The sequence below is a fragment of the Stenotrophomonas sp. 28608_Sma genome (assembly GCF_056486185.1).
The window spans coordinates 57,672-115,342 of sequence record NZ_CM151308.1 but is presented as its reverse complement, the minus strand read 5'-3'; the positions used below and the strand labels follow the sequence as shown (position 1 = coordinate 115,342).

At 67.7% G+C, this 57,671-nt stretch carries 48 protein-coding genes (2 of these 48 cut by a window edge); 23 read left to right on the top strand and 25 right to left on the bottom strand.

The genetic code is table 11. The features are described from left to right. A protein-coding gene (locus ACZLHH_RS00470) for a type II toxin-antitoxin system HipA family toxin (protein WP_180844552.1) crosses the window boundary here: on the top strand, positions 1–449 show its 3' end. The gene continues 874 nt to the left of window position 1, outside the view; 449 of the gene's 1,323 nt are visible here — the last part of the coding sequence; its start codon lies off the left edge, out of view; its stop codon occupies positions 447–449. Here the strand turns inward: ACZLHH_RS00470 and ACZLHH_RS00465 are convergent, their stop codons facing one another. Beyond that, on the bottom strand, positions 450–1,064 hold the full coding sequence (locus ACZLHH_RS00465; RefSeq protein WP_132808723.1) for a DUF938 domain-containing protein: 615 nt from the start codon (positions 1,062–1,064) through the stop codon (positions 450–452). 781 nt (positions 1,065–1,845) lie between these two features. Between ACZLHH_RS00465 and ACZLHH_RS00460 the strand changes: the two genes are divergently transcribed. The 9 genes from ACZLHH_RS00460 to ACZLHH_RS00420 are packed head-to-tail and all read left to right on the top strand — an operon-like array spanning position 1,846 to position 14,203. Then, positions 1,846–3,477: a TldD/PmbA family protein gene (locus ACZLHH_RS00460; protein ID WP_180844551.1), complete on the top strand. Its 1,632-nt coding sequence runs from the start codon at positions 1,846–1,848 to the stop codon at positions 3,475–3,477. A 30-nt stretch (positions 3,478–3,507) separates the two neighbouring features. Beyond that, entirely contained in the window at positions 3,508–5,142 is a 1,635-nt protein-coding gene (locus ACZLHH_RS00455; protein WP_180844550.1) for a TldD/PmbA family protein, read from the top strand. 21 nt (positions 5,143–5,163) lie between these two features. Next, on the top strand, positions 5,164–6,498 hold the full coding sequence (locus tag ACZLHH_RS00450; RefSeq protein WP_019336350.1) for a TldD/PmbA family protein: 1,335 nt from the start codon (positions 5,164–5,166) through the stop codon (positions 6,496–6,498). Continuing rightward, positions 6,498–7,205, top strand: a complete 708-nt coding sequence (locus tag ACZLHH_RS00445; protein WP_049422407.1) for a DUF4159 domain-containing protein — start codon at positions 6,498–6,500, stop codon at positions 7,203–7,205. The genes ACZLHH_RS00450 and ACZLHH_RS00445 overlap by 1 nt, the downstream gene beginning before the upstream one ends. 16 nt (positions 7,206–7,221) lie before the next feature. Then, positions 7,222–8,205, top strand: a complete 984-nt coding sequence (locus tag ACZLHH_RS00440; RefSeq protein ID WP_180844549.1) for an AAA family ATPase — start codon at positions 7,222–7,224, stop codon at positions 8,203–8,205. Positions 8,206–8,212: 7 nt separating this feature from the next. Beyond that, complete coding sequence (locus ACZLHH_RS00435; RefSeq protein ID WP_132808716.1) at positions 8,213–9,109, top strand: DUF58 domain-containing protein; 897 nt, start codon at positions 8,213–8,215, stop codon at positions 9,107–9,109. Next, positions 9,106–10,227: a BatA domain-containing protein gene (locus ACZLHH_RS00430; protein ID WP_180844548.1), complete on the top strand. Its 1,122-nt coding sequence runs from the start codon at positions 9,106–9,108 to the stop codon at positions 10,225–10,227. Before ACZLHH_RS00435 ends, ACZLHH_RS00430 begins: the two co-directional genes overlap by 4 nt. After that, positions 10,224–12,398: a hypothetical protein gene (locus ACZLHH_RS00425; protein WP_180844547.1), complete on the top strand. Its 2,175-nt coding sequence runs from the start codon at positions 10,224–10,226 to the stop codon at positions 12,396–12,398. Before ACZLHH_RS00430 ends, ACZLHH_RS00425 begins: the two co-directional genes overlap by 4 nt. Continuing rightward, the gene (locus ACZLHH_RS00420; protein ID WP_180844546.1) at positions 12,395–14,203 is read left to right on the top strand and encodes a hypothetical protein; all 1,809 of its coding nucleotides are present in this window, start codon (positions 12,395–12,397) and stop codon (positions 14,201–14,203) included. Before ACZLHH_RS00425 ends, ACZLHH_RS00420 begins: the two co-directional genes overlap by 4 nt. 99 nt (positions 14,204–14,302) lie before the next feature. On the opposite strand, the gene ACZLHH_RS00415 is transcribed toward ACZLHH_RS00420, so the two are convergent. Both ACZLHH_RS00415 and ACZLHH_RS00410 read right to left on the bottom strand, forming a co-directional pair. Next, positions 14,303–14,977, bottom strand: a complete 675-nt coding sequence (locus tag ACZLHH_RS00415; protein WP_180844545.1) for a hypothetical protein — start codon at positions 14,975–14,977, stop codon at positions 14,303–14,305. Between the two features lie 39 nt (positions 14,978–15,016). Continuing rightward, the gene (locus tag ACZLHH_RS00410; RefSeq protein ID WP_180844544.1) at positions 15,017–15,535 is read right to left on the bottom strand and encodes a hypothetical protein; all 519 of its coding nucleotides are present in this window, start codon (positions 15,533–15,535) and stop codon (positions 15,017–15,019) included. Between the two features lie 198 nt (positions 15,536–15,733). Here ACZLHH_RS00410 and ACZLHH_RS00405 point away from each other — a divergent pair, with 198 nt between their 5' ends. The 4 genes from ACZLHH_RS00405 to ACZLHH_RS00390 all read left to right on the top strand — a co-directional run bounded on the left by ACZLHH_RS00405 (position 15,734) and on the right by ACZLHH_RS00390 (position 20,886). Further along, positions 15,734–16,900 (top strand): hypothetical protein, encoded by a 1,167-nt coding sequence (locus ACZLHH_RS00405; protein WP_180844543.1) that lies wholly within the window; start codon positions 15,734–15,736, stop codon positions 16,898–16,900. 93 nt (positions 16,901–16,993) lie between these two features. Continuing rightward, a complete protein-coding gene (locus ACZLHH_RS00400; protein ID WP_180844542.1) occupies positions 16,994–19,483 on the top strand; it encodes a DEAD/DEAH box helicase in 2,490 nt (829 codons plus the stop codon). Continuing rightward, the gene (locus ACZLHH_RS00395) at positions 19,480–20,505 is read left to right on the top strand and encodes a ribonuclease H-like domain-containing protein (protein ID WP_180844541.1); all 1,026 of its coding nucleotides are present in this window, start codon (positions 19,480–19,482) and stop codon (positions 20,503–20,505) included. Before ACZLHH_RS00400 ends, ACZLHH_RS00395 begins: the two co-directional genes overlap by 4 nt. A 66-nt stretch (positions 20,506–20,571) precedes the next feature. Next, a complete protein-coding gene (locus tag ACZLHH_RS00390; RefSeq protein ID WP_049461562.1) occupies positions 20,572–20,886 on the top strand; it encodes an I78 family peptidase inhibitor in 315 nt (104 codons plus the stop codon). 67 nt (positions 20,887–20,953) lie between these two features. Here ACZLHH_RS00390 and ACZLHH_RS00385 read toward each other — a convergent pair whose 3' ends face one another. The 5 genes from ACZLHH_RS00385 to ACZLHH_RS00365 all read right to left on the bottom strand — a co-directional run bounded on the left by ACZLHH_RS00385 (position 20,954) and on the right by ACZLHH_RS00365 (position 27,318). Continuing rightward, complete coding sequence (locus ACZLHH_RS00385) at positions 20,954–22,948, bottom strand: M56 family metallopeptidase (RefSeq protein ID WP_180844764.1); 1,995 nt, start codon at positions 22,946–22,948, stop codon at positions 20,954–20,956. 3 nt (positions 22,949–22,951) lie between these two features. Then, complete coding sequence (locus ACZLHH_RS00380; protein WP_004133922.1) at positions 22,952–23,338, bottom strand: BlaI/MecI/CopY family transcriptional regulator; 387 nt, start codon at positions 23,336–23,338, stop codon at positions 22,952–22,954. A gap of 104 nt (positions 23,339–23,442) precedes the next feature. Next, complete coding sequence (locus ACZLHH_RS00375) at positions 23,443–25,698, bottom strand: TonB-dependent receptor (protein ID WP_180844763.1); 2,256 nt, start codon at positions 25,696–25,698, stop codon at positions 23,443–23,445. Between the two features lie 17 nt (positions 25,699–25,715). Then, the gene (locus tag ACZLHH_RS00370) at positions 25,716–26,936 is read right to left on the bottom strand and encodes an MFS transporter (protein WP_180844762.1); all 1,221 of its coding nucleotides are present in this window, start codon (positions 26,934–26,936) and stop codon (positions 25,716–25,718) included. Beyond that, the gene (locus tag ACZLHH_RS00365) at positions 26,926–27,318 is read right to left on the bottom strand and encodes a hypothetical protein (RefSeq protein WP_232528179.1); all 393 of its coding nucleotides are present in this window, start codon (positions 27,316–27,318) and stop codon (positions 26,926–26,928) included. The genes ACZLHH_RS00370 and ACZLHH_RS00365 overlap by 11 nt, the downstream gene beginning before the upstream one ends. 127 nt (positions 27,319–27,445) lie before the next feature. Between ACZLHH_RS00365 and ACZLHH_RS00360 the strand changes: the two genes are divergently transcribed. Both ACZLHH_RS00360 and ACZLHH_RS00355 read left to right on the top strand, forming a co-directional pair. Continuing rightward, positions 27,446–28,393: a helix-turn-helix transcriptional regulator gene (locus ACZLHH_RS00360; protein WP_180844761.1), complete on the top strand. Its 948-nt coding sequence runs from the start codon at positions 27,446–27,448 to the stop codon at positions 28,391–28,393. Between the two features lie 144 nt (positions 28,394–28,537). Beyond that, positions 28,538–29,659 carry a serine hydrolase domain-containing protein gene (locus ACZLHH_RS00355; protein ID WP_180844760.1) on the top strand — a complete coding sequence of 374 codons (1,122 nt, stop codon included), beginning with the start codon at positions 28,538–28,540 and terminating at the stop codon, positions 29,657–29,659. On the opposite strand, the gene ACZLHH_RS00350 is transcribed toward ACZLHH_RS00355, so the two are convergent. The 3 genes from ACZLHH_RS00350 to ACZLHH_RS00340 all read right to left on the bottom strand — a co-directional run bounded on the left by ACZLHH_RS00350 (position 29,594) and on the right by ACZLHH_RS00340 (position 33,051). Further along, positions 29,594–30,406 carry a hypothetical protein gene (locus tag ACZLHH_RS00350; RefSeq protein WP_180844759.1) on the bottom strand — a complete coding sequence of 271 codons (813 nt, stop codon included), beginning with the start codon at positions 30,404–30,406 and terminating at the stop codon, positions 29,594–29,596. The genes ACZLHH_RS00355 and ACZLHH_RS00350 overlap by 66 nt on opposite strands. A 3-nt stretch (positions 30,407–30,409) precedes the next feature. Beyond that, positions 30,410–31,825, bottom strand: coding sequence for an XVIPCD domain-containing protein (locus ACZLHH_RS00345; RefSeq protein ID WP_180844758.1), 1,416 nt, complete (start codon positions 31,823–31,825; stop codon positions 30,410–30,412). Between the two features lie 119 nt (positions 31,826–31,944). Then, entirely contained in the window at positions 31,945–33,051 is a 1,107-nt protein-coding gene (locus ACZLHH_RS00340) for an SDR family oxidoreductase (protein ID WP_180844757.1), read from the bottom strand. A 202-nt stretch (positions 33,052–33,253) separates the two neighbouring features. Here ACZLHH_RS00340 and ACZLHH_RS00335 point away from each other — a divergent pair, with 202 nt between their 5' ends. After that, complete coding sequence (locus ACZLHH_RS00335) at positions 33,254–33,562, top strand: hypothetical protein (protein ID WP_121504989.1); 309 nt, start codon at positions 33,254–33,256, stop codon at positions 33,560–33,562. Here the strand turns inward: ACZLHH_RS00335 and ACZLHH_RS00330 are convergent. Then, positions 33,550–34,608 (bottom strand): DNA topoisomerase IB, encoded by a 1,059-nt coding sequence (locus tag ACZLHH_RS00330; RefSeq protein WP_197573165.1) that lies wholly within the window; start codon positions 34,606–34,608, stop codon positions 33,550–33,552. The two genes, ACZLHH_RS00335 and ACZLHH_RS00330, sit on opposite strands and share 13 nt — an antisense overlap. Before the next feature lie 111 nt (positions 34,609–34,719). Here ACZLHH_RS00330 and ACZLHH_RS00325 point away from each other — a divergent pair, with 111 nt between their 5' ends. From ACZLHH_RS00325 to ACZLHH_RS00315, 3 genes are all read left to right on the top strand, one after another. After that, a complete protein-coding gene (locus ACZLHH_RS00325; RefSeq protein WP_004133799.1) occupies positions 34,720–35,109 on the top strand; it encodes an I78 family peptidase inhibitor in 390 nt (129 codons plus the stop codon). Between the two features lie 175 nt (positions 35,110–35,284). Continuing rightward, positions 35,285–39,739: a glutamate synthase large subunit gene (gene gltB, locus ACZLHH_RS00320; RefSeq protein ID WP_180844755.1), complete on the top strand. Its 4,455-nt coding sequence runs from the start codon at positions 35,285–35,287 to the stop codon at positions 39,737–39,739. A gap of 54 nt (positions 39,740–39,793) precedes the next feature. Then, the gene (locus ACZLHH_RS00315) at positions 39,794–41,239 is read left to right on the top strand and encodes an FAD-dependent oxidoreductase (RefSeq protein ID WP_014035469.1); all 1,446 of its coding nucleotides are present in this window, start codon (positions 39,794–39,796) and stop codon (positions 41,237–41,239) included. On the opposite strand, the gene ACZLHH_RS00310 is transcribed toward ACZLHH_RS00315, so the two are convergent. Beyond that, positions 41,225–43,633 carry an ATP-binding protein gene (locus ACZLHH_RS00310; protein WP_071228635.1) on the bottom strand — a complete coding sequence of 803 codons (2,409 nt, stop codon included), beginning with the start codon at positions 43,631–43,633 and terminating at the stop codon, positions 41,225–41,227. The two genes, ACZLHH_RS00315 and ACZLHH_RS00310, sit on opposite strands and share 15 nt — an antisense overlap. Positions 43,634–43,800: 167 nt before the next feature. On the opposite strand from ACZLHH_RS00310, the gene ACZLHH_RS00305 reads away from it, so the two are divergent. Further along, entirely contained in the window at positions 43,801–44,667 is an 867-nt protein-coding gene (locus tag ACZLHH_RS00305) for a methylglyoxal synthase (protein WP_180844754.1), read from the top strand. A 471-nt stretch (positions 44,668–45,138) separates the two neighbouring features. Here the strand turns inward: ACZLHH_RS00305 and ACZLHH_RS00300 are convergent, their stop codons facing one another. From ACZLHH_RS00300 to ttcA, 4 genes are all read right to left on the bottom strand, one after another. After that, the gene (locus tag ACZLHH_RS00300; protein ID WP_132808696.1) at positions 45,139–45,465 is read right to left on the bottom strand and encodes a hypothetical protein; all 327 of its coding nucleotides are present in this window, start codon (positions 45,463–45,465) and stop codon (positions 45,139–45,141) included. A 107-nt stretch (positions 45,466–45,572) separates the two neighbouring features. After that, a complete protein-coding gene (locus ACZLHH_RS00295) occupies positions 45,573–46,352 on the bottom strand; it encodes a M48 family metallopeptidase (protein ID WP_005407504.1) in 780 nt (259 codons plus the stop codon). A 59-nt stretch (positions 46,353–46,411) separates the two neighbouring features. Continuing rightward, complete coding sequence (locus ACZLHH_RS00290) at positions 46,412–47,317, bottom strand: recombination-associated protein RdgC (protein WP_005411825.1); 906 nt, start codon at positions 47,315–47,317, stop codon at positions 46,412–46,414. 36 nt (positions 47,318–47,353) lie between these two features. Further along, positions 47,354–48,274, bottom strand: coding sequence for a tRNA 2-thiocytidine(32) synthetase TtcA (ttcA, locus tag ACZLHH_RS00285; protein ID WP_180843176.1), 921 nt, complete (start codon positions 48,272–48,274; stop codon positions 47,354–47,356). A gap of 91 nt (positions 48,275–48,365) precedes the next feature. Between ttcA and ACZLHH_RS00280 the strand changes: the two genes are divergently transcribed. Beyond that, the gene (locus tag ACZLHH_RS00280; RefSeq protein ID WP_005421068.1) at positions 48,366–48,569 is read left to right on the top strand and encodes a YdcH family protein; all 204 of its coding nucleotides are present in this window, start codon (positions 48,366–48,368) and stop codon (positions 48,567–48,569) included. A gap of 100 nt (positions 48,570–48,669) precedes the next feature. On the opposite strand, the gene plsB is transcribed toward ACZLHH_RS00280, so the two are convergent. The 4 genes from plsB to ACZLHH_RS00260 all read right to left on the bottom strand — a co-directional run bounded on the left by plsB (position 48,670) and on the right by ACZLHH_RS00260 (position 54,332). Beyond that, complete coding sequence (gene plsB, locus ACZLHH_RS00275; RefSeq protein WP_107432561.1) at positions 48,670–51,306, bottom strand: glycerol-3-phosphate 1-O-acyltransferase PlsB; 2,637 nt, start codon at positions 51,304–51,306, stop codon at positions 48,670–48,672. Continuing rightward, complete coding sequence (locus ACZLHH_RS00270; protein ID WP_107432560.1) at positions 51,306–52,256, bottom strand: hypothetical protein; 951 nt, start codon at positions 52,254–52,256, stop codon at positions 51,306–51,308. Before ACZLHH_RS00270 ends, plsB begins: the two co-directional genes overlap by 1 nt. Before the next feature lie 424 nt (positions 52,257–52,680). Then, complete coding sequence (gene pyrF, locus ACZLHH_RS00265) at positions 52,681–53,412, bottom strand: orotidine-5'-phosphate decarboxylase (protein ID WP_180844753.1); 732 nt, start codon at positions 53,410–53,412, stop codon at positions 52,681–52,683. Further along, the gene (locus ACZLHH_RS00260; protein ID WP_049461551.1) at positions 53,409–54,332 is read right to left on the bottom strand and encodes a 5'-nucleotidase, lipoprotein e(P4) family; all 924 of its coding nucleotides are present in this window, start codon (positions 54,330–54,332) and stop codon (positions 53,409–53,411) included. The genes pyrF and ACZLHH_RS00260 overlap by 4 nt, the downstream gene beginning before the upstream one ends. Positions 54,333–54,433: 101 nt before the next feature. Between ACZLHH_RS00260 and ACZLHH_RS00255 the strand changes: the two genes are divergently transcribed. Continuing rightward, positions 54,434–55,084, top strand: coding sequence for a YceH family protein (locus ACZLHH_RS00255; RefSeq protein ID WP_180844752.1), 651 nt, complete (start codon positions 54,434–54,436; stop codon positions 55,082–55,084). 26 nt (positions 55,085–55,110) lie between these two features. Here the strand turns inward: ACZLHH_RS00255 and ACZLHH_RS00250 are convergent, their stop codons facing one another. The 4 genes from ACZLHH_RS00250 to ACZLHH_RS00235 all read right to left on the bottom strand — a co-directional run. Next, on the bottom strand, positions 55,111–55,638 hold the full coding sequence (locus ACZLHH_RS00250; RefSeq protein WP_180844751.1) for a GNAT family N-acetyltransferase: 528 nt from the start codon (positions 55,636–55,638) through the stop codon (positions 55,111–55,113). Positions 55,639–55,729: 91 nt separating this feature from the next. Then, positions 55,730–56,173, bottom strand: a complete 444-nt coding sequence (locus tag ACZLHH_RS00245; RefSeq protein WP_180844750.1) for a DUF3592 domain-containing protein — start codon at positions 56,171–56,173, stop codon at positions 55,730–55,732. Positions 56,174–56,234: 61 nt separating this feature from the next. Beyond that, the gene (locus ACZLHH_RS00240; RefSeq protein ID WP_177179515.1) at positions 56,235–56,975 is read right to left on the bottom strand and encodes a DUF3592 domain-containing protein; all 741 of its coding nucleotides are present in this window, start codon (positions 56,973–56,975) and stop codon (positions 56,235–56,237) included. A 107-nt stretch (positions 56,976–57,082) separates the two neighbouring features. Further along, positions 57,083–57,671: the end of a UvrD-helicase domain-containing protein gene (locus ACZLHH_RS00235; RefSeq protein ID WP_032128682.1), read on the bottom strand. Its footprint extends 1,388 nt past the window's final position; 589 of the gene's 1,977 nt are visible here — the last part of the coding sequence; its start codon lies beyond the right edge, outside the window; it ends in the stop codon at positions 57,083–57,085.

The following is a 57,671-nucleotide window of genomic DNA, read 5'->3' as shown; positions in this document are numbered from 1 at the left end:
GGGCGACCTTCTTCAAGACGCAGATTCTTTTCTGGATGTTGGCTGCAACCGATGGACATGCCAAGAACTTCAGTGTTTACCTCGAAGCCGGTGGACGCTTCCGCCTGACCCCCGTCTACGACGTATTGTCGGTGCATCCCAGCCTGGGTAGGGGGCCAAACCAGCTCGACCCGCGGAATGCACAGCTCGCCATGTCCGTCCAGGGCAGGAATAGCCACCGGAAGCTGCACCTTGTGCGACGACGCCATTGGAACGAAACCGCACGCGCCTGTGGTGTCGCTGATGGTGCGGAGCCGTGGATCGAAGCGCTGATCGCAGCCGTCGAACCCGCCATCGAGCAGGTCACGCGTCAGCTCCCAAGTGATTTCCCCGTAAACGTGTCCGAACCCATTTTCAACGGGCTGCGCGCTGCGGCGGCACGCCTTTCCAGCATGTCGCCGGACGCCTGATCACCCCAGCCGCCACAGCAGCAACCGGTTGTTGGCCGGCATCGCCACATCACCCAGGCGGGTGAAGCCGTTGTCCGCCGCCAGCGCCTGCACCGCTTCCACATCGCGGATGCCGCTGCGCGGGTCGCGCGTCTTCAGCCAGACATCGAACTGCGCATTGCTGTCGCTGGTGTAGCGACCGCCGTAGTTGAACGGGCCGTACACCGCCAGCAGCGCACCATGCCGCAGCACCGACGGCAGCGCCGCGAACAGCGCCTGCACATGCTCCCAGCCCATGATGTGCAACGTGTTGGCACTGAATGCGGCATCGAACGTGCTGCCCTCGGGCAACGACAGGCCCGGCGCCGGGGGTAGTTCCACCTGCAGTGCCACCGGCGGCAGCAGATTCAGCAACGCCGCCTCCGCGCGCCAGGCCTCGATGCCCGGCAGATGGTCCGGATGGTCGCTAGGCTGCCAGCGCAGCCACGGCCAGCGCTCGGCGAAGAACGCCGCGTGCTGGCCGGTGCCACTGCCGATCTCCAGCAGCCGATGGCGGTCGCCCATCCACGGGTCGAGTGCGGTGGCGATGGGTTCGCGGTTGCGCTCGCAGGCTTCTGAATACGGCTTGCTCGACATCAGGACGGTGTCCAGGCGGGGTCGTCCCCATTGTGCACGAGGGGGTGTTGCTCGGCAGGGCTTGCAGCCCTGCACCCGCAGGAGCCGGAGCAACAGCAACAGCCTAAGCAACTGCAACAGCGGGCTTCCTGGGGGATGGCGGGGTGGGTCCGGTTGCGGGGGACGCCGTGAATCCCCCTCCGGGGTCCGGCCCAGCCGCTGGCGGCTGTGCGTTCGGGCGCTTGCGAAGCGGTGCTTCGCAAGCAAAGCGCCCTCACCCATGGAGGCTCGGTCGCGCCATCCATGGCGCTCACGCCCCCGCAACCGGACCCACCCCGCCTTCGACAGTTTTCAGCGGTCTGTCGGAACGGCTCTTGGGGTCAGATCCGTTTTCCGCAGGAGAACGGCTCTGACCCCGGATACATTTCGATATCTGACAGACGTGTCGACCAAGGTCGACACCTACCAACAGCCGAGTGAACCTGTCGAAGGTGGGGCGGTGTCGGATTGCGGGGTGTCAGCCGCATGGATGCGGCTGCCAAGCCTACAGGGACGTACTTGCGGCGTCCCCGCAGTCCGACACCGCCCCACCAACCCACGGAATGCCGCTCTGGCTTTGGCCGTTGCCGTTGCCGTTGCCGTTGCCGTTGCATTGAGCAGGTGCAGGGCGCAGCCCTGCCGAAACCCACCCAACCATGACTGCAGTCACTTGCCCGGACGCGCCGCGCTGGCGAAAGTCGAGGAGTTGACGTGATCGGTCCGGCCCGTTGCCAACCGCACGCAAGCGAGAGAGAGAAACGCTGTGCAACGACGTGAGTTCCTGGCTTTTTCCGGTCTGGGCCTGGCGGGCCTGCTGCTGCCGCATTCCCGTGCCATCGCCGCCGAGCAGCTGCTCGCCCCGGTCGATACCGCCCAGCGCAGACGCCTGGCGGACGTTGCGCTCGCCGCCGCACGCACAGCCAAGGCCAGCTACTGCGACGTGCGCATCGGCCGCTATCTCAACCAGTCGGTCATCACCCGCGAGCACCAGGTCGGCAATGTGACCAACCGCGAATCGTCCGGTGTCGGCGTGCGGGTGATCGTCAACGGCGCCTGGGGCTTTGCTGCCACCCACCAGCAGACCGAGGCTGCCGTGCGCGCGGCGGTCGAGCAGGCCGCAGCGATCGCCCGCGCCAACGCCGGCATCCAGACCCGGCCGGTGCAGCTGGCACCGACGCCGTCGGTGGGCGAGGTGCACTGGCAGACCCCGGTGCGCAGGAACGCGATGGCGGTGCCGATCCAGGACAAGGTCGAGCTGCTGCTGGCGCTCAACGCCGCCGCGCTGAATGCGGGCGCCGACTACATCAATTCCACCCTGTTCCTGGTCAATGAACAGAAGTACTTCGCCTCCAGCGACGGCTCGTTCATCGACCAGGACATCCATCGCATCTGGCTGCCGTTCACTGCCACCGCCATCGACAAGGCCAGCGGCAGGTTCCGCACTCGTGCCGGCCTGTCCTCGCCGATGGGCATGGGCTACGAGTTCCTCGATGGCGATGCGCGCGGCAAGGTGCAGCTGCCCGGTGGCATCACCGCCTACCGCGATTCCTACGACCCGGTCGAGGACGCCATCGCCGCCGCCCGCCACGCGCGCGAGAAACTGAAGGCGCCGTCGGTGAAGCCGGGCAAGTACGACCTGGTGCTGGACCCGTCCAACCTGTTCCTGACCATCCACGAGAACGTTGGCCACCCGTTGGAGCTGGACCGCGTGCTCGGCTACGAAGCCAACTACGCCGGCACCAGCTTCGCCACGCTGGACAAGCGCGATGCCGGTTTCCGCTGGGGCAGCGACATCGTCACCTTCTTCGCCGACAAGACCCAACCGGGCAGCCTAGGTGCGGTCGGCTACGACGACGAAGGCGTCAAGACTCAGCGCTGGGATCTGGTGCGCGACGGCATCCTGGTCGATTACCAGGCCACCCGCGATGAGGCCCACATCCTCGGCCGCAACGCCTCGCACGGCTGCAGTTACGCCGATTCCTGGTCCAGCGTGCAGTTCCAGCGCATGGCCAATGTCTCGCTGGCACCTGGCAAAAAGCCACTCAGCGTCGAGGACATGATCAAGGACGTGGAGAACGGCATCTACATCCACGGCCGCGGGTCGTATTCGATCGACCAGCAGCGCTACAACGCGCAGTTCGGCGGCCAGTTGTACTACCAGATCAAGGACGGAAAGATCGCCGGCATGGTCGAGGATGCGGCCTACCAGATCCGTACGCCGGAATTCTGGAATGCCTGCACTGCGATCTGCGACGAGCGTGACTTCCGCCTGGGTGGTTCGTTCTTCGACGGCAAGGGCCAGCCCGGCCAGGTCTCGGCGGTCTCGCACGGTTCGTCCACCACCCGCTTCAACGGCATCAACATCATCAACACCGCGCGCAGTCTCGGCGCTTGAGCCACCCATCCTTCGACATGGAGAGCAGCCTTGCAAAGACGTGACTTCCTGGCCCTGACCGGGCTTACCGCGGGCGGGCTGATCGTGCCTTCCTTCTTCGGCAAGGCGATTGCCGCCGAACAACTGCAGAGCACGCTGGACCTGGGGCTGAAGAAGCGCCTGGCCGATGCGGCGCTGGCCGCTGCCCGCCAGGCTGGTGCCACCTACTGCGACGTGCGCATCGGCCGCTACCTGCGGCAGTTCGTGATCACCCGCGAGGACAAGGTGCAGAACGTGGTGAACACCGAGTCCACCGGCGTGGGCATCCGCGTGATCGTCAACGGTGCGTGGGGCTTCGCCGCCACCAATGCGCTGGGTACGGCCGATGTAGCCAAGGCCGCGCAGCAGGCCGCAGCAATCGCCAAGGCCAATGCCGGCGTGCAGACCGCACCGGTACAGCTGGCCAAGGCGCCGGGCGTGGGTGAGGTGAGCTGGCGCACGCCGATCCGCAAAAATGCGATGGAAGTGCCGATCAAGGACAAGGTCGGCCTGCTGCTGGACGTCAACGCTGCGGCGATGGGCGCCGGTGCCAGCTTCGTCAACTCGATGCTGTTCCTGGTGAACGAGCAGAAGTACTTCGCCTCCACCGATGGTTCCTATATCGACCAGGACGTGCACCGCATCTGGGCACCGATGACGATCACCGCCATCGACAAGTCCAGCGGCAAGTTCCGTACCCGCGAAGGCCTGTCCTCGCCGATGGGCCTGGGCTACGAGTATCTGGACGGCGCGGCTGCCGGCAAGGTGGTCAGCCCGAATGGCGTGGTCAACTACAGCTCTTCCTACAACATGAAGGAAGATGCCATCGCCGCCGCCAAGCAGGCGCAGGAAAAGCTGAAGGCCCCGTCGGTGAAGCCGGGCAAGTACGATCTGGTGCTCGACCCGTCGCACACCTGGCTGACCATCCATGAGTCGATCGGCCACCCGCTGGAGCTGGACCGCGTGCTCGGCTACGAAGCCAACTACGCCGGCACCAGCTTCGCCACCCTGGACAAGCGCGAACAGCATTTCCAGTACGGCAGCGAACTGGTCAACATCTTCGCCGACAAGACCCAGCCGGGCAGCCTCGGCGCGGTGGCATACGACGACGAAGGCGTGAAGTGCAAGCGCTGGGACCTGATCAGCAACGGCAAGCTGGTGGACTACCAGACCATCCGCGACCAGGCCCACATCCTCGGCAAGACCGAGTCCGACGGCTGCTGCTATGCAGATTCGTGGTCCAGCGTGCAGTTCCAGCGCATGGCCAACGTGTCGATGGCACCGGGCAAGAAGCCGCTGAGCGTGCCCGACCTGATCAAGGACGTGGAGAACGGCATCTACATCATCGGTGATGGTTCGTTCTCGATCGACCAGCAGCGCTACAACGCGCAGTTCGGCGGCCAGCTGTTCTACGAGATCAAGAACGGCCAGATCACCCGCATGCTGGAAGACGTGGCCTACCAGATCCGCACACCGGAGTTCTGGAACGCCTGCACCGCCGTCGCCGACGAGAGTGACTACCGCCTGGGCGGTTCGTTCTTCGACGGCAAGGGCCAGCCGGGCCAGGTCTCGGCGGTCTCGCACGGTTCGTCGACCGCGCGCTTCAACGGCATCAACGTCATCAACACCGCACGCAGCCTCGGCTGATCGGTCAGGAGCCCTTACACCATGAGTATCTTCACCGAAGCCCAGGCCAAGGCCATCCTCGACAAGGTCATCGCCCTGTCCAAGGCCGACGAATGCACCGCCGTGCTGGCCGGCGCGATCAGCGGCAACATCCGTTTCGCGCTGAACAATGTCTCCACCAGCGGCATCGTCGACAACACCGAACTGGCGGTCACCGTCGCCTTCGGCAAGCGCGTCGGCACGGCCTCGATCAATGAGTTCGACGATGCCGCGCTGGAACGCGTGGTACGCCGCGCCGAAGACCTGGCGCGCCTGGCGCCGGAGAACCCGGAGTTCATGCCGGCCATCGGCAAGCAGAGCTACCGCGCCAGCCCGACCTTCAGCGAATCCACTGCAGCGATCGATCCGGCCTTCCGCGCCAAGGTCGCCGCCGATTCGATCGCCCCGTGCCGTGGCCACGGCCTGATCGCCGCTGGCTTCCTCGAAGACGGTCAGGGCTTCCAGGCCACCGCCAACAGCAACGGCAACTTCGCCTACCAGCGCACCACCAACTTCGATTACACCTGCACCGTGCGTACCGAAGATGGCCGCGGTTCGGGCTGGGTCGGCCGCAACCTGAAGGATGCCGCCGACTTCAAGGCCGACCAGGACATCCGCATCGCCATGCGCAAGGCCACCGAGTCGGCCGAAGCCAAGGCGCTGGAGCCCGGCAAGTACACGGTGATCCTGGAACCGGCCGCGGCCGCAGGCCTGATCAGCTTCATGATGAACTTCTTCAGCGCACGCTCGGCCGATGAAGGCCGCAGCTTCCTGTCCAAGAAGGGCGGCGGCAACAAGCTGGGCGAGCAGGTCTACGACCCGCGCGTGACCATGATTGCCGATCCGTGGCATCCGGACGCACCGGTGCTGCCGTGGGACGGCGAAGGCATGCCACGCGAGCGCATGGCCATCATCGAGAACGGCAAGATCGCCAACCTGGACTACTCGCGCTTCTGGGCGCAGAAGCAGGGCAAGACCGCCAAGGCAACGCCGGGCAACCTGCTGATGAGTGGTGGCGACAAGAGCACCGCCGAGCTGGTGCGCGGCACCCAGAAGGGCATCCTGGTCACCCGTACCTGGTACATCCGCATGGTCGATCCGCAGACCGTGCTGCTGACCGGCCTCACCCGCGACGGCACCTTCTACATCGAGAACGGCCAGATCAAGCACCCGGTGAAGAACTTCCGCTTCAACGAATCGCCGGTGATCATGCTCAACAACATCGAAGAGCTGGGCAAGCCGGTGCGCGTAGCCGGTGATGAATCCAGCTACGTGATGATGATCCCGCCGATGAAGCTGCGCGATTTCACCTTCACCTCGCTGTCCGACGCGGTCTGATGGATCGCCGGGCCTGCCTGCGCTGGTTGGCCGCTGCCGCTTCGGCGGCGGCGCTGCCGGCCTTGGCGCAGTCAGGCCCGCGCAGTTCGCGCTACGACTTCTGGTTCACCCGCCTGCAGTACGACTCCGGCGACTGGGATGTGGACGCGCGCATGCCGTCCAACCTGATCACCTCGCTGATCGACTACACCTCGCTGCGCGTGGATCCGCAGGAGCACGTGGTGGCGCTGGCCGACCCACGCATGCTGGAAGCGCCGTTCTGCTACCTGGCCGGGCACACGCTGGTGGAGTTCAACGCCGCCGAGCGGCAGAACTTCGTGCGCTATGTGCGCAATGGCGGCTTCGTCTTCGTCGACGACTGCAACCACGATATCGACGGCCTGTTCGCCACCTCGTTCGAGTCGCAGATGGGTCGCCTGTTTGGTCCCAAGGCACTGCAGAAGCTGCCCAACAGCCACCCGCTGTACCGCAGCTTCTTCCGCTTCCCCGATGGCCCGCCCGCCACCAGCTTCGAACTCAACGGCTGGGGCGACGACCTGGTGCACGACTATCTGAAGGGCATCGAGGTCGATGGCCGCCTGGGCCTGCTCTACAGCAACAAGGACTACGGCTGCGAGTGGGACTACGACTGGCGCAACAAGCGCTTCCTGGCCGAAGACAACACCCGCTTCGGCGTCAACATCGTGATGTACGCGTTGAACAATTGATAGGACCTGCACGCCCATGACCTCCCCCGACCTCGATTCCCTGTTGCCGCGCCTGGATGCGCTGCGCGCCGCGCTTGCACGCGCAGTGGTGGGCCAGCACACCGTGGTCGAGCAGCTGCTGATCGGCCTGCTGGCCGGCGGCCACTGCCTGCTGGAAGGCGCGCCGGGGCTCGGCAAGACCCTGCTGGTGCGCTCGCTCGGACAGGCGCTGGAGCTGCAGTTCCGGCGCGTGCAGTTCACCCCGGACCTGATGCCCAGCGACATCCTCGGCACCGAGCTGCTGGAGGAAGACCACGGCACCGGCCATCGCCATTTCCGCTTCCAGCAGGGCCCGATCTTCACCCACCTGCTGCTCGCAGACGAACTCAACCGCACCCCGCCGAAGACCCAGGCCGCGCTGCTGGAAGCGATGCAGGAACGTACCGTCAGCTACGCAGGCACCACGTATCCACTGCCTGCACCGTTCTTCGTGCTGGCCACGCAGAACCCGATCGAGCAGGCCGGCACCTACCCGCTGCCGGAAGCACAGCTGGACCGCTTCCTCCTGCACGTGCTGGTGGATTACCCGAGCGAGGACGAAGAGCGGCAGATCCTGGAACAGACCACCGGCGGTGCCACCGACGCGGTACCGAAGGTGATGGATGCCGAAGCGGTGATCGCGCTGCAGGCCGCAGTACGCCAGGTGCATGTCAGCCCTGATGTGCTGACCTGGATCACCCGCCTGGTGCGCGCCAGCCGCCCAGGCGAAGGCGCACCCGCGGCGATCAACCAGTGGGTGAAGTGGGGTGCGGGCCCGCGCGCCGGGCAGTCGCTGGTGCTGGCGGCGAAGGCACGCGCACTGCTGCAGGGCCGCTTCGCCGCCACCCGCGAGGATGTGCAGGCACTGGCCGCACCGGTGATGCGCCATCGCCTGCTGCTGTCGTTCGCCGCCGAGGCCGAGCAGAAGCGTGCCGACGACGTGGTCGCCGCCCTGCTGCAGGCCGTGCCGTTCCCGGGTTGATCCACGCGTGAACGCTGGTACGTCGTTGACCCTGCCACCCGAACTGCGCGCGCGCCTGCGCCTGCTGCGGTTGCGGCCGCGCCTGGCCAGCGGTGCGAGCGGCATCGGCCAGCACGCCAGCCGCAGCCGCGGTGCCGGTCTCGAATTCGCCCAGTACCGGGCCTACGAGCCCGGGGACGAACTGCGTCAGATCGACTGGAAGCTGTACGCCCGCTCGGACCGCTTCTTCGTACGCGAATCCGAACGCGAAAGCCCGATCACGGTCTGGCTGCTGCTCGATGCCACCGCTTCGGCCGGTCAGGCCGACCGCGCGGCGCCGGAACGCACGCGCTTGGACCACATGCGCGGCGTTGCCGCCTGCCTGGTCGAACTGGCCCTTCAGCAGGGCGACCGTTTCGGCCTGCTGGCGATCAATGCCGATGGACTGCAGCTGGTGCCCGCAGCGAGCGGCGCACGCCAACGTGACCGCGTGCACCTTCAACTTCATGCGCTGCAGGCGCGCGGTGGCTGGCCTGCGGCCGATCGCCTGCGCCCGCTGTGGGAGCGCGTGCGTCCGGGCGACCTGCTGCTGGCAGTTGGCGACGGCTTCGACGAAGCCTGCATCGCGCTGCTGGAACAACTGGCCAGCGCGCGCCGCGAAGTGGCCCTGCTGCAGATCCTGACTGCCGACGAACGCGACTTCCCGTTCGACGCCGGCCACCGCTTCCGCGACCCGGAGACCGGCGAGGAACTGCTGGGCGATGGCGCGGCGATCCGCGCCGACTACCTGCAACGCTTCGCCGACGCACGCAGCGCATTGCAGTCGCGGCTGCAGGCCAGCGGGATTGCCAGCGCAGCCGGCTGGCTCGACCAACCGCTGGACCAGCCGCTGCAGGCGCTGTTCGGTCGCGGGAGCGACGCGTGAGCCTGCTGTTCCCACTGGGGCTGGCAGCGCTGGCCGCGTGGCTGCTGCCACTGCTGATCCACCTCGCCCGCCGCCATCCGTACACACCGCTGGATTTCGCCGCGCTGCGCTGGCTGCGCGCACAGATCCGGCCACGCCAGCGCATCCGCTTCGATGACTGGCCGTTGCTGCTGGTGCGCCTGCTGTTGCTGGCCGCGCTGGCCTTGTTGCTGGCACGGCCTGCGTTGACCGGGCCTGCACCAGCCCCCACTGCGTGGACGGTCGTTGCTCCAGGGCTGGACGCGACCGCTCTGCGCGGCACCGCCGAAGCGGGCAACTGGCACTGGCTGGCGCCCGGCTTCCCGGCCATTGATCAGGCGCCACCTGCAACCAGCGCATCCCTGCCCAGCCTGCTGCGCGAACTGGACGCGCAGCTGCCCGTTGGCACCGCATTGACCGTGCACGTTCCCGATCCCCTGCCCGGCCTGGACGGCGCACGCCTGCAGCTGTCGCGCGAGGTACAGTGGCGCCCGCAGCCGATGCCGGTCACTGCGCAACCGCGTGCCGCAACGTCGCCGCGCCTTCGCGTGCACAGCGATGCTTCGGCCGCTGCCCAGCACTGGTTGAATGCACTGCAGCGCGCGTGGGGCGTGCAGGCGCCGCTCGCTCCTCTGGTGGCGGATGCCCTGCCCGAACGCGGCGAGATCGGCGTATGGAGCCGCAACGACGCACTGCCGGCGAACTGGCAGGCGTGGCTGCAAAATGGCGGACATGTAGTGACTGCCGGCAAGCCTGCCGCCGAGGCCAGCATCCTGCTGCGCAGCACCGAGGGCACCCCGCTGCTGTGGCAGCAACGCATCGGCCACGGTGTCCTGCTGTCTCTGCCCGGTGACTGGGACGCCTCAGGCAACGCTGCGCTGCGCGATCCGCAGTTGCCGCGTGCCCTGCTGCTGGCCCTGCAACCGCCTCCGCTGCCACGCCTCGGCGATGCCCAGGATCAGGCACCTCACCATGCAGCACTGCCTGCGGCAACGCCGCCACTGCGCGAGCTCACACCATGGTTGCTGCTGGCAATCGTGCTGCTGTTCGCACTGGAACGCTGGATGGCCAGCAGCGCGCGGCGCAGGGCGATCGCATGAAGACGCTGCAGCATGCCTGGCAACGTGCGCGTCGTCGCCGCGCCGCCATCACCCTGCTGCTGGGCCTGCCGTGGGCGCTGGCTGCGACGGCGCTCGCACTGCGGCTGTCCGGTTTCGATATCGCCTGCGTGGTCGCCACGGTCAGCCTGCTCGCCTGCGCGGCCTTCGCCACTGCACGTGCCCGCCAGCTGGACCGCCAGTGGCTGCAGCGCCAACTCGATGGCAGCGGTACGAGCGAAGACAGCGCCGATCTGCTGTTCGCCGACGCCACCACGCTCAATCCGCTGCAGCAGCGCCAGCGTGTGCATGTGCTGGCCACGCTTGAACGCGCGATGCCGGAGCTGCGTCCGCGCTGGCCGCACCTGGCGGTGATGCTGTGCTGGATCGGTGGCTTGGCCGTTGCCCTGCTCGCGTTCGGCTGGCCGCGTTCGAACCCAGACCCGGCAGCCGTTCATTCCGCCACGACCGGCAGCACGGCGTCCGCAGGCCCGCTGCAACTGCAGTCCAGTCGCCTGCGCATCGACGCACCGGCTTATACCGGCCAGTCCACGCTCACCCAGAACGCACTGGATGCCAAGGTCGCCGCCGACAGCCGGCTGTCGTGGTCCCTGCGCTTCGACCGCGCACCGGACAAGGCATGGCTGCAGTTCCACGATGGTCGCCGGTTGCCACTGAGCGAGCACGATGGACAGTGGCAGGCGCAGGATGTGGCACGCACGCCGGTGCTGTACCGCGTGGTGAGCGAACCGGCACTGGCAGAGACCCGCCTGTATCGGCTGGATGTAGTGGCCGACCGCGCGCCCAGCGTGCGCGTGCTGGAGCCCGCCGCCAGCCTGGTGCTGGGCACGCCCGGGCAACGGCAATGGGCGCTGCGCTTCGAGGCCAGCGACGATTACGGTGTCGCGGCGCAGGCAACACTGTCGATCACCATTACCCAGGGCAGCGGCGAGAACATCACCTTCGTGAAGCGCAGCGTCACGCTTGCCGGCAGCGGCGAAGCCACCGCGCGGCGTTTCGCCCACACCCTTGATCTGGCTGCGCTGGGCGCACAACCGGGCAACGATGTCATCGCCCAGCTGGAGGTGCGCGACAACCATGCGCCCACGCCGCAGACCGGACGCAGCAGCAGCGTGATCCTGCGCCTGCCCAGCGCCGAAGTCGCACTCGGTGCAGAGCTCGAGGGCCGCATCAAGAAAACCCTGCCGGCCTACTTCCGCAGCCAGCGGCAGATCATCATCGATGCCGAAGCGTTGATCCGGCAACGACGCAGCCTGGCCGCCGAGGATTTCGTGAAGCGCAGCGATGCGATCGGTGTCGACCAGCGCATCCTGCGCCTGCGCTACGGCCAGTTCCTGGGTGAGGAAAGCGAAGGTGCGCCGAAGCCACCGCCGACCAGCGACCTGCCCACCAGCGATGCACCGACTGCAGACAGCCACGATCACGACGACGATCACGATCACGACCATGGCGCCGAGGCCGGAGCGCACGATGAGCATGGCCACGATCACGGCGGCAAGGCGTCCAATGCCGATACGCCACCGGTGTTCGGCAGCGCCACCGACGTGCTCTCCGAGTACGGCCACACCCATGACCATGCCGAGGCGGCCACTCTGCTCGATCCGCAGACCCGTGCCACGCTGAAGGCGGCGCTTGACCAGATGTGGTCGGCCGAAGGCGAGCTGCGCCAGGGCCGTCCGGAGCAGGCATTGCCCTTCGCCTACAAGGCATTGGGCTTCATCAAGCAGGTGCAGCAGGCCGAACGCATCTATCTGGCCCGGGTCGGGCCGGAGCTGCCACCGATCGATGAAGGCCGCCGCCTCGGCGGTGACCGTGCCGGGCTGGCCAGTCGTGAACTGCCGCTGGCCGCCCGCACCCCGCCCGATCCGGCCATCGTCGAAGCCTGGCAGCGTCTCGGCGACGACACCGGCGCGCCGGATCTGGATGCGCTCGCGACCTGGCAGCAGCGCAACGCGGCCTACCTGCCCGATGCACTCGATCTGGCTGCGGCCATCGAGCAGCTGCGCATCGAGCCCGGTTGCCAAGACTGTCGTCAGCGCCTGCGTGCACAGTTGTGGCGGGCGCTGCAGCGTCCGCTGCCGCAGGCGATGCGGCGCAGTGCCGCCGATGCGATGGGCCAGCGGTACCTTGATGCGCTGGAGGCGCAGCCATGAACGCCTCCGCTGTGAACCTGTGGATTGCACTGGCACTCGCCCTGATCGTGGTCATCGCCAGCGTGCGCCAGCTGCGTGGAGACACCGCGCACCCTGGCCGCCGGTGGATCGTGATCGCACTGCAGATCATCGTCGCCGCGCTGCTGTATTTCTGCCTGGTACCGCCCACCCGCCAGCAACCCGCAGGCGGGCTGGTCGTGCTCGGAACCGATGCCGGCAAGGCCGGCGCGCTCCCGGCCAGCGAAGGCCCGCTGTTGCTTTTGCCCGAAGCTGCCGATGTTCCCGGCGCACAGCGCGTTCCCGACCTGGCCACCGCGCTGCGCCAGCATCCGGCGTCCACACTGACACTGGTCGGTGCGGGCCTCGCCGCACGCGATCGCGACGCGGTATTGCCGCCGGATGTACGTTGGCAGGCCGCACCGGAGCCGCGCGGCTGGATCGCGCTGCAACCACCGGCCGATGTCGCTCCCGGTGCTCGTTTCGACGTCCAGGCACAGGCGCGTGGCGCGGCCAAAGCGAAAGCAGAGCTGCTCGACCCCGCCGACAGCGTGGTTGATCGCACGGACGTTGCCGAGGACGGGCGCGTGAAGCTCAGCGGCATCGCCCGCGCCGAAGGCCGCAGCGTGTTCCAGCTGCGCCTGCTCGATGCCGACGGCCATGTGGTGGACAGCGTACCGGTACCGCAGCAGACCCTGCCGGCCGCACCGCTGCGCCTGCTGGTGCGCGCCAGTGCGCCGGGTCCAGAGCTGAAGTACCTGCGGCGTTGGGCGGCCGATGCCGGCATCCGCGTGCAGGTGCAGGCCGATACCGGGGCGGGTGTCAGCGTGGGAGATGGCGCGGTCGCGCTGGATGCGGCGTCACTCGCGCGCAGCGATCTGCTGTTGCTGGACGAGCGCAGCCTGGCCGCATTGAGTGCCGGCCAGCTGGCTGCCGTGCGGCAGGCGTTGCGCGAGGGACTGGGCGTGCTGGTACGCAGTGCGGGCGCACCTTCGGCCAGCGCGCGCCAGCGCCTCCGCGATCTGGGCCTGCCGGTGCAGGGCGATGGAAGCAGCCGCACCCTCGAACTTCCCGGCGACGGCGACAGCGCGGTCCTCGCCGCACGGCGTGGCCCGCTCGCCGCGGGTACGCTGCCGACCGGCTACGGCGAAGAGGCTGACCGCAGCTCGCACAATGCTCCCCTGCCTGCGCTGGAAGCACTCGCGCTGCAGGCACCGGGCAGCACCGCCCTGCTGCAGGATGGCACGGGCAAGGCTGTCGGTGGCTGGCGCGCTGCCGGCAAGGGCCGCATCGGCCTGCTGCCGCTGACCGACAGCTGGCGCTGGGTACTGGCCGGGCGCGACGACCGCCACGGCGAACTGTGGAGCGGCGTGGTGGCCACGCTGGCACGTGCACAGGGCAGCGCTGATGCGCTGTGGTCACCGCAACCGATCGGTTGGGCAGGCGAACGACAGGCGCTGTGCGGTGTGCAGGCGCCGCTGCAGGTCTTCAACAGGCGTGGCGACGATGTACCCCTGATCGTCGATGGCGCGACGTCGGCGCTGCGCTGCGTCGGCTGGTGGCCCCATGAGGCAGGCTGGCAGCGCCTGCAGCATGGCGGCAGCGTTGTCTGGCGCTATGTGTTCGATCCGAACGATGCGCCGACGCTGCATCGGCAGGCGATGATCGATGCGACCACGCGTGCACTGGCTGCCAGCACGCCGGCAGACGCGTCAGTGATGCAATCCGTGGCAGGCCCACGCTGGCCGTGGTGGCTGGCGTTCGTGTTGTGCGCATCGCTGCTGTGGTGGCTGGAACGGCGACGCTGAGCCCATCGATTGGATCACGGACAGCATCCACGCATGGCGTGGATCTACTGGCCGGTTGCCCTGGTAGATGCCAACCTTGGTTGGCGCCTTTCCGCGGGGTCAACGCGAACCGGCGCGCCGGTACACGCCGTTGAAGCGCACGTTCATGCCACCGCATTCGCTGTTGTCGGCCACGATCAGCACCTCCCCCAGCGAATGCACGCGCACCTTGCAGGTGTCCTCTACAAACTCGACATCGGCACCATGCGGCGCCGCGCGCGCTTCCACCTGGCCCATGTTCGGCCCGTAAGGGCGCTGCTCCGGCGTGGGGTTGGCGGAGGGCCAGTAGGCATCACCCTCCACATGCAGCTGCCCACCCTGCACGGTGATGCGCAGGCCGTTGTCGCCGTCCTTCCAGTGGCCCGCCCAATCCCGTAGCGACGGCATGACCACCGGCAACGCCTGCAGCTTGCTGCGGTCCACCCAGCCAGCACTGCCACCCACCTTGTTCGGGAAGAACGCGCAGCGGTAGCGGCCAAGATCACGCCCGGTCACCACGGTATCGCCATTGACCACATAGCTGCGCTGTCGGCAGGCCGGTTCGCCCTTCGCCGGGCAGCCGTCCATGTCGCCAAGCAGGTACAGACGGGGCGCATCGACCACCCGCGCCAGGGCGAACCGGCTCTGTTCAGAGGGAAACGCGCCATTGCGGCAGGCGCCATCATCGGCGATGCCATCGGCGAAGGCGGACGCCGGCAGCAATGCGGCCAGCAGGCAGATCGAACGCAGGAACATGGCAGCACTAGCGGTGGGGAGCCGGCAGGATATACCGGCCTACTTCACCGGCGGTGCATCGCCGGCATCCTGCTCCTGGGAGAACCGCAGCGCACGCTGCTGCTGTTCGGCACTGAGCTCCGGCGGTGGCCGCGCCACGGCGGCCTGGATCTGCGCCGGTCCGCCGGTGAGTTTGTTGATCCCCTTGGCCGCCGCCATCACACCCTTGACCACGCCCATCATGATGTAGCCACCGCCCATGCTGACCTGCTCCGGCGACGGCGGCTCGCTCCAGTCGCGACTGAAGCGGTTGTCACCGAACTTCACCGGGTTCTTGAAACGGTACAGATCCAGCGGCTCGTCTTCGGGCTTGAGCGCACGCACTTCGCCAAGGGTGGTGACGTTGTCCTGCGGCAAGGTGGTGGAGATCGGCGCGGTGGTTGCCGCCGGCGCATCTGCAGGAGGTTCGGGCGCTGGGTCGGGCACCGCTACCGGCGTGGCGTGCTGCGCCTGCGCGATACCGGCCAGCAGCATGCTGGCCAGGACGGCTCCCTGCGTTCCACGTCGTGCCACAGCCATCCACCCTGTTGGTTGCGTCCAGCACCCAAGGATACGGATGCCGGCTTCAGATTTCGTTGGAAGTGCGGACAGGCGTTCAGCCGGCGATAGCGAAATCTGCAACTCGTTGCATTGGCTTCCCCCGTCGGACGGTTGACCCTGACAGGTTCATTCCAGATCGGATAAAGAACGCCAATGCCACCCACTGCACTTCTTCTGATGATCATCGTGCCGTTGATGCTGGTAGCGGCTGGCTTCGAATGGTCATCCCGGATGCGTGATGCGCTGGTGGCGCTTCGCCGACGCACACCGCTGCGCACGCTCAGCGCCGATGAACACACTGCCCTTGGTCCGGTCCGCGCCACGACGGGTCAGATGCACGACAACCAGGTCAGGCACCTTTCCGGCGCCGTCGATGGCGATCAGTATGCGTGGGGAGACCGTGTAACGAATCGCGCGCGCATCGCGGGTGTGCAGGTCCTGCTGCCGTTCGATGCTTGGCGCCATCTGGCCGAGGACAATGATGCCGAAGTGGTGCTGATCGGCGACATGGCCGTGGCCGTGCGCTTGAATCGCTTCCACATAGTGGGTGCCCAGCGGCGAGCGCGGCGGAATGCGGCGCTGGACGATGCGGGCTTCGACGTGCCCGACCTGCGGCCTCGACGCCAGCGGATTGAGGACTGCGCACCGAGCCAGCTGCGTGGCGAGCGACTGGAATCCCCGGAAGAGGTTGCGCTGCGACGCGCCACGGGCTCGCGCGCAGGCGGCTGGGGTGCGGCCGTGCTCGCTTTGGGGGCAGTGACCTTCACTGTCAATGATGCTTTGCAGTGGGAGCAGTGGCTGTTGTCGAGCCCCCTGCTTGCCATTGCCGGGCTGGCCATCTGGCTGGCCATGCGCGGGCGTCAAGGACCGGCAACGGCAACACGGGTGCTGCAGGTGTCCGGCAGGCTCTGCATGCTACGGCTGCATCCGGCCCATGTATGTGTCTGGTTGATCGGCAATGACCGTCGTATCGAGTTTCCCTTTGAGTGGATGGAAGGCCCGCATTTCCAGGAGGGGCGCCGTGTCCTGCTGGATATCCGCGAGTCGGATGGGCAGGTACTGGCGGCCGGCCCGGGCTGGTCGCTCGCGGACGATCGCCGCAGCTTTCCGCCACGCGGGGCCTGGTGGCATATGGCCTGGCTGGGAATGATGCCACTCGTTCTGATGTTTGCAGGATTGCCTCCCCTGAGCGAGGAGAGCCCAACGTGGGTTCTGTGGTGGCCGTCTGCGGCAGTCTTCGCACTGTGGCAGGCCGGGCAACTGCTGCGCAAAGCCTGGAAATGGCATCGTTGCAGCAGCAGGTTGCAGGCCGAGTTGAGCAGCCGCCGTGCGCCCGCGCTCTGAACGGTTCACTGCATCCCACGCCGGTGTCTCACATCCTGAGACGTGAATGTGATGCCATGTGACCCCTCGCAATCCGTCCCGGCTCCACTTTCCATGGCTTACGAACTCGCCAAGCGCACCGCCGATGCCGAGCAGAAGCTCGCCACCCGCGATGGCCTGCCCGCCCGCGACGGCGCACTGCTCAGCGCGCGCCTGCAGCGCCGCTACCAGGACCGCATCACCGGCAGCTTTGCCATTCCCGGCCGCGAAGGCCGCTATGCGCCCATTCCCGATTCGGTTCCGCCGGCCCTGGCTGCCGCCCTGAAGGCGCGTGGCATCGAACAGCTCTACAGCCACCAGGCCGAGGCCTGGAACGCCAGCCAGCGCGGCGAGCACGTGGCCATCGTCACCCCCACCGCCAGCGGCAAGTCGCTGTGCTACACCCTGCCGGTGGTCAGCGCGGCGATGCAGGACAAGGCCAAGGCGCTGTACCTGTTCCCGACCAAGGCACTGGCCCAGGACCAGGTGGCCGAGCTGCTGGAACTCAACCGCGCCGGCGATCTGGGCGTAAAGGCCTTCACCTTCGATGGCGACACTCCCGGCGATGCGCGCCAGGCGATCCGTCTGCACGGCGACATCGTGGTGTCCAACCCGGACATGCTGCACCAGGCCATCCTGCCGCATCACACCAAGTGGGCGCAGTTCTTCGAGAACCTGCGCTACATCGTCATCGACGAGGTGCATACCTACCGCGGCGTGTTCGGCAGCCACGTCACCAACGTGCTGCGCCGGCTCAAGCGCATCTGCGCGTTCTACGGCGTGCAACCGCAGTTCATCCTGTGCTCGGCCACCATCGGCAACCCGCAGGCCCATGCCGAGGCGCTGATCGAGGCACCGGTCACCGCCATCACCGAATCCGGCGCGCCCAGCGGGCCCAAGCAGGTGCTGCTGTGGAACCCGCCGGTGATCAATCCGGACCTGGGCCTGCGCGCCTCGGCACGCTCGCAGAGCAACCGCATCGCACGCATTGCGATCAAATCCGGGCTGAAGACCCTGGTGTTCGCGCAGACCCGCTTGATGGTCGAGGTGCTGACCAAGTACCTGAAGGACATCTTCGACCACGACCCGCGCAAGCCGCCGCGCATCCGCGCCTACCGTGGCGGCTACCTGCCCACCGAGCGCCGCGAGACCGAGCGTGCGATGCGTGCCGGCAACATCGACGGCATCGTCAGCACCTCGGCACTGGAGCTGGGCGTGGATATCGGCAGCCTGGACGTGGTCATCCTCAACGGCTACCCCGGCAGCGTGGCCGCCACCTGGCAGCGCTTCGGCCGTGCCGGCCGCCGTCAGCAGCCGGCGCTTGGGGTGATGGTGGCCAGTTCGCAGCCGCTGGACCAGTACGTGGTGCGGCATCCGGACTTCTTCGCCGAGGCCTCGCCCGAACACGCGCGCATTGCGCCGGACCAGCCGTTGATCCTGTTCGACCACATCCGCTGCGCGGCGTTCGAGCTGCCGTTCCGGGTCGGCGATGGCTTCGGCCCGATCGACCCGGAAGTGTTCCTGGAAGCGCTGGCAGAGACAGAAGTGATCCACCGCGAGGGCGAACGCTGGGAATGGATCGCCGACAGCTATCCGGCGAACGCAGTCAGCCTGCGCGCTGTGGCCGATGGCAACTTCGTGGTGGTCGATCGCAGCGATGGCCGCCAGCAGATCATCGCCGAAGTGGATTACTCCGCCGCCGCGCTCACCCTGTACGAGGGCGCGATCCACATGGTGCAGTCCACGCCCTACCAGGTGGTGACGCTCGACTGGGACGGCCGCAAGGCCTATGTCACCCGCACGCATGTGGATTACTACACCGACAGCATCGACTTCACCAAGCTCAAGGTGCTGGACCGCTTCGACGGCGGCGTGGCCGGGCGTGGCGATTCGCACCATGGCGAGGTGCACGTGGTGCGCCGCGTGGCCGGCTACAAGAAGATCCGCTACTACACCCACGAGAACATCGGCTACGGCCCGGTGAACCTGCCCGACCAGGAACTGCACACCACTGCGGTGTGGTGGCAGCTACCGCAGGCACTGCTGCTGCGCGCCTTCGCCAGCAAGCAGGATGCGCTGGATGGCTTCCTCGGCGCCGCGTATGCGCTGCACATCGTCGCCACCGTAGCGGTGATGGCCGATGCGCGTGACCTGCAGAAGTCGGTGGGCAACGGCGATGGTTCCTGGTTCGCGATTGCCGACCAGAGCGGCCGCGGCCAGCTGCGCGGCAGCGAGGGCGATCCCGGTGTGGTGGAGCTGCTGCAGGAGTTCGTGCCCACCGTGTATCTGTACGACAACTTCCCCGGCGGCGTCGGCCTCAGCGAACCGCTGTGGCAGCGCCAGGCCGAGCTGGTGCAGCGCGCGCGCGAACTGGTGCAGCGCTGCGACTGCAAGGCCGGCTGCCCGGCCTGCGTGGGCCCGGTACTGGCCGCGCAGGAAGAGGATGACACCTCGCCGCGCGCGCTGGCGCTGCGTGTGCTGGACCTGTTCGATGCCGAGGCCTGCCAGCACGTGCCCGACGTGGTGGTGACCACCCGCGACCCGATGGAGCTGCTGGCCCCGTGAGCCTGAGCCTGGACAAGCTGCGCCTGCTGCGGAAGCAGGCCGGTGACCCGAAGGCAGTCACGCCGGCTGCGCCCGAGCCGCCGCCCGCAGCACCTGCGGCACCGGTTGCCGCCAACGATGCGCGGCAACCACCGGCCGAGCGTTCGGTGTTCGCCTGGGTCGAGCAGGAGATCCGCCACAAGCCGACCGGCGCTGCCGCGCCCGTGACGGCACCCGCACCGCTGCGTCGGCCGGAAGTGGGCAGCCTGCATCGCCTGCTCGGCCTGCGTTCGCGGGGTGGAGCCGCGCCGGCACGCGCCAGCGCGCAGGATCGCCAGCTGCCCGGCGAGGAAATCGCACCGGGCCTGTTCCTGATCGAGTCGCTGCAGCCACAGCCGATTCCGTCGCAGCCGCTGTCGCTGGATTTCGCCCGCCGCGAAGGCGAACACGTATCCCCGCTCGACCTGCTGTTCTTCGATACCGAAACCACCGGCCTGGCCGGCGGCACCGGCACCCGCGCCTTCATGATCGGGGCCGCCGACTGGCATGTGTGCCCGCAACGCGGCGAAGGCCTGCGCATCCGCCAGCTGCTGATGGCGACGATGGCCGCCGAGGACGCGATGCTGGCCACCTTCGCCCGCTGGCTGCAGCCGTCCACCGTGTTCTGCAGCTACAACGGTCGCAGCTACGATGCGCCGCTGCTGAAGGCGCGCTACCGGCTGGCCCGCCAGCGCTGCCCGATCAGCGCGTTGGATCACGTCGACCTGCTCTATCCGACCCGCCGCCGCTATCGCGGCACCTGGGAGAACTGCAAGCTGTCCACCATCGAACGCCAGCTGCTGCGCGTGGTGCGCAAGGACGACCTGCCCGGTTCTGAAGCGCCGGGCGCATGGCTGCGCTTCCTGCGCGGCGGCGACGCGGTGAACCTGCGCCGGGTGGCCGACCACAACCACCAGGACGTGGTGACCCTGGCCCTGCTGCTGCAGCGGCTGGTACGGGAAGAACAACGTGAGCGCGAAACCCTGGCGCTGGTCGGGCAGTAGGCGTTGACGCAGCCTGACGGTGGCAGCGGTGACACTGCCGCCACCATCCACGCCTGGAGCCCGACGATGCGCCTCAACCCTCTGGTCCTGCTCGCCATCCTGCCCTTGGCCGCCTGCAGTCACGCCGGCAGCAGCACCACCCACGATCCCGCGCCGGCACCCGTGGCCGATGCTGCGCACGAATGCAGGCCGGAGGCGCTGGAGGCCTTCACCGGCAAGACCGCCGACGAAGCCACGATCAAGAAACTGGTGGCTGACAGCGGCGCGCGCGGTGCACGGGTAGTCAAACCCGGCATGGCGGTGACCATGGACTTCCGCCAGGACCGCGTGACCGTGCAGGTGGATGCGCAGAACCGCATCGAGCGCGCCAGCTGCGGTTGATCGCCTCAGGGTAGTGCCGGCCGCTGGCCGGCACCCCACATTGCCGGCCAGCGGCCGGCACTACCGCTCAGAGGCGCTCGGCCTTGCCGCTGGCCAGTGCGCGCGCGATCACCTGCTGTGCCTGCTGCGATGCCTGCGCATGCACGCGTGCCTGACGCTCGCCCAACGCAGCCTGTTGGCTGCCCAGTGCCGCCTGTCGGCTGGCCAGTTCAGACTGCTGGCTGGCCAGGCGCTGCATGTCACGGGTGCGGCCGGATTGCGCGGCCTCGCTGCGGGCTTCCTGCATTGCACGACGTGCCTCAGCGGCGGCCTCGCGTGCAGCCTCACGTGCAACGGCCATATCGCTGGTCGCACCACGCGCCGCCTTCGCTGCTTCTGCGGCGGCCTCACGGTTGATGTCGTGGGCGGCCATCGCGCTGCGCGCTACCTCAGCGGCGGCCAGCGCAAGACGGCGTGACTCCTCGCCCTGCAGGCGGCCCATCTCACCCATCTGCCTGCCGAGTTCGCCCTGCTCGCGACCCAGCGCACTCTGCTGGCGGCCCAGTTCGCTCTGCTGGCGACCGAGGTCTGCGGCGCCGCTGTAGGCGCGCTGCAGGGTCTGGATCAGCATCGGGTCGCGCACCACATAGCGCTTGTCGCCCTGGCGGAACCACAGCGCCGGCCCCTTGCCGAGCTGCCTGCGGGCCACCGTTACATCGTCGATGCCGCCATTGGCGAAGGTCGAATCACCATCGACCAGCACGTAGGCCTGCAACGGCGACTTGCCGAGATCCAGGCGCCCGTAGGTGGTGATGGAGGTGGTGTGGGAAGTCGAATGCTCACTGTGCATGTCGGTATCCACATCGACATCCACGTCGACCGCCACATCGGCATCGTCCGGGCCTGACAGCGCCTCGACATCGGCCGGCTCGGCAGGCGGCGCGGGCGCCACCGGCACGGCCGGAACGCGCGCGGCCGAAGGCGCTGCGGGCGGCGCGTTCGGAGCCTTCGGCGGCGGCGGCACCACGGCCTTCGGTGCGGCCGGCGGCGCGGGCGGTGCCGGTGGCACTGGCGCAGCGACCAGCCGCATCGGTGCCACGCCCACCAGCACCACGACGGCGGTCAGTGCCATCGCCAGAATGCGCGGGCAGGCCCGGCGCGGCTGCAGCGAGAGCAGGCGACGCTTGAGGCTGGTGGTGTTCGGCGCGGCGCTGGCCACGCCCAGGTGTGGCTGCGGTGCCACGCCCAGCTGCAACAGCAGGCGGCCATAGGCCTGACGGCTCGCGCCATGCTGGCCAACCACGGCCGCATCCACCGCTTCTTCGCGGGCCTGTGCGTATTCGCGCACCGACAGGCGCAGCAGCGGGTGGAAGAAGAACAGGTGCTGGGCCAGTGCGGGCAGCAGGCCCCACTGCAGGTCACGCCGCTGCAGGTGTTGCAGTTCGTGAGTCAGTGCCAGGTCCAGCGCATCACCCTGCAGGGCGTTGTCGCCGGCCGGCAGCAGCAGCACCGGGCGGAACGGCCCGACCAGCTGCGGTGCGTCCACCTGCGTGCTCATCCACAACCGCGGCGCAGGACGCACGCCGTGCGCATCGGAGGCCAGCTGCAGGGCCTGCACCAGCGCTTCGTCCTCGCAGGGATAGGCGGCGGCCAGCAGCGCGCGGCAGCGGCGCCATTCACCAAAGGTGCGCAGGGCCATCAGCAGCACACCGGATGCCCACAGCGCAGCCAGTGCAACGGCCCACCACGCAACTGCCGGCACGTCCGCTGCAGGCACCGGCATCGCCGCCAGCAGCTGCGCCGAGGCTTCCGGCGCCAGCGGGTAGACCAGATCTGCGGCAACGTCAGTGGCGGTCATCGCCACCGCCTGCGGTGCCGGCAGCCAGGCCAGCTGCAACGGCTGGCTCCAGAACAGGCCGAGCACGGCCTGCAGCGACACCAGCCACCACAGGCGGCAGCGGGTGGCCGCCGACAGCGACGGCAGTGCGCGGCACACGCCGTACACCAGGGCCACCAGCAGCACGGTCTGCAGGCTGGTCCAGCCCAGCCGTTCCAACAACGGGATCAGCATCGTGGTGTCCATGGCTCAGCCCTCGTGGCGGCGCGATTGGAGTTCGGCGACCAGCGCTTCCAGCTCGGCCAGCTCGTTGTCGCTGACCTGCTGGCGCTGCGACAGGTAGGCCACGAACGGCGACACCGAGCCCTGCAGGGTGTTGTCGACGAACTGGGCCACTGCACCCTGCAGCACACTTTCCGGGCCACGCGTGGCCTGGTAGCGGTAGACGCCGTCCTGCTGCTGGCGACGAAGATACCCCTTCGCCCGCAGCCGCTCCATCATCGTCAGCACGGTGGACCGGGCCAGGCCACGGGCCTCGCCGTAGCCACTGGCGACCTCGCCGACGCTGGCCGGCGCATGTTCATCGATGTACTGCAGCAGGGCCAGTTCCTGGTCCCCGATCGTCTTGCCACGCATGACACCACTCCCTTGACTACACGTGTCGCCACTTTCAGTGTGACGACAACTGTAGTCAACCCCCCGGAAGTCATGGGCCGACGAACGGTAGGGGGGCGTGCCCCTCAGTACTCCACCCGATACCCGATCGAGAAGGTCCGCCCTGCCGCCGGCAGACTGGACATCTTCCCGTAGGTCGCCTCGGCCTGCTGGCCATAGACCGTGCGGTAGTCACGATCAGCCAGGTTGTAGATGCCGACACTGAAGCGGCCGCCTGCCAGCGGCAGCTCGCCGATCAGGTCGAACACCGCATAGCCGTGGATCTTCGCCGCCGGGGTAGCGCGGATGCTGGGACTGATCGCTGCGAGTGGTGCATCGCGCCAGGCACGATCGGTCCCGCCCACCACTTGTCCCTGCAAGCGCAGCAGGCTGTCATTGGCGAAGCGCCACTGCCCATGCACACCCGCCTTCAAGGGTGAAACGCGGAACGCATTGAGCTCACGCCAACGTCCGGCAGCATCGCGGTACTGGCCCCGGGTGCTGGCAAGGCTTGCGCCCAGCTCCAGCTGCGCCGTCGGTGTGTAGCGCAGGTTGGCCTCCACGCCCCACACGCGCTCATCGGTGTCGGCCACCGACACGCTGTAGTCGCGGTTGAACTGCACGGTCTTGTCCGAGCGGTTGTAGAACGCGGTCACCGCGCTCTGCAGCGATGCATCGCTGCGGCGCCAGCCCAGCTCATAGCTGTCGACCTTGATCGGGCCGACGTTGCGGCTGTCGATGACGAAGCTTGCCGGTACATCGCGCAGCATGCGCTGGGTGTCGGGCAGGCTGAAGCCCTGCGAGACGTTGGCGAACAGCTGTTGCGATGCATCCATCCGGTACACCACGCCGGCATTGAACAGGGTCTGCGAGTGGCGCACGCGGCCGCCCCGCAGCAGGTGCGGCTGATACCCGGCAACGGCATCGGCCGTGATCGCTTCGGTGTAGGGAAGCGAGTCTTCTACGCGGTTGCGCAGGATCTGGTGGCGCACGCCGGCCTGCACGCTGAAGCGCTCACTCAGCGAATGGTCGGCCTGCAGGAACAGGCCGGTGGTATCCACGCGCACGTCCGGCCCCATCGCGTACTGCGCGGTGGGCTGGTAATCGAGACCGTTGCTGGCGATGAAGCGGTTGATGTCATACATCTGCCCCCGCTGGCTGTCCTGCTCGCGCTCGTGGTCCACGCCGTACGACAGCTGCAGGCTGCGGCCCGCCACGTCGAAACCCTTGTGCAGCGCTGTGCGCAGGCCCCACACATCGATATCGGTATTGGACTGCATCGCCACATAGGCGAAGCCACCGCGCAGTGCCGGGTGCACCAGCGTCGACACCGACGGGAACCAGCGCCCCTGCTCGTTGCGGTAATAGGCTTCCACGCTCAGTTCCTGCCCGCCCAGTACATCGCGGTTGCGGTACTGCGCATTCACTCCCTGGTGCCGGGTACGTGGCTGCGCCTCCAGCTGCAGGCCGGGCAGCGCCTGGTGGCTGGGCGTGAATGCTGGGTTGAACAGCGCAGCCAGGCGCGGGCCATAGTCGGGGCCATGATCACTGTCCTGCTGATCGTCGAACCAGCGCACGCCCACGCTCAACTGCTGGCTGTCCGTCGGGGTCCAGTCGAAGCGCGCATTGAGTTCGCGGGTCTCGGTGTCCTGCCGATCGGTCTGCGCGATCTCCGGACCGATACGGCGGCCATGCGCATCCAGCGATGCGCCCTGCCGGCCATAGGCGAAGCCGAACGCCCCACTGAACTGATCGCCGCGCACGGTCATGGTCTGCGCGGCGTTCCAGGCCAGCGTGTCACTGGACAGATGCGAGGGACTGCGCAGGCCGAACTGGCTTGCCAGCTGGACCGGCTGATCGCCAGGCTGCAGGGTGATGATGTTGATGATGCCGCCACTGGCACCGGCGCCATACAGCGCGGTGGCGCCGGAGATCACCTCGATGCGCTCGATCATGGTCGGCGAGATGCTGTTGAGCTGGCGCGACCCATCGCGTGCGCCGGTCAACGGCACGCCATCGATCATCACCTGCACGCTGCGGCCACGCATGGTCATGCCGTAGTTGCTGGTGGTCCCGCTGGCCGGCGCCAGCGACGGCACCAGCTGGCCGAGGATGTCGGCGGTGCTGCGCCCGGCGGTGATCTGCTGGGCAATCTGCTCGCGCTCGATGGCATACACGGTGCCGGCGATCTCGGCCACGCTGCGTGCGCCTCGCACGGCGGTGACACTCACCGCATCCAGTTGCCGGGTGCCAGCCGTAGCGGACGTATTCTGCGCCGCCAGCTGGCCACTGATGGCCAACGCCAGCATCGCCAGCGGAAAGGTTGCTGCGGTATGCCGCATGGTGTCCTCGTTGCGTATCAGGGGGAGTTCGTGGGTGCTGCGAAGCGGCGCATCAGCGGCCGGCACAGCAGCAACCCGAGCGCCGAAACTGCCGCCAGCGCGATGTAGTAGATGGGGTAGCCCAGGCCCTTGGCGAGGAAGCCAGACAACGCGCCGCCGATGAAATTGACCAGCAGTTCGAAGCACACGAGCAGGGTGAAATCAGTGCCGGCCTGGGCACGCGAACTGACCCGCATGAACAGGGCATACAGGCTGGTCATCGCCACATAGCGCAGCGCCAGCAGCGTGATCACCAGCGCGCCCAGGCCCCACCGTGACGTCGCCATCGCACCGCTGTAAAGCATCAACGCCAGCAGTACATACAACACGGTGCGCCACCAGCCAGCGTGCATCAGCAACTGCTCGGCCCGGCGCTGCTTGAGCAGCCAGGCGGCGGCCACCGCAGCCAGCATGCCGGTACCGGCACCACCCACCGAGATCAGCAGCCCGATCTCGGTCAGGCTGAACTGCTGGTCGACCAGCAGCGGATTGATCATCGCCATGGCCGGCGCTTCCACCAGCCGGTACAGCACGATCAGCAGCAGCGCCCAGCGCAGTTCGGGGCGACGCAGCGCACGCAGGATGCTCGGCCGCGGCGCGTCGGGCCTGGCAGGCGTTTCATTGATCTGCTGAACTGCCAGCAGGGTCAGTGCGCTCATTGCCGCCAGGCTCAGCAGGGCCACGCTCCAGCCGCGGGTTTCATACAGCCACAGCACACCGGCGCCACCAATCATGCTGCCCAGGGCGACACCCACGCTCTGCGCCATGCTACCCAGCCGGTGCTCGGCCGGCGCCAGCGCCTCCACGGTGTAGCCGTCGATGGCGATATCCTGGGTGGCAGCAATGCTTGAGATCCACATGCCGACCAGCACGAACACGACCAGGCCATGATCCAGGCCGGTGAACGCCAGCACCAGGATGCCGGCCAGCAGCAACAGTTGCGTCAGCCACAGCCAGCTGCGGCGGCGGCCGAGGGCGGGCAGGTGCCAGCGGTCCACCAGCGGTGCCCACAGGAACTTCAGCGCCCACGGCAGGTACAGCAGCGACAGCATGCCGATCCAGCGCAGGTCCACGCCCTGGCTGCGCAGGATGGCCGGCACCGCCACGTTGTAGAAATACAGGGGCAAGGCATGTGCCATGTACAGCGCGACGATCACACCCAGGCCAAAGGGCGACGCGGCAGAACGATCAGTGCGCATCGGCCTGCTCCAGCCGTTCGCCGATCCAGCGCATTCCGGCGCCGGCATCGGTAGTGACGAAGTACGGCACGGCCCAGGCCGCGTGCAGCGCCGGGGTGTCCAGCCGTTGCTGCTCGGCGGCATCGCTGGCGATGCGCACCAGGCCCCGGCAGTACTGCCGGAAGGCGGCCTTGTACTGCTTGTACCAGACCGCCTGCAGGGCACGGTAATCGTCGCAGAAGGTGGCACCGGGCGCGGTGCTGGCAACGAAGTAGAAGGGGCGGTGGGCATCGATCAGCGCCTGCACGCGGTCCAGCCAGTACCGGATCTGGTGCGCATCCACCGCGCCATGGAAGACGGCACGCAGCACCACCGCCTCGTTGATCACCAGACCCATCGCCATCGACCTTCTTGCTGAACAGGGGAAAGGGGCAGCGAGCCCCCGCAAATGAGAATAATTTGCAATACCATTGAAAGTTTAGGCGCGACGAAAGAAAATTTAGGCACGACAGCATTCGCGGGTGCCTTGCATGCAGGTCTATTCCTGCGCCGAACTGATGAGCGCCGCCCACGCGCTGGGTGGCCGGGTCGACTTTGAATCGGGCCTTCCCGATGCGCTGCCGGTGCTGGCCGGCTGGCAGCAGGTGCAGTCGATGGACAGCGGCCTGGTGCTCTACCTCAGCCGTAGCCAGGACATGGTCGGCGGCCGCAGCCAGAACTGCCTGCCTGCGGGTCTCACCGCCAGCTTCCTGCTGCAGGGGCAGGCCGAAGTGGTCATCGCCAACCAGCGCCTGCAGATGGACAGCCGCCGGACCGGGAGCCCGGCGATGCTGGTCCACCTTCGTGAGGAGGAAGCGTTCCAGCGCCATTGGCAGGCGGGTCGCGAGGAAACCAAGGTCAGCCTGCACCTCGGCCAGGACTGGTTGTCGCGCCAGCTCGATGGCATTGCATCGGCCGGACTCACCCGCCTGCGACTGAGCCACGCACGCAACCAGGCGTGGCAACCACCTGCGCCACTGCTGCGGCGGGCCGCAGCGTTGTTCGGGGCGGAAACGGTGGAGCCGCCTCTGCTGGCCAGCCTGCAACGCGAGAGCTTTGCTCTGGAAGTCGCGGCCAGCGTGGTTCGATCCGTGATCGCCGAACGCGAGGCGCCTGCCCCCAGCGCACATCTGCGGCGTTGCGTGGACCAGTTGCAACAGTGGCTGCAGAGCGGCGAGGCCGATGGCCTGACCATCAACCAGATGGCGCGCAGGCTGGGGACCAACGCCGTCGACCTGCAAAGCACCTTCCAGCAGCTGCACGGCAGCAGCATCGCCGCCTGGCTGCGTGCACTGCGCCTGCAACGGGCACACGACGCCCTGCTACAACGACGGGTGTCAGTGGACGTGGCGGCCAGCGTGGCCGGGTACGCCCATACCAGCAGCTTCAGTGCCGCGTTCAAGCGGCAGTTCGGAAGGTCTCCTTCCCGGATCCGCTAGCCGCAGCAGGCACGTCCCGCGCACACAACCAGTACCTGCCTCGCAGCGCAGGTACTGCTTAAACCTTTTGCGCACCCGCTGCATCCGATCCTCGACGCCCCGCCGGAATCCCGCATGTTCCGCCCAACGCTTCGAGTCGTGCTCATGCTCATCACTGCCCTGCCCTTCGCCGCCATCTCCGCCAGCCAGGACCAGGCCAACGACCAGACCCGCCGCCTGATCCGCCAGATCATGCTGGAGCAGCGCATTCCCGGGCTGCAGGTCGCGGTGGTCAAGGACGGGCAGATCGTGTTGTCCGAGGCCTACGGCCTGGCCAATGTCGAGAACGGTGTGCTTGCCTCGCGCGACACCCGCTTTCCGCTCAATTCGGCCACCAAGGCGTTCACCGGCGTGGCCATCGCGCAGTTGGCACAGCAGGGGCGATTGGATCTGGATGCCCCAGCATCGCGCTATCTGGATGATCTTCCGGCCACCTGGCAGGACGTGCGTGTGCGCCAGCTGCTGGCACATACCTCGGGACTGCCCGACATCCTCGATGCGAGCGGGCTGCTGGGTGGTGGTACCGAAGCCCAAGCGTGGGCGGCGGTCACCGCGCTGCCGATGGAGGCGGCCTCCGGCCAGCGCTTCGCATACAACCAGACCAACTACGTGCTGCTGGCGCGGATCATCGCGCAGCAATCGGGCATGTCCTATGAACGATTCCTCGCCACCGGCCAGTTCAGCAGCGCGCGCATGGCGCGCACCACCTTTGGCGACAGCTACGATCTGATTCCGCAGATGGCAACGATGTACAGCCTGGCCCCGCGTGCAACCGACGCAGCCGATGCACCGCCGCGCCTGTCGCATTGGTTCTACGACATTCCGCCTTCACTGTGGGCCGGTGGTGGCATCCTCACCACCGCCGATGACACCGCACGCTGGCTGGTCGCGCTGACCGACGGGCGCCTGCTTCAGGATGCACCTCGGAAGAGGATGTGGACCGCAGAGCGCCTCACCGATGGCCGTGCCGGCCCATGGGCGGGCGGCTGGCCGGTGCTGCGTGCATCGCCCGACCTTCAGGTGGCCGGTATCGGCGGTGCGCGCTCGGCCTTCGTGGTCTATCCCGACCGCGACGTCGCGGTGGTGGTGCTGACCAATCTGGTCGGCGCCAATCCACAGCAGTTCATTCCGCGCATTGCCGATTTCTATGCGCGCGCGGCCTCAACGCCCGCTCACGAACGGGTCGCCCTTGCACGGCAGCAACGGGCTGTCATCGCAGGGCCATAGCGCGGCGGGTACGGTCCTGGCCACTTCGAAGTGATCCTGGTTCCAGCGCAGGAAACCGCCGTGGATGGCATTGCCATGGTCGAAGCTGCGCGCATCGGCGGCCAGTGGCTGTTCGGGGTCTGCTTCGGCCACCCAGCGCAGCACCGGCACCTTGTCCAGCGCCCCGATGAAGGCGAACAGATCACCCGCGCCCTTGTCCTGGTAAGCCGTCATGGTCGCCGCGTCGGGCAGCTCGGCCTGCGCCAGCAACAACGCGGTGACATCCTGCAGCGGTGCGGCTCCCTGTGCGATGTAGGCGCGCATGCCCGTGGTGGTTGCCGGGCAGTCCTGCAGCTGCACCAGATACCCGGTGGTACCGCCACGGCCGGAGAACGACCGCATCCAGTAGCGGAAGCGCGGCCCGCTGCGATCGGTGACCATGAAATCCTGCTGGCCATCCTGCGCGGGAGTGGAAAGCACCTGCACCTTGCTGGCGCCCTCCACGTTGCACTTCAACTGCGCCAGCACCTGCCTGGCAGGTTCGGGTAGCGCAGCGTAGCGACCGCCGGGATGGGCGCTGCCGGAGGCATCTGGCAGTGCGGGCAATCCTCGATCAGTGGGCAGGGTCTGCGCAGGCAAGGTCTCCGGTTTCGCCGACGAGCTGGCGGTGGGTGCTACCGGCGCGACGCGCTCTCCAGCGGGCGCGCAGGCGCTGCAGGCCAGCAACAGCATCAACGAAACGCTCGGCATCAGGTGTGATCGGATCATCGCTCAACGCCCTCCCATCGCCGGCGCTTCCTGCAGGTGTGCAGGCGCGGGTGTGGGTGCCGCCTGTTCGCGCGATTGCTGCTGCAGCTGGCGCAGGCTGGATTCCACCGAAGTTTCGCGCACCTCGGCTGCATTGACCCCTGCGCGCAGCGCCGCAGGATCGCCCGGACTGCCCTGCACAAGGAACAGCGTCTCACCGGCTGCACGACCCGCGCTGGGGTTGCTGGCCACGATCTGGTCGACATGGGTGATGCCTGCGGCCTTCGCTTCGCGCAGCATCACCAAGCTGTAGGCATCGGCATGCTCGGCGTAGCGTCCGCCCAACGCCTGCAGGCGCGTACTGATCTGCTGCTGCAGGGCATGGTCGCGATGCTGGGGCTGGCGGGGGTCGTCATTGGCAGCAAGCGGGGCGTCCTGCCCCAGCTCACGCGCCTGCCCCGGTGCGACCGAGGTCAGCACGTACTGCCAGCGGTTCTGCCCGGGCGTGCCGCGCACCGTCGCCACGAAGTCGTCGTACTCGCCGCCACCGATGGTCTGGCAACCTGCCGAATCGGTGTTTGCCCGGCTGCCGCGGTGGATCTTGAAGGTGTCGTTGAGGTCCTGCACGCCCTGGGTATCGCGCGCGTCGAACCAGCCATCGCCATTGCTGTCCCGCTCCACCCGGCCGGCACCGGCGGTTACCGCGTCCTGCGAGGGACGCAGCGCGAACTCATCGGCGTGGCCGTGGCGCGGGTGGGTGGTCGCGCGCATTTCGGTGGTGCCTTCGCCCAGTCGCCCCAGATCCTTGACCCGGTCGCCATTGACGTCCTCGCCCTCGGTCTTGGTACGCGGTGCCACGTTGCCGAAGCCCGGGCTGCGCGGCGTGGTCTTGGCATGGCCGTCGTACTGCGCGGTCGGCTCGGTCGTGGCCTGGTTGAACTCGCGCACATGGCCTTGGCCCTGCGCATCCTTCCACAGCACCACGATGCGGTCGTCGTAGACACCACGCCCGCGCGCCTCCGTGGTGCGGTTCTCGTCGCGCAGCCCCAGCACCACGCGGTCCTGCGTCGCCATTGCTTCGTTCGCTGCCGTGTTGCCGCGCTGGGCCACGATGCTGCCGTAGACGTCGTACTGCTGGGCCTGGCTCAAGCCCGCGGTCTCTGCCGCCTCGGGCATCCGCGGTGGGCGCGTCGCCTCACCCAGGCGATCCAGCATCGGGTTCACTGTGGCCGCATCTGCTGCGGCAACACCACCATTCCGGCGCAACGCCTCAAGCTCGGTGGCGGCACGCGCCGAGATGTAGCGATCCAGCGATTCCTGCACCACAACACTCTGGCCGTCGTGCAGGGCCTCCAGGCGGGCGGCGGCACCGCGCACGTCGTTCTGCCGCAACAGGGCGACGACTTCGTTGGCCGCCGCATTGATATCCATCTCGGGCATGGTCGGTCCTTGAACGTGATCGGTTGGGAGTCAGCCTACCCCAGCTGCCCGACGGAGCTTTTGACACAGCGCACACCCCAGCACCTGCCCCATTCAGGCGGCACATGCCGCGCCCGGCCTCACCCCCGCGGCCCGCCCATCACCGGCAGGATCACCCCGCTGATGTAGCTGGCACAGACCGGCGAGGCCAGGAATACATAGGCCGGCGACAGTTCTTCAGGCTGTGCGGGCCGCCCCATGTCGCTGTCCTTGCCGAACTCCGCCACGTCCTCCGCCGGCTTGTCGGCCGGGTTCAGCGGCGTCCACACCGGTCCCGGCGCCACGCAGTTGACCCGGATGCCACGTGGTAGCAATTGGCTCGCCAGCGATTTGGTGAACGCATGGATCGCGCCCTTGGTGGCCGAGTAATCGATCAGCGCCTTGCTGCCGAAGATTCCCGTTTCCGATCCTGTATTGATGATGCTGGCACCCTCGCCCAGATGCTGCAGTACCGCGCGCGCCATCTGTATGTAACCGCCGATGTTGGTCTGCAGGGTTTCCTGCAGATGCGCGTCTTCCAGGTCTTCCAGCCGCTCGCAATGCAGCTGGAACGCGGCATTGTTGACCAGGATGTCGATGCCGCCGAACGCCTTGGCCACCTGCTTGACCGCCTTGTTGCAGAAGCGCGGATCGCGCACGTCGCCGGCGATCACCACGCAGCGGCCGCCTTCGCGCTCCACGTGCTGGCGGGTGATGTCCGCGTCCTCGGCCTCGTCCAGGTGCAGTACCGCCACATCGGCGCCTTCGCGTGCGAACAGCACCGCCACTGCACGGCCAATGCCGGAATCGCCACCGGTGACGATCGCACGCATCCCCTGCAGCTTGCCGCTGCCGGTGTAGTCCGGTGCAAGGAAACGCGGCGCCAGCTCCAGTTCGTGTTCGTGCCCGGGCTTGGCCAGCTGCTGCGCCGGCATCGCCTCCGGCTGACGGCGTGCACCTGCCTGGGTCGCGGTCTTCTTTGTTGCCTTCTTTGCCGCGCGCACATCCTTGGCCTTTTCCTGGTCCTGCAAGCGCCGCTGCCGGGCCGCGACGCGCGCTGCCCGCGGATCGCTGGCAGCCGCCTTGCGGGTTGCGGTCTTCACCACGCGCGGGCGATCGGGGGCGGCGACAGTCTTGGTTGCGGTGCTGCCTTTGCGCACCTTGGGCGAGGCTTTGCGGCGGACGGGGGCTTTCTTGGTGGTGGCCATGCAGGTCTCCTCGGGAGGGAAAGGGGCTGCCGGCCAGCGGCCGGCACTACCGGGGGCGGCCCTTGCCGCTTCTGCAGTGTCTCCACCCACGCTGTTGGCGGCGGTGAGCGCGCCGTGTCCACGATGTGCACGGTATTCATTCCGCCACCACGTGCGACGTCGCACGCTGCACGCTGCACGCAACCACACAAGGAACGCCACCATGAAACATGCCATCGCCACCACCGCCGTCTGCTTCGCCCTCGCCGCCTGCAGCAGCACGCCGATGGCCCAGGTGCAGCCGATCGACGGCGTGATTTCCGGGCAGTGCCACAGCGACATGGTGCGCGGCGCACTGGGCTTGGCCGCTTCGGATGCCACCGTGGACCGCGCACGCGTGGACAGCGACAGCCTGCATGTGCGGGTGCTGCGCCATGACGGTCCGCGGGTACCGCCGGCCAGCGAGGGCGGCGATCGCCTGACCATCGAGAAGGGCCGCACCAACAACATCACCGCGATCTACTGCGGCTGACGACTGCGGTTGAGCCGGCGCGCCCTGCGCAGCACGCGCAGGGTGGCCTGTTCCCACTGGCGCGGCCCACGCAGGCCGGCCAGCTTGGCCAGTTCGCCGCGCTCCCAGCCGGCGAACACGCACGGGTCGATGTAGGCCTTGCGGCACACCGCCGGGGTATTGCCCAGCAGCGATGCCACTTCGCACACCACCGCGCGCTGCGCCTGCGCCAGCGCGCGCTGACTGGCCGGTTCCGGCAGTTCGGTGGCGGCAAACGCCTGCACCGCCGCCACCGTGCCACCCCAGGTGCGGAAATCCTTGGCAGTGAAGTCCTCGCCCATCACCTCGCGCAGGTAGTCGTTCACCGCGCCGGAATCCACCGGCTGCAGCGCACCGTCGTCATCGCGGTACTGGAACAGCGCCTGCCCCGGCAGCTGCTGCAGGCGCCGCACCAGCAGTCCCAGCTTGCGGTCGCCCACGGTCACCTCCTGCAGCTGCCCGGACTTGCCGCGGAAGCGCATGCGCACCCGGCCGCCGCGCAGCAGCTCCAGATGGCGGTTGCGCAGCGTGGTCAGTCCGAACGAACGGTTCTGTTGTGCATAGGTTTCATTGCCGACCCGCACCAGGGTGTCCGCCAACAGCGCCACCACCATGGCCAGCACCTTTTCCTGCGGAAACCCAGGTCGCTTGAGATCCCGCGACAACCGCCGCCGCAGCGTGGGCAAGGCCTCGCCAAAGGCGATGATGCGGTCGAACTTGCCGGCGTCGCGCTCCTTGGCCCAGTCGGCGTGGTAGCGGTACTGCTTGCGTCCGCGTGCATCGCGGCCGGTGGCCTGCAGGTGGCCGTTGGCGTGGGCGCAGATCCATACGGCGGTATACGCCGGCGGAATCGCCAGCGCACGGATGCGTTGCAGGGTGGTGGCGTCGCGTATCGCGTGACCATCGGCATCGCGGTAGCTGAAACCCTTGCCGGCGCGGCGCCGGCTGATGCCCGGCTGGGTGTCATCGACATAGCGCAGGCCGGCCGCGCGCGCGGCCTGTCGTTCGGGGGTGGAGGGGGTTGGCATGTCGGTAGTGTCGCCGTCGCCATGCCGCGATCCTGTCGATAACACAAGACAAACACGTGAGGGCCGGTTCGCCGCTATGCTCGGGTCTTCACAACCCCTTCCGGAGTCATGATGTCGTTCCCGATTCGCGCCCGTTCACTCTCCGCCCTGTTGCTGCCGGCCGTGCTGGCGCTGACCGCCTGCCAGGCACCGGCGCTGGATGAACAGGATTCGGCCACGGCCCACGCCCAGCAGGCCGCCGAAGCCGCCAAGGCGCCGGCCGACGAAGCCGGCAAGGCCACCGAGGCTCCGCCGGTCGGCACCTGCGATGCCAGCCAGGTGCAGAGCCTGGTCGGCCAGACCTACACCGACGCGCTGGGCAAGCAGGCGCAGGAAGATGCCGGCGCCAACCAGGTGCGCGTGCTCAAGCCCAACGACGTGGCCACGATGGAGTTCCTCGGCGACCGCCTGAACATCGAAGTGGACGCCAAGGGCGCCGTCAGCGGCGCGCGCTGCGGCTGAGTCCGGCCCCGCGCCGGCACTGGGTTGCCGGCGCGTTCTGTTGCACCTGCAACCGTGTATTGCGGCGTTGCAGCAACCTGTGATCTAGTCGAGGCATCCGGTGGCCTCACGATGCGCTCCAGGGATTGAGCGGGCTTGAGTGTCCCCGTTCAATTCATTCCGCATCGAGGTAGAGATGGCCCCCCGCAACCGCCAAGGGCTTTACGACCCGCGCTCCGAGCGCGATGCCTGTGGATTTGGCATGGTCGCCCAGCTCGACGATCAACCATCGCGCCTGTTGGTTGATACCGCCATCGCCGCGCTTTCGCGCATGACCCACCGTGGCGGTGTCGCCGCCGATGGCCTGACCGGCGATGGCTGCGGCCTGCTGCTGCGCCGCCCCGATGCGTTCCTGAAACTGCTGGCCAGCGAAGCCGGCATCGCGGTCTCCGCACGCTTCGCCGCCGGCCTGGTGTTCCTGCCGCACGACGCCGACGCGGCGCAGGCCTGCCGCGCGCAGCTGCAGGCGCAGGTGGAAGCGGTGGGCTGCAAGGTCGCCGGCTGGCGCGAGGTGCCCACCGATGACAGCGTCTGCGGCCAGCTGGCGCGCGACACGTTGCCGCGCATCGAGCAGGTGTTCGTCGACGCCGGCATCGGCCAGGACGATGCCGGCTTCGCGCTGGCGCTGTTCCTGGCCCGTCGCCGCAGCGAACAGCAGCTGCGCGGACACGCCGACTTCTACGTCACCACCCTCACCCCGGATGCGATCAGCTACAAGGGCATGGTGCTGCCGGACAAGCTCAGCCGTTTCTTCCCGGACCTGCAGCGCCGCGAGCTGGCCTCCAGCGCGATCGTGTTCCACCAGCGCTTCTCCACCAACACGCTACCGCGCTGGCCGCTGGCGCACCCGTTCCGCATGCTCGCCCACAACGGCGAGATCAACACCATCGAAGGCAACCGGCGTTGGGCGCAGGCGCGCAGCAAGGTGTGGAAGACGCCGCGCTTCGATATCGGTGAATTCGACCCCGTCATCTCCATGCACGGCTCTGACTCGCAGAGCCTGGACAACATGCTGGAGCTGATGGTGGCCGGTGGCATGGAGCTGATCCAGGCGCTGCGCATCCTGGTGCCGCCGGCCACCCAGTCGCTGGAATTCAAGGATCCGGACCTGGCCGCCTTCTACGAGTTCCATGGGCTCAACAGCGAGCCGTGGGATGGCCCGGCCGGCATCGTCGCCTGCGACAGCCGCTATGCGGTGTGCACCTTGGACCGTAACGGCCTGCGCCCGGCGCGCTGGATGCTGACCGCCGACCGCCACTTCCTGGTCGCCTCCGAAGCGGGTGTGTGGGAAGTGCCGACCGAGCGCGTGGTGCGCAAGGGCAAGCTCGGCCCGGGCGAGATGATCGCCATCGACCTCAAGCGCGGCGACCTGCTCGACTCCGATGCGGTGGATCGCATCAACCGCGGTCGCGCGCCGTACAAGCAATGGCTGCAGCAGGGCGTGACCTACCTGCAGACCGAACTGATCGACCCGTCGCTGGTGGAGGAACCCTTCGACGAAGGCACGCTGCGCAGCTACCACAAGCTCTACCAGCTCAGCAGCGAGGAAGTGGAGCAGGTGCTGCGACCGCTGGCCGAGACCGAGCAGGAAGCCACTGGCTCGATGGGCGACGACACGCCGATGGCGGTGCTGAGCCAGCGCAGCCGCCCGCTGTACGACTATTTCCGCCAGGCGTTCGCGCAGGTCACCAACCCGCCGATCGATCCGCTGCGCGAAGACTGTGCGATGTCGCTGTCCACCCAGCTCGGCAGGGAGACCAACATCTTCCACGCCGGCCCGGAGACGGTGAACCACGTCATCCTCAACTCGCCGGTACTGAGCCAGCGCAAGCTGCGCCAGCTGCTGAAGATGGACCAGTACGTGCAGGCCAACCGCCTGCTCGACCTGTCCTACAGCGAAGACGAGGGCCTGCGTGCCGGCATCGAGCGCATCTGTGCCGAGGCCGAACAGGCCGCGCGCGACGGCATGGTGATGCTGCTGCTGTCTGACCGCTACCCGGTGGCCGGACGGCCGATGGTGCATGCGCTGCTGGCCACCAGCGCCATCCACCATCACCTCTCGCGGCTGGGCCTGCGCTGCGACGTGAATCTCATCGTCGAGACCGGCACCGCGCGCGACCCGCACCACATGGCCTGCCTGCTGGGCTTCGGCGCTACCGCGGTGTATCCGTACCTGGCCTATCAGACCCTGTTCGACCTGGGCCGACGCGGCATCCTCAAGCTCAGCAAGGGCGGTGAGCAGTCGCAGATCGGCCGCCGCTACCGCAAGGGCGTCTACAAGGGCCTGTCGAAGATCATCTCGAAGATGGGCATCTGTACCGTGGCCAGCTACCGCGGCGCGCAGCTGTTCGAGATCATCGGCCTGGAACCGGAAGTCGTGGACCTGTGCTTCCCGGATACCGCTTCGCGCATCGGTGGTGCCGGTTTCGCGCGCCTGGATGCCGACGCACGCGAGCTGTGTGCGCAGGCCTGGGATGCGCAGCAGGACGTGGATGTCGGCGGCCTGCTGAAGTACGTGCACGGCGGCGAGTACCACATGTACAACCCGGACGTGGTGACCACCCTGCAGCGCGCGGCGCGCAGCGGCGATCCGCGTGCCTGGCAGCATTACTGCGATGCCGTGCACGCGCGTCCGCCGTCGGCACTGCGCGACCTGCTGGAACTGGTGCCGGCCGCTGCGCCGACACCACTCGATGACGTGGCGCCGGCCAGCGAACTGTTCCCGCGCTTCGATACCGCGGCGATCAGCCTGGGTGCACTGTCACCTGAGGCACACGAGGCGCTGGCGATTGCGATGAACCGCCTCGGTGGTCGCAGCAATTCCGGCGAAGGCGGCGAAGATCCTGCACGCTATGGCACCGCCAAGCGCAGCAAGATCAAGCAGGTGGCCTCGGGCCGCTTCGGCGTCACCGCCGAATACCTGGTCAATGCCGAAGTGCTGCAGATCAAGGTCGCGCAGGGCGCCAAGCCCGGCGAAGGCGGCCAGCTGCCCGGGCACAAGGTCAACGAACTGATCGCGCGGCTGCGCTATGCGCGCCCGGGCATCGGCCTGATTTCGCCGCCGCCGCACCACGACATCTATTCGATCGAGGACCTGGCGCAGCTGATCTACGACCTCAAGCAGGTCAACCCGACCGCGCTGGTGTCGGTGAAGCTGGTCAGCCATGCCGGCGTCGGCACGATTGCCGCGGGCGTGGTCAAGGCCGGAGCGGACCTGATCACCATCTCCGGCCATGACGGCGGCACCGGTGCCTCGCCGGTCAGCTCGATCCGTTATGCCGGCGTGCCGTGGGAACTGGGCGTGGCCGAAGCGCACCAGGCGCTGCTGGCCAACGATCTGCGCGGGCGCACCCTGCTGCAGACCGACGGCGGCCTGAAGACCGGCCTGGACGTAGTCAAGGCCGCGCTGCTGGGCGCGGACAGCTTCGGCTTCGGCACCGCGCCGATGATCGTGCTGGGCTGCAAGTACCTGCGCATCTGCCACCTCAACAACTGCGCCACCGGCGTGGCCACCCAGGACGAGCGCCTGCGCGAGAACCACTTCACCGGCCAGCCCGAGCGCGTAGAGAATTTCTTCCGCCTGCTGGCCGAGGAAGTGCGTGGCTGGCTGTCGTACCTGGGTGTGCGTTCGCTGGAAGAAATCGTAGGCCGCACCGACCTGCTGCGGCAGATCGAGGCGGCGCCGCGCGACGGCGTGCGCGTGGACCTGTCACGCCTGCTGGCCGATGCCCGCTACGAGGGCAGTCACTGTGCGGCGCAGCGCCTGTACGAATCGCCGGACAGCCTGGCCACGCAGATGGACGGCCTGCTGGCCCCGGCCATCGAACACAAGCGCGGTGGCGAACACCGCTTCCTGATCCACAACACCGACCGCAGCATCGGCACCCGCCTGGCCGGTGCGGTGGCACGCGCACACGGTAACCAGGGCATGGCCGAGGCGCCGCTGGAACTGCGTTTCCGCGGCAGTGCCGGGCAGAGCTTCGGCGCGTTCAACGTCGGCGGCCTGCACCTGGAAGTGGAAGGCGAAGCCAACGACTACGTCGGCAAGGGCATGGCGGGCGGCCGCCTGGTGGTGCGTCCGCCGCGCGGCGCCCGCTTCGAGGCACGCAGCACCGCGATCATCGGCAACACCTGCCTGTACGGTGCCACCGGCGGTGAACTGTTCGCTGCCGGTCGTGCCGGCGAACGTTTCGCCGTGCGCAATTCCGGCGCGCTGGCGGTGGTGGAAGGCGCCGGTGACCACTGCTGCGAGTACATGACTGATGGCGTGGTGCTGGTGCTGGGCAAGGTCGGCCTGAACTTCGGTGCGGGTTTCACCGGCGGGCTGGCCTACGTGCTGGACGTCGACCGCGACTTCGTCGACCGCTACAACCACGAGCTGATCGACATCCATCGCGTGTCCGCCGAAGGCTTCGAGAACTACCGCCAGCACCTGCACCGCCTGATCGGCCGCCATCGCGAGCTGACCGGCAGCATCTGGGCGCAGCAGATCCTGGACGAGTTCCGCGACTACATCGGCAAGTTCTGGCTGGTCAAACCGAAGGCCGCCAGCATCGAGTCGCTGACCGAAACCCTGCGACGCGCCGCGTAACGGTAGTGCCGGCCGCTGGCCGGCAACGTTCCCCCCCGCATTCCAGAGCCCGCCATGAGCCGCAAGCACGCCTTCCAGTTCCTCGATCTGCCCCGCACCATGCCGCAGCGCATTCCGGTGGAACTGCGCACGTCCGGCGACTGGGGCGAGCTGTATGGCAAGTTCGGCAAGGAGGACGCCCAGTACCAGGCCGGTCGCTGCCTGGATTGCGGCAACCCCTACTGCAGCTGGAAGTGCCCGGTGCACAACGCCATTCCGCAGTGGCTGCAGCTGGTGCAGGAGAACCGCATCCACGAAGCCGCCACGCTGTGCCACAGCACCAACCCGCTGCCGGAGGTGTGCGGCCGGGTCTGCCCGCAGGATCGACTGTGCGAGGGCAGCTGCACGCTGGAGGAATTCGGTGCGGTCACCATCGGTGCGGTGGAGAAGTACATCGTCGACACCGCGCTGGCCAGCGGCTGGCGCCCTGACCTGGGCGCGGTGCAGCCCAGCGGCCACAGCGTGGCGGTGATCGGCGCCGGTCCAGCCGGCCTGGCCTGCGCCGATCGCCTCGCCCGCGCCGGCATTGCCGCGGTGGTCTATGACCGCTACGAGCAGATCGGCGGCCTGCTGCAGTTCGGCATTCCCAGCTTCAAGCTGGACAAGGACGTGATCCACCGCCGCCGCGAAGTGCTGGAGGGCATGGGCGTGCAGTTCCGCCTCGGCGTGGAGATCGGCCGTGACCTGAGCGTGCAGCAGCTGCTGGACAGCCACGACGCGGTGTTCGTCGGCACCGGCGCCTACCGCTACACCGATGGCGGCCTCGACGGCCAGGACCTGAAGGGCGTGCTGCCGGCCCTGCCGTTCCTGGTGCAGAACAGCCGCATCGTTGGCGGCGATGATCCGAAGGGCCGGCCGATTGCCGGCTGGGAAGACACCATTGCCCTGCCCGACCTCAACGGCAAGCGCGTGGTGGTGCTCGGTGGCGGCGATACCGGCATGGACTGCGTGCGCAGCGCGGTGCGGCTGGGCGCGGCCAAGGTCACCTGTGCCTATCGCCGCGACGAAGCCAACATGCCCGGCAGCGCGCGCGAAGTGGCCAATGCCCGCGAAGAAGGCGTGCGCTTCCTGTTCAACCGGCAGCCGCTGTCGATCGAAGCCGGCGCCGACGATGAAGTGATCGGCGTGACCGTGGTGGAAACCCGGCTGGGCGAGCCCGATGCCAACGGCCGCCAGAACGCCGTGCCGATCGAAGGCAGTGAATCGCTGCTGGAAGCGGACGTGGTGATCATCGCCTTCGGCTTCTCGCCGAGCGTGCCGGCGTGGCTGGCCGAGCTGGGCGTGGAAGGCCAGTCCAACGGCCGCATCGTGGCCGGCGGCAAGGACCGCCTGCCGTTCCAGACCGCGCATCCACGCCTGTTCGCCGGTGGCGACGCGGTACGCGGTGCAGACCTGGTGGTGACCGCCGTGGCCGAAGGCCGCGATGCCGCCGCCAGCATCGTGCGGCTACTGGCCCACTGAGTCCGGTACCAGCAGTGCCGCCAGCAGTGCCCGCAGTGCGTGCGGCTCTACGGGCTTGGCCAGGAAGTGGTCGATGCCAGCCGCACGACAGGCTTCGCGGGTGCTTTCCATCACGCTGGCGGTGAGCGCGATGATCGGCACCTGCGCACGCGCCGGGCAGGCATCGGCACGGATCGCCCGTGCCAGCGCGAAGCCATCCATGCCCGGCATGTGGCAGTCGGTGATGACCAGGTCGAACGGCTGCGCCTGCCATGCTTCAAGCGCCGACCGTCCATCGGTACAGGCGTGGACCTGCAGCCCGAGCGCACACAGGTGCTGCTCCAGCAGATGCAGGTTGGTGGGATGGTCTTCAGCCATCAGCACGCGCGCCGCCGGCAATGGACGCTCGTCCGCAACCGCCGGCGCGGGCGCGGCCACGGGTGCCTCACAGGCATCCAGGTCCAGATCCAGCCACACCGTGGTGCCCTTCCCGGGTGAGCTGCGCAGCTGCAGCTCCGCCCCCATCGAGATCGCCAGCTCACGGCAGATCGCCAGGCCCAGCCCACTGCCGCCGAAGCGCCGCGTGGTCGAGCGCTCCGCCTGGGTATAGGCAGCGAACACCGCCTGCTGGCGCTCCTCGCTGATGCCCACGCCGCTGTCGCTTACCTGCAGGCGCAGTCGCTGGCCCCAGTCGCGTTGCTGCAGTACCTGCACCTGCAGTTCCACGTGGCCGTGCCGGGTGAACTTCAACGCGTTGCCGGCCAGGTTGAACAGGATCTGGCGCAGGCGCAGGCCATCGGCCAGCGATCCCGGCTGCATCTCCGGATCAAGCACCACCTGCAGGTGCAGGCCTCGGCTGGCGGCCACCGGCATCAGCAGCTGCTGCACCGCGCGCACCAGTGCCGCCAGGTCGGTGGGCCGCAGCTGCAGTGGTGCGCCCTCCAGGCGTTGGCTGTGCAGTACATCGTCGAGGATCTGCCGCAGCATCCACGCGGCATCATCGACGGTGGCCAGCACCTGCTGCTGGCGTGGCTCCAGCCTGCTGCCCGCCAGCCGTTCGAGCATGCCCAGCAGCGTGCTCATCGGGGTGCGGATCTCGTGGCTCATCGTTGCCAGGAAGTGCGCCTTGGCCTGTGCCGCCTGCTCGGCCTCGCGACGCGCTTCGGCCAGCGCGCGGGTACGTGACTGCACCTCACTGACGTCGATCCAGTAGCCGCTCCACTCGACGTCGCTGTCGTCGCAGGACAACGGCCGCCCATGCGAGCGCACCCATCGCCAGCCCTGTGGCGAGCGGGTGCGGAAGGTGACGTCGATCGGGCCACGCGCCAATGCAGCCATCTCGACGCAGGCCATCACCTGGTTGCGGTCATCCGGGTGGACCGCGGCCAACAATCGCTGGTGATCGATCCGCGCGGTCTCCACGCTGATTCCGAACAGAGCCTGCACGTCCCCGGCGATCTGCGGAAAGCTGTAGTTGCCGCCCGCCGAACGACGCGCCTGGTAGACCACCGCCGGCAGGTTCGCGGTCACCTCCTGCAGGCGCTGCTCCACCCCTCGGCGGCGCACGCTCTCGCGATGGACCCGCCAGTAGCCGAAGGCATGGACCAGCGCCAGGGCGAGCAGGATCAGCGAGGCCGGCACCAGCCAGCGCAGGGGCGACGATGACGGAGCGTTGCGCGGCCGGTCCGGCAGCCAGGCCGCGCGGATCTGATCGCGCTCGGTATCGGTCAGCTGCGACAGCGCCTGTTCGAAGCCGGCGATGACATCGGCGCAGGCGGGCGTGGTCGCCAGCACCAGGGCATCATCGAAACCGGCCGGCGCGGCGATCAGCAGTGCATCGCCCTGGTAGCGGCGCAACGCCGCCTCGACGTCGCCGAGGTTGGCGACCACCGCATCGATCAATCCGGTGCCCAGCAGCGGGAGTGCATCGTCCAGCGCTGCCGGTGGCAGCAGCTGTGCACCCGCTGCCTGCTCGGCCAGCAGCCCCTGCAGCGGCACCCGGCTGGGGCTGGCCACAATGCGTCCACGTAGATCTTCCAGGCCCAGCACCGGCGGCGCATCCTCCCGGCGCACGATCACCTGTGGCAGCTGCAGGTAGGGCGTGCTGACCACCCATCCGGCAGGCAGTTGCGAGCGTGGCCATCCCAGCAGCGCCTGGGTGCCGGCCGGCAGCTCGTCCCGGTCCACGCTGGTGGCCGGCACGGGCAACAGCTGCAGTGGCCGTTGCCCGCCCAGCAGCTTCAGGTACGCCGCGCCGAGCCCCCGGGCTTCGCCCTGTTCGCTGGACGACAAAGGAGCACGGTCGGACGGCCAGGCGATGCGCAGCGGTGTGCTGCAGCCCGTGGCGGAGGCCGCGGCAGGCAGCAGCAGGCTGGCCATGACAGCAATGGCTGCCGGGAAGCCGGCGACATTCACGGTAGGCATCCTCATCTCGCGGGCGGAAGGAACGGCCGCGCTGCGGTACCGCTGCCTGCCACGCTATCGACGCCCGGGCCGACGGCAATGAAGAAAGTTGTAAAAGCATCCAGATGGGGGAATGCCGACATACACTGCCGCCTTCACCCGTACCTGCGGAGCGTTCGATGCGCATCGGCCTGGCTGCCAACCGTCTTCATCACCACGACGCGCGCGCTGCGCTGTTCCGTTGGCTGCGCAGCAGCGAGGCCGGCCTGCGCGAGCTGGGCGTGTCGCTGCATGCGGTCGGCCGCACCCATGACGCGATCGAACGGCAGGGCTTCCTGACCGGGTACGCGGGCCTGCACCGTTATCCCTACGGACGCGAGGGTGGCCTGATGAAGCTGGTCGCCGAAGTCGTTGGCATGGGTCCGGAACGGACACTGGATGGCGCGATCTACCTGATCGACCCGGTCGATCCATCCTCGGTGTTTCCGGAAGCAACCGCGCTCAAGCGGCAGTGCGTGATCCACGGCAAGCCGTTCATTTCGACCGTGGCCACCGCACGCGACTGGGTGGAGGTGGAGCGCGTCCACGCCGGGCTGGCAGCCGATGCCGGCGCCGACGACCTGCATGCGTTCGAAGGCCAGACGCTGGCGCTGATCGCGCACGATGCGATGAAGCCGGCGATGCTGGCCTTCGCCGATGAGCACTTCGATGTGCTGGCCCGGTTCGGTGAGCGGGTGGCCACCGGGACCACCGGCCAGCGTTTGAACGAGCTGGCCTGGAGCCGGGGCTGGCCGCGTGATACGCCGTGGGTGACGCGCTACCAGAGCGGTCCGATGGGCGGTGATGCGCAGATTGCCGACCGGGTGCTGGAGGGGCGTTGCCAGCGCGCGATCTTCTTCGAGGATCCGCATGTGGCGCGCCAGCATGAGGCGGATATCCAGCTGCTGGAGCGCGCGGTGACGACGGTGACCGATCAGGCGGTGTGCATCACGGCGCCGCGGGTGGCGGCGCGGTGGGCGGCGGCGGTGGCGCTGCGGGCGGGGTGAGGGTTTCGGCCAACGGCTGAGCCCCTCGTGGTGGGTGGTATCCGAAGGCAAAGCCGTGCTTGGCCTGGCGAGGTGGATTGCGCAGGGATCGCTGCAAGTACGTCCTTGTAAGCTCGGTCGCCGCATCCATGCGGCTCACGCCCCTGCGCAACCCACCCCGCCCGGCCACGGACAGATTCCGGTGTGCCCACCACGGAAGAAAGAAAAGAAGAGCAGGAGCGGGTCGCGCGCTGCGCGCGCTCCTATGTAGAGCCGAAGGTTGCAGCAGGAGCCGCTGCCAACGTCGCTTGCGACGGCCCGAAGGGTGCCGGTCAGGACGACCGGCATCGCCATGCTCGGCTGCTCTTCGACGTGATGACTGGAACCCCGCGCTGGGCGTGTCAGCCAAACATGCGCTCTGCTCTTGCGTCCTATGCTGGGGGAGCTTCTATCCAGGCTCCGTTCTGTGAGAGCGCCGATGCACCGCCAAGTTCAGCGCGCGAGCCTGTTGATGTGGAAGTCACACCCTTGTGCCTGGCCCCAGAATGTAATGGCGATAACCCCCGCCATCACCACGGCCCCGCCATAGGTGGTAGACAACATCAGTATCGAGAGGCGTTTGTTCTCAAATCTGAAAACCCGCCGGTACATCTCGAACATGCCCTCGAAGGTATTCATGTTGATTCCGTTCTTTTTGCAGTATGCGTTTGCAGAAAGTACGGCGGTTAACCCTGCAATCACGCACAGTGCAAAGCCGGCGATCCTGATGATTTGAAGCAACTCGCACATAACCTCTCCCGGAACATCGGTACCGCGCACGCTCGGATGCGGGCCAGTGTCTATTGTGAAGCCCCTTCTGTTGAAGGAGCGCGCCGAAGGCGGGGGTAGAGGAAGAATGCGCGGGCAACTGCTATAGCGCCCGCGCGCTATAGCAGTTGCCGCAGCATCGCCTTCAGTCGGCGCCCTTCGAGCTGGAAGTAATCGCGCTGTTCGCGCCAGGCGGGGAAGCGTTGTTCCACTTCGTGCCAGAACGCGGGCGAGTGGTTGGGCTGGATCAGGTGGCAGAGCTCGTGCACCAGCACGTACTCGAACGCCTCAGGCCGGCCCAGTACCAGCGCCAGGTCCAGTGCCATGCTGCCATCGGGGGCGAGCGAGCCCCATTGCGAGGACATCACCTTCAATCGCAGGCGGCTGGGTGCGCGCGGCAGGGTGGGCAGGTACTTCGGCAGCCAGCGGCCGACGTCGGCGCGGGTCTGTGCTTCGTAGAATTCGCGCAGCAGGCGGCGCAGGGTGGCGTCACCACCACGTGTCGGCCACTGCACGCAGGCACCATGCGCGTCGATCTCCAGGCGCGCGTAGCGGCCTTCCTGCCAGCGCAGCGGCAACAGTTCGCCGCGCAGGGGCAGCACGCCGTCTTCGCCCGGCTGCAGCGGTGCCGGCAGGCCCTGGCCCTGGTACTGGCGCAGCTGCAGCGCCAGCCAGTCGCGGTGCTGTTCCAGGAAACGTTCGCCCATCACCAGGCTTGCGCGCGGCGGCAGGGTCAAACGTGCGCCGCGTTCGTCCACGCTCAGCTTGATGCGGCGCGCACGTGGATCGCGCACGCGCAGCACCTCGATCTCGGCATCCTCCAGGCGCAGGCGAACGGTGTCGCGCTGTACGGTGGCGGGCGGGGTCGGGCTGATCAGGCGGCGCAGCAGACGGCTCATGCGCCCAGCATAGCGCCGCTTCGGGCCGCCGGATGACCGGCGGCCGTCGGGCTGCCTGTTCAGTCAGCCTTGCTGAGCTTGAAGGCTTCTTCCAGCAACAGGAACAGGCGGCGGATCTCGGCGCTCTGCAGGGCGAAGCGGGCGTCGAACTCGGCGCGGCGGCCGTCTTCGTCGGCATGCTCCAGCTGGTCCAGGGCGCCGTCGAGGAACTTCAGCTTGCGCACGATCAGGTCGTCGCCGATCACGAAGGACAGGTTGTCTTCGAAGATCAGCGCCAGCTTGGTCACCTGCTTGCCGGCGTCCAGGTGCTTGTCGATCTCGTCGCAGCGCAGTTCCTGGTGCTGGCACTTGACCACCGCACCGCCCTCCACCGGGTCCTTCATCTCGCATTCTTCGCCCAGGCTCAGCCCGGTCGGCAGCGGCTCGCCGGCGATCCAGCCGGTCAGGATCGAGCGCGGCGCGACTTCGGCATTCAGCGGCATCGCCGGGAAGCTGCCGAGCAGGCCGCGGATGTCGGACATGAAGTACTCGCCGGTCTTGCGGCTGGAGGTATCCACCGCCACGTAGCCGTGCTGCAGGTCGATGAAGGCGTCGTTGCGCGAGGACTTCACGAAGGCGCGCGGCAGCAGTTCATGCAGCAGGTCGTCCTTCATGCGCTTGCGCTCGCGGCCACCCGGGCGGCGGCCTTCCTTCTCCTCGATCTCCTCCAGCTTGCGCTCGAGCAGGTCGTTGACCACCGCCGCCGGCAGAATCTTGTCCTCGCCGCCCACGGTCAGCCACAGATGTTCGGCGATGCGGTGGGAGAGCAGTTCCTTCTCCTCGCGGCCGAACGGCGAGATGAAGCCGCGCGAATTCATTTCCAGCGCGCCGACCGGCTTCAGCAGCGCGTGCGGCAGCAGGGTGTCGACTTCGGAAAAATCGGTGGTGGTCGGGAAACGGAAGAACGTCAGGTTGCGAAAGAACATGGAATTCCGGATGGCAAAGAGGAAGGGCGACCGACCTTAAACGGTGGGCGTCTCGGGATCTGCGTCGGCGTCGGCCGGGGAGCCGGCCAGCCAGGCATGGGCGTCGGGCAGCGGCGCGTCGTCGCGACGGCCCAGCGCCATGAAGTCGAACAGGGTGGTGTCGGCCAGCTGCGAGGGCCGGACTTCGCCCATGGCACGCGCGATCTGCTCGATGCGGCCCGGGTGGTCCTTTTCCCACTGCTTCAGCATCAGGCCGACCTGGCGGCGCTGCAGGTTCTCCTGGCTGCCGCACAGGTTGCAGGGAATGATCGGGAACTGGCGTGCCTGTGCGTACTCGACGATGTCGCTTTCGCGCACATAGGCCAGCGGCCGGATCACCACGTGTTTGCCGTCATCGCTGCGCAGCTTCGGCGGCATGCCCGACAGCTTGGCGTGGTGGAACAGGTTCATGAAGAACGTGGCCACCATGTCGTCACGGTGATGGCCCAGCGCGATCTTGGTGAAACCGTGGGTCTCGGCGTAGTTGTACAGCGCGCCACGACGCAACCGCGAGCACAGCGAACACATGGTCTTGCCTTCCGGGATGACCCGGCTGACCACCGAATAGGTGTCCTGCTCGATGATGTGATACGGCACGCCCAGGCCTGCCAGATATTCCGGCAGTACGTGCTCGGGGAAGTCCGGCTGCTTCTGGTCCAGGTTCACCGCCACCAGCTCGAACGGCACCGGCGCCTTCTTCTGCAGCTGCAGCAGCACGTCCAGCAGGGTGTAGCTGTCCTTGCCGCCGGACAGGCAGACCATGACCTTGTCGCCGGCCTCGATCATGCCGAAGTCGGCAATCGCCTCGCCGACCTGGCGGCGCAGGCGCTTGGCCAGCTTGTGCTGCTCGCGCTCGGCCACGCGCGGATCACGGGCGGCGCGCGGCTGGGGATCGGGAAGGGAAATCACGGCACTCATGGGTTCCATTCTAACGGCTCGGAGCGGCCACGGCCGGGGGTCGGGATTCCCCTCTCCCGGCAGTCATCATCGCTGTGTATGCTCGGAGGCTGTGGACACCTACAGCCCCGCCGAGATCGTCGAGCACCTCGCCGCCCTGCGCGCCGAGCACCGCCTGCTGGATGAACAGATCACCCGCATGGCCGCCAATGGCGAGGACGAGCTGGAAGCCAAGCGCCTGAAGCGGCGCAAGCTGCAGCTGAAGGACTGCATCGCCAGGCTGGAAAGCCTGCAGATTCCCGACGAACCGGCCTGAGCGGTGGCCCATCCACGCATGGCGTGGATCTACTGCTTCGCCCCGGTAGATGCCAACCTTGGTTGGCATGCCGTTCGCCGGGCACGGCCCGGCGCTGCCTTCAATCCTGCGGCGCAGGCTCGTCCGGGCGTGCCGCTTCCGGGCTGACCCGTTCGATGGTGTGGCGCAGCTCGCGGCCGAGGATGAACTTGGCATCCTTGGCCCAGGCGTCCAGGCGTTCGTCGAACAAGAGCTTGCTGTTCTCGTCCGGCCACACCAGGCGCAGCTCGCGCAGCTTCTGGATGAAGCCGCGGAACAGGGACTTGTCGAAGAACTCCGGTGCCGCCGGTGCATAGAGCAGGCTCAGCCGCTGCGCGGCCTGCTGGCACAGGCTTTCCAGCTCGGCCGCGCCGAGCACGCCGGGGCCGTTCTTCACCAGCACCGAGATGGCGATGTAATAGCGCTCGAACGCCTGCTGCAGCGAATGGCCGATCGCACGCAGGCGGAACACCTCGTCGGTCTGCCCCGTATTGCGCGCCAGGATGCCGCCGTCGTCATCGTTGACGTTCTGCAGCAGACCCTCGCGCACGAACACGTCGATGGTCCGGTCGATGCGCAGGGCGAACTCGTCCTCGCTCCACGGCAGGAACAGCTCGGCCTGCAGGAACGGGTACACCGTACGGCCCAGCTGGACCAGGCCGGTGCGGCTCATGCGGCGGTTGTTCTGGAAGCAGCAGGCCACCCACGACGAGGCGGTGAACAGGTGCACCACGTTGTTGCGGAAGTAGCTCAGCAGCACTGCGGTATCGCCGCTGACGCTGAGCACGTCGCCCAGCGGGTGCTTGATGCGGGTGAGGACGTTGATTTCCTCGGCATGGGCGATGATCCGCTCCGGCGAGTGCGGGGTCACCGTCACCCGGTCCGAGTACGGCATCTCGACCAGCAGGGTCTTGCACAGCTCGATCTGCGCGATCAGGTCGGCCTCGCCCATCGCATGCTTCGGCGTGGACAGCAGGGCCAGCGCCAGCAGGTTGATCGGGTTGACGTCGGCGGCACCGTTGATGCGCACCTGGATGCGTTCGGCCAGCGTATCCACCGTGGTCGACAGCCACGCCGGCTTCTCGTCCTCGGAGACCGCCTCGCCCTTCCACTCCGGCGCCTTCTCGGCGAGCACGTCGTTCAGTGCGATAGGTTCGCCGAAGTTCACCACCACCTGGCCGTAGTTCTGCTTGAGCACCTTGGGGATGCCCCACAGCAGCGACCAGATCGATTCCTTTTCCTTCGGCCGGCCGGACAGTTCGTCCAGGTAGCTGCCGCCCTCCATCAGCTTCTCGTAGCCAATGTAGATGGGCTGGAACAGCACCGGCTTGCGCGGCTGGCGCAGGAACGCGCGCAGCGTCATCGAGATCATGCCGCCCTTGGGCTGCAGCAGTCGGCCGGTACGCGAGCGGCCGCCTTCGACGAAGTACTCCAGCGAGTAGCCACCGGCCACCAGCTGCGCGACGTATTCGCTGAGCACCGCCGAGTACAGCGCGTTGCCACGGATCGAGCGGCGGATGAAGAACGCACCGCCCTTGCGCAGCAGGGTGCCGACCACCGGCAGGTTCAGGTTGATGCCGGCCACGATGTGCGGCGGCACGATGCCACGGTCGTACAGCAGGTAGGACAGCAGCAGGTAGTCCATGTGGCTGCGGTGGCTGGGCACGTAGACCACTTCGTGGCCCGGCGCGGCGGCCTTGAACTTGTCCAGGTGGTGCACCAGCACGCCCGCATAGATGCGGTTCCACACGTGGCTGAGCATGAAGCTGGCCGAGCGCACCACCGGGCTGGAATAGTCCGCGGCGATTTCCCAGGCGTAGGCGTGTGCCTTCTTCCAGGCATCGGCCGGCTTCGAATTGTCGCGCTTGGCCTGTGCGGCGATCGCTTCGCGCACCGGTTCGGCGGCCAGCACCTGGTCGACCAGCAGGCGCCGCGTCGACAGGTCAGGGCCGATCACCGATTCACGAATGCGGCGGAAATGGGTACGCAGCACGCGCTGCAGCTTGCGCACCGTACGCTCCGGCTCCAGGCCTTCGTCCACGGTGCTGCGCAGCGAGATCGGCGGGGCGAAGCGGACGATGGTGCTGCGGCCGTTGAGCAGCACCGCCAGCAGGCGGCGGAAGCGACCCACCAGCGCCCAGTTTTCCGAGAACAGCACGGCGAACCAGCCGCTCTGCTTGTCCGGCGCGCGGCCGACGAAGATCGACACCGGCACCAGGTGCACGTCCAGGTCATCGCGCACGCGATGGGCCTGCAGGACCTTGGCCAGCGAGTCCGAATGGGTCTTGGCGCCGCGCTGCTCGGGAATCAGCGAGTTGCTGGAGCTGCGCCGCGACAGCGCCAGGTAGGCGCGCTTGCGGCCGGTCGGGTCACCGGCCAGCGGCACCAACGGCGATGGCAGGCCGGCCTGGCGGCAGGCCTTGTCCAGGATCAGCGCATTGGACAGGCCGTAGTCTTCCAGCACGTACATGACCGGGCGGCCATCGTTGTACTGGCCCGGGTCTTCCGGTTCGATCTTCAGCGACAGCCACGGCTCGACCAGACGGCCGAGCAGGCGAGCCCACAGCGGGCGGCGGCCAGCCGGACGCGCGTGCGCGGGCGGCGGTACCGGGTTCGGGCCGGTACCGGTCGAGGGGGACGCCGGCACCGTATCGGCGGGCGTCGACTGGGATTCTTCGCCGGGGAACGGCAGCGGGTTCTGTTTCGACATCGGCGCCATTATGGCTTAGGCGGCGGCGTTGCCGCTTCCCCACCCTCGGCGGGGGCTTCAGCCGGTGACGGCGACGCAGCGGCGCGGGCCGCGTCGGCCTTGCGCAGCAGCGCGTCGGTGTCAGCCAGGGTGCGGGTCAGGTACCAGTGGCCCTCGCGGCGGCTCAGCGGCAGCTGCAGGGTCATCTCACGCCCCGCCAGGTCGTAGTGCAGGCGCACCAGCGCGTTGTCGCCTTCCACCGAGAGCAGTTCACCGCGCACGCTGCGCAGTGCGTCATCCACGCCCAACCCGTAGCTGCCCAACACCGCCTTGAGGGTATGGATGAACGGCGCCAGCTGCTGCAGGCTGCCTTCCATGCCCGCGGCCTGCAGGCCGGCCTCATCGTCGAAGCCAACCTTGCCGGCGGCACCCACCAGCGCAGCGATCGTGCTGCGTGCACGCGCACGGTCACTGATCGGCGCGCCCTGCGCCCAGCTGGCAAGGGTTTCCACCAGGGCGATGTAATGGGCCTGCTGGCCGGGCGTATAGCCCTTCTGGTGGCGCAGGTACTGCACGCCGAAGTTGCCCATCGACTGCGCGGCCTGGCGCACGGCACCGGCCTGGCCGGCCAGCTGGCGGTCGAAGCTGCGTTGCAGTTCGGCACCGGCATTGGGCGTGCGCAGTGCGGCCAGCATCGGCAGCAGCTGGTCGCCCAGTGGCAGTTCAGTCAGCGGCCACTGGCTGTGGCCCTCGGCCCAGGCCTGCTGCAGGCGCTGGTACTGGCTGGGCGGAACCGACAGCTTTGCATAGCCGACCAGATCGTCCTCGGCCAGGCGCAGGGCCATCGCCTGCACCGCCGCAACCGGTTCGGCTGCCGGCCTGGCCGGATCGTTGGCCGGTTCACGGCACGCGGCCACGGCCAGCAGCATGACTGCCAGCCCCCATCCACGCGCAGACCTTCCTCGCACTGCCACGCTCATGCACTCGGACTCCCCGGACCGGTCCGCATCTTGCGGCCTGCGAGGTGACAGCGGCAAGCCGGGACGTCACGGTTTCCGCAGTTGCTTGTGCAAGTCACTGATCGGAATAAAAAAAGAGCCGGGATCACGAGGATCACAGGCTCTTCAAGCCGGCGCAGGGCCGGTGGACAGTGTTGTGGCACATGTCCGGTCCGAGGACCGGATGGCGGCGATCCTACGCTGCCGCTCAAGTTAAGGCAACACTTCACGTAGTGTCATATAAATCATTGATTTTATTGAGTAGCCTGATGCCTTGCGCCGGGGCCATGAAATCTACGGCAGGTTTTGCGGCGATTCGGGCACAACCGGTCCTTCGGCGGATGCAAAAACGCCATCCCGCGCGGGTCGGGATGGCGTTCGGGCCTGCAGACTGCGCAGCGGAATCTCAGCGCGTAGCCAACGCCGACGCGATTTCCTGCTGGATGGCCCGGGCCGCAGCCTGCGGATCGGCGGCCAGGCGGATCGGGCGACCGACCACGATGGCATCGGCGCCATCGGCAAAGGCCTGGGCCACGCCAACGGTACGCTTCTGGTCATCGCCGACCGGGCCACCGGGGCGGATGCCCGGGCAGACGATCGAGAACCCGGCGCCGGTAGCGGCGCGGATCGGGCCGGCTTCCTGGCCCGAGGCGATCACGCCATCGATACCGGCCGCCTGCGCGGCCAGCGCGCGCTCGACCACCACGTCCACCGGCTCACGGTCGATGCCCATCTGCGCCAGGTCCGGGCGGCCCATCGAGGTCAGCACGGTCACCGCCAGCAGGCGCATGTCGCTGCTGTTGGCGGCGGCGCAGGCTTCCATCATCGCCGGGTGCCAGCCGTGGATGGTGGCGTAGCTGACCGGCCACTGCGACAGGCGCTTGATCACCGCCGCGGCGGTGGCCGGGATGTCGAAGAACTTCAGGTCGACGAACACGCGCTTGTCGCGGCGGGCCAGCTCGTCCAACACCTGGAAGTACTCGCCGGAGGCGAGCAGTTCCATGCCGATCTTGTAGAACGCCACGCTGTCGCCGAGGCGGTCGACCCACTCCAGCGCCTGCACGCGGTCAGGCACGTCCAGCGCGAAGATCAGGCGCTCGTCATCGCGCAGCGGCAGCGGCAGCGGCGCGCGGCTCACGGTGCGTAGTCCAGCGCAGCGCGCTTGGCGTCGTGACGGGCCTGGCGCGACTGGCTGTAGTCGTTGTTGAACTGCGCCGGCTCGAAGCCGCCGTAGGTCGGGTTCGGCAGCATCCACCAGCGCTCGCCGAACCAGTCGTGGTACTGCTGCAGCAGCGCGTCACGACCGTCGTTGGTGTTGGCGGTCACTTCGACGAAATCGCCCAGCTGGTCGCCGAACTGCATCAGCACGCGGTATTTCTGCCCGGCCAGGCGGCGGCGGCAGTTCTTCTCGCTGCCGGCCTGCTCGCAGCCTTCGACCACGGTGCCCAGGCCCAGGAACACGCTGTCATCGGCCACCGGCAGGCCCTGCTCGCGCAGGTTGGCCAGGGTTGCGTCCTTCAGGTGCACGGCGCGGTTGGAGATGTACAGCAGGGTCACGCCCTTGGCGTTGGCGGCCTTGGCGAAATCAACCACGCCCGGAATGGCCTTGGCCTTCTTTTCGGCCACCCACTGGTCCCAGGTCAGCTCGTCGTATTCCTTGCCGTCGCGCACCAGGCGCGCCTGGTAGGGCGAGTTGTCCAGCACGGTCTCATCCACGTCCAGCACCACGGCCGGCTTCAGGCCCTTGGCCTCGTTGCCGCGTTCTTCCGGCACCAGCGCATCCCAGTGGGCTTCCTTCAGCGCGGCATCCAGGTGGTCGGCGGCGGCACGGTAGGTCTGCTCGGTGATCGCCTTGTACTCCTGCGCGCGCTGCATCCACAGCACCGCATTGAGGTTGTCGTTGGCAGTGGCATCGAGCGTGCCGTCGGCCTTGGCAGCGGCGGCCGGGGCCTCCGGTGCAGCGGCTTCGGCGGCAGGCGCATCCACGCGCTTGCAGGCGGACAGGCCCAGCGCCGCGGTGGCGAGCAGGGTCAGGGACAGGGAAACGGGACGACGCATGGATTCACCGGCAATCAGATATACCGGCGCATTTTACCGGCAAAGGCGGTCCCGGGACGGCTATGCTTGGCGGTTGACCCGTTGCCCTTCCGGAGGCCGCCATGACCGATTCCACCCAGACCCCCGACGTCCCCCTGCTCGACGCCGTGCAGGCCCGCCTGCTGGGCTGCCTGGTGGAGAAGGAGGCAACCACCCCGGACACCTATCCGCTGACGGTCAACGCCGCCCAATCGGCCGCCAACCAGAAGACCGCCCGCGAGCCGGTGATGAACGTCGATGCCGGCAGCGTGCAGCACGCGCTGCGCCAGCTGGAAACACTGGGCCTGGCCCGCCAGCACTTCTCCTCCCGTGCAGACCGTTACGAGCACCGCCTGCAGGCCGCGCTGGACCTGACCCGGCAGCAGACCGTTCTGCTGGCGATGCTGCTGCTGCGTGGGCCGCAGACCTTGGGCGAACTGGTCACGCGCAGCGAGCGCCTGCACCGCTTCGCCGACGCCGACGAAGCCCGCCACGCCATCGAGCGCATGCAGCAGCGCGCGCTGCTGGTAGTACTGCCGCGCGCCAGCGGCCAGCGCGAAGACCGCTACATGCACCTGCTGTGCGGTGAAGTGGACGGCGCGGCGCTGGTGGCGAAGTACGCCGGCAGCGGCGGTGGCAGCGATGCGGCCGATCCCGGCCTGGCCGAGCGCGTGGCCCAGCTGGAAGCGGCCGTGGCCGAGCTGCAGGCGCAGCTGGCCGAACTGCGCGGCTGATGGTGGGTGCCGGCCAGCGGCCGGCACTACCCGACGTCAGCCGCACCCAAGGTGGCGTACAGCCGGCTGGGCGTTTCGATGCCCGGCAACTGGATCACCCCGCGCTCCTGCATGCCCAGGCCCAGCAGGATCTTCCCGGACACCACGTTGTCCAGATCGGTGATGCCGTACAGATCCTCCAGGCCCAGCTCAGCGCGCGCATGCGCGAACACCGCCCGCGCCGCCTCACCGGCATAACCCTGCCCGGCGAAGTCCGACAGCACGGCGTAACCGATGTCCGGCGCTGGCAGGCCATCGCGGCGCACCAGCCCGGCATTGCCCAACCACGCCCCATCGGACAACCGCTCGATGGCATACATGCCGAACCCATTCAACGCATAGCTGTGCAGCACCCGCAGCGCGATGTACTCACGCGCCTGCTCCTCGCTGCGCACGTTGCGGTCCCCGATGAAGCGCACGAAGCCTGGATCATTGAGCAATGCCAGCATCGGCGCAGCATCCCGGTCTGGTTCCAGGCGGCGCAGCCGCAGGCGTTCGCTTTCGATGGGATGCATGGGTGGGCTCCGGAAGGAATACCTCGATTTTGCAACGCCAGCGCCCGCCGTGCAGCACGCTCAGGCCAAGTGGGCCACTACGATGCCCAGCCTAGCCACATGCCCCGTCACGCTGGCCGAACAGGATCGGCCAGTAGCGCACGCACAGGCGATGGACGCATGCGGCGATCAGGCAGAACCCCATGCCCATCAGCGCCAACAGCAGCGGTGCGCCCCAGCGCAATCCCGGGTGCTGGATACGAGCCTTGGAAGGCATGCCGCCGGGATATAGCACCTGTACCTGTTCGCCGACCACGTACAGTGGTGCCCCGGTAGCAAAGGACGCGGTGAACTGAATCATCTGCCCCTGTGCGGTCTGGAACCTCACCACCGGGCGATGCAGGGTGATGTCACGTGCGGGCATCCCCTCCATTTCCGACCGGGCATCCTCTGCCTGGACGGCCACCACCGTTCCGGTTACGGAAACGGCCTTGCGCGCGAAACGCTGGACGTCCACGAACAGCCAGGCGGCGGCCAGAAGGATCAGCAGGCCCACGGCAAAGAAAACAGCAAAAACATCTGAGGAGGGTGGGCATGGTGCTGGCCGGGTTGATCGATCAGCGTGCAGGTGCCGGCGCTGATCGAATGAAGGAGATATCGACATGGTAGTAGCGCGGATTGCCCGGCATGACATGGACATCCAGTTCACGCCCACTCACCTGTGCACGGGGATCGGCCCAGAGATACGCGCTGTGGAAGACATGCCATCGAGTGGTTTCAGGATCGCGCCAGGCGCAGACGATGACGAACGGATGCCTTCCCCCCGAAAATACTCCGCGATCGCGCTTGATCGCCCGGACCTTGGCTTGCACCCGTGTCCCGTGGCGAAGGAGCTGCCTGCGCCGCCATGCCCTCGCCGCCTGCGGCAGGTGCAGAAGTCCCACCCCCAGCAAGAATGGGCCGCCGGTCACTCCCAGTATGACGCTCAGGCCCCAGGGTGATGAGAGCGAACGCACCAGGGCCTTGTCCGGGCGGTCCGGCAGGTACAGCACATCTACATGATCGCCCGTCATGTAGGCACGATGGCGGGTACGACCTGCGAAGAACCGCATCACTTGCCCGCTGCTGGTAGTGAAGTCCACCCAGTACAGGAACTTCACCCCTGAAGTGCGCGAACCACCGCGATCAACGCTGACGGCATCCACATGGGTGATCCTGCCATCGGCAATGACCGCCGCATCGAGGAAGCGCCTGGCCCCAACGTAGGCCAGAAGCGCTGAAACAAGCAGGACCAGGCCCAGCCCGAGGAAGGTACGGGTGAGAACAGCAGGGATATCGTTGGACACGATGAAAGACACGGCGCGCACTTCGGGTGCGCTCACACTAGGCCTTAACCTGATGCAGGCTCAAGGCCAGAAGCGTCAATCGGACGGATTGGAATACCACTTTAGTGGCTTTTCGATCCTCAATCGAACAGCGCCTCGATCGCCGCCAACCCCGCACTCGCCCGTTCCTTCTTGCGCACCGCATCGGCCACCGGATCAGCACCATCGCGCTGGATCTCCTCCGCCGGAATCTCCTCGAAGAACCGGCTCGGCTTCAACCGCACGTGCTCACCGAACTTGCGGGTCAGCTTGCTGTAACTCATCCACAACTGGATCTTGGCGCGGGTGATGCCCACGTACAGCAGGCGCCGCTCTTCCTGCAGGTTGCCCTCGTCCAGGCTGACCTGGTGCGGCAGCACGCCATCCTCGCAGCCGACGATGAACACATACGGGAATTCCAGGCCCTTGGAGGCGTGCATGGTCATCATGCGCACCTGGTTGCCGCCCTCGTCCTTGTCACTGCGCGACAGCAGTGCCAGCTGGCCGGCCAGGTCGGCGGCGGTGGCGCCGCGCGGGCCGCCCTCGAACCACTGCGCCAGTTCCTCGATGTTGTTGGCACGGCGCTGGTAACTTGCCTCTTCCTTGGCCTGCTGGCGCAGTTCGCTGAGCAGGCCGGATTCCTTGGCGACCTTGCGGATCATGTCGCCGGAAGTGACCTGCCGGGTCTGT

Bases quoted from the DNA above. Each gene is read 5' to 3' on its own strand.
- ACZLHH_RS00465 (WP_132808723.1), bottom strand. From the start codon at position 1,064: ATGTCGAGCAAGCCGTATTCAGAAGCCTGCGAGCGCAACCGCGAACCC.
- ACZLHH_RS00450 (WP_019336350.1), top strand. From the start codon at position 5,164: ATGAGTATCTTCACCGAAGCCCAGGCCAAGGCCATCCTCGACAAGGTC.
- ACZLHH_RS00445 (WP_049422407.1), top strand. From the start codon at position 6,498: ATGGATCGCCGGGCCTGCCTGCGCTGGTTGGCCGCTGCCGCTTCGGCG.
- ACZLHH_RS00440 (WP_180844549.1), top strand. From the start codon at position 7,222: ATGACCTCCCCCGACCTCGATTCCCTGTTGCCGCGCCTGGATGCGCTG.
- ACZLHH_RS00425 (WP_180844547.1), top strand. From the start codon at position 10,224: ATGAAGACGCTGCAGCATGCCTGGCAACGTGCGCGTCGTCGCCGCGCC.
- ACZLHH_RS00420 (WP_180844546.1), top strand. From the start codon at position 12,395: ATGAACGCCTCCGCTGTGAACCTGTGGATTGCACTGGCACTCGCCCTG.
- ACZLHH_RS00415 (WP_180844545.1), bottom strand. From the start codon at position 14,977: ATGTTCCTGCGTTCGATCTGCCTGCTGGCCGCATTGCTGCCGGCGTCC.
- ACZLHH_RS00410 (WP_180844544.1), bottom strand. From the start codon at position 15,535: ATGGCTGTGGCACGACGTGGAACGCAGGGAGCCGTCCTGGCCAGCATG.
- ACZLHH_RS00405 (WP_180844543.1), top strand. From the start codon at position 15,734: ATGATCATCGTGCCGTTGATGCTGGTAGCGGCTGGCTTCGAATGGTCA.
- ACZLHH_RS00400 (WP_180844542.1), top strand. From the start codon at position 16,994: ATGGCTTACGAACTCGCCAAGCGCACCGCCGATGCCGAGCAGAAGCTC.
- ACZLHH_RS00390 (WP_049461562.1), top strand. From the start codon at position 20,572: ATGCGCCTCAACCCTCTGGTCCTGCTCGCCATCCTGCCCTTGGCCGCC.
- ACZLHH_RS00385 (WP_180844764.1), bottom strand. From the start codon at position 22,948: ATGGACACCACGATGCTGATCCCGTTGTTGGAACGGCTGGGCTGGACC.
- ACZLHH_RS00380 (WP_004133922.1), bottom strand. From the start codon at position 23,338: ATGCGTGGCAAGACGATCGGGGACCAGGAACTGGCCCTGCTGCAGTAC.
- ACZLHH_RS00375 (WP_180844763.1), bottom strand. From the start codon at position 25,698: ATGCGGCATACCGCAGCAACCTTTCCGCTGGCGATGCTGGCGTTGGCC.
- ACZLHH_RS00370 (WP_180844762.1), bottom strand. From the start codon at position 26,936: ATGCGCACTGATCGTTCTGCCGCGTCGCCCTTTGGCCTGGGTGTGATC.
- ACZLHH_RS00365 (WP_232528179.1), bottom strand. From the start codon at position 27,318: ATGGCGATGGGTCTGGTGATCAACGAGGCGGTGGTGCTGCGTGCCGTC.
- ACZLHH_RS00360 (WP_180844761.1), top strand. From the start codon at position 27,446: ATGCAGGTCTATTCCTGCGCCGAACTGATGAGCGCCGCCCACGCGCTG.
- ACZLHH_RS00355 (WP_180844760.1), top strand. From the start codon at position 28,538: ATGCTCATCACTGCCCTGCCCTTCGCCGCCATCTCCGCCAGCCAGGAC.
- ACZLHH_RS00350 (WP_180844759.1), bottom strand. From the start codon at position 30,406: ATGATCCGATCACACCTGATGCCGAGCGTTTCGTTGATGCTGTTGCTG.
- ACZLHH_RS00345 (WP_180844758.1), bottom strand. From the start codon at position 31,825: ATGCCCGAGATGGATATCAATGCGGCGGCCAACGAAGTCGTCGCCCTG.
- ACZLHH_RS00340 (WP_180844757.1), bottom strand. From the start codon at position 33,051: ATGGCCACCACCAAGAAAGCCCCCGTCCGCCGCAAAGCCTCGCCCAAG.
- ACZLHH_RS00335 (WP_121504989.1), top strand. From the start codon at position 33,254: ATGAAACATGCCATCGCCACCACCGCCGTCTGCTTCGCCCTCGCCGCC.
- ACZLHH_RS00330 (WP_197573165.1), bottom strand. From the start codon at position 34,608: ATGCCAACCCCCTCCACCCCCGAACGACAGGCCGCGCGCGCGGCCGGC.
- ACZLHH_RS00325 (WP_004133799.1), top strand. From the start codon at position 34,720: ATGTCGTTCCCGATTCGCGCCCGTTCACTCTCCGCCCTGTTGCTGCCG.
- gltB (WP_180844755.1), top strand. From the start codon at position 35,285: ATGGCCCCCCGCAACCGCCAAGGGCTTTACGACCCGCGCTCCGAGCGC.
- ACZLHH_RS00315 (WP_014035469.1), top strand. From the start codon at position 39,794: ATGAGCCGCAAGCACGCCTTCCAGTTCCTCGATCTGCCCCGCACCATG.
- ACZLHH_RS00305 (WP_180844754.1), top strand. From the start codon at position 43,801: ATGCGCATCGGCCTGGCTGCCAACCGTCTTCATCACCACGACGCGCGC.
- ACZLHH_RS00295 (WP_005407504.1), bottom strand. From the start codon at position 46,352: ATGAGCCGTCTGCTGCGCCGCCTGATCAGCCCGACCCCGCCCGCCACC.
- ACZLHH_RS00290 (WP_005411825.1), bottom strand. From the start codon at position 47,317: ATGTTCTTTCGCAACCTGACGTTCTTCCGTTTCCCGACCACCACCGAT.
- ttcA (WP_180843176.1), bottom strand. From the start codon at position 48,274: ATGAGTGCCGTGATTTCCCTTCCCGATCCCCAGCCGCGCGCCGCCCGT.
- plsB (WP_107432561.1), bottom strand. From the start codon at position 51,306: ATGGCGCCGATGTCGAAACAGAACCCGCTGCCGTTCCCCGGCGAAGAA.
- ACZLHH_RS00270 (WP_107432560.1), bottom strand. From the start codon at position 52,256: ATGAGCGTGGCAGTGCGAGGAAGGTCTGCGCGTGGATGGGGGCTGGCA.
- ACZLHH_RS00260 (WP_049461551.1), bottom strand. From the start codon at position 54,332: ATGCGTCGTCCCGTTTCCCTGTCCCTGACCCTGCTCGCCACCGCGGCG.
- ACZLHH_RS00255 (WP_180844752.1), top strand. From the start codon at position 54,434: ATGACCGATTCCACCCAGACCCCCGACGTCCCCCTGCTCGACGCCGTG.
- ACZLHH_RS00250 (WP_180844751.1), bottom strand. From the start codon at position 55,638: ATGCATCCCATCGAAAGCGAACGCCTGCGGCTGCGCCGCCTGGAACCA.